We start from the raw sequence: 57,671 nt of genomic DNA on the forward strand, positions 1-57,671 counted from the left end.
CGGCACCTCGCTCGCATGCGAATAGCCGACATGCACGATCAGCTTTTCTTCCGGAGCCATTGTAGCGAGGATTTGCGCCAAATTGGCTGCCTGCGCGGTTTCGCGCGCGCGGATCGACTCGGTCATGTCCGCATCCCGCCCGGCGGATTGGCTTTCGGTTTCCTCATAGGCAACCAATCGGCAACCCAGCGACCGCGCCAAGCCGATCGTTCTGCCGAAAGCGGGTTCGCGCGAATAATAGCCGTCCTTCGCAGCAGCCCATCGGAGTTCGGGATGCGCATCGATCGGATCGACCTCATCCTCGGAATTGCTGAAAGTCTCTGCGGCGTAAACGGTAAAACCGAGCGGTCGAAGCGCCGAAAGTAAGCGGGCGACCGTGTCGCGATGGCGCGTTACCGTGTGGCTTTCATTGACGATAACAACCCGCGTATCGGCGGCCTGCCGCACGATTTCGGCGATCGCATCGTCCATACCCGAAACCGCCGGTCGCGCAGGGATACAGGCCTTGGCGCGATATTCCCAGAAACCAGTCAGCGCAGCGCGATCCTCGCGCCCCAGCATGGACCATTCCTGGGTGACCATGCTCTCGTGATCGGTGGCCGAGGGCACCCGATAGAGAAACGCCTGATTCGTCCGATCGGCGGGTATCGAAGCGCCCGCCAGCGTGAGAGTGACCGGCGATCCGGTCGGCTGGACCGTGGCACATGCAGCCAGCGCGAACGCTCCCAGAAGCGATGCGGCGCGGGCCGCGATCACCCCAGCCGGTCCTTCAGGATCTGGTTCACCACTGCCGGATTCGCCTTGCCTTGCATCGCCTTCATCGTCTGGCCGACGAAGAAGCCGAACAGCTTGTCCTTGCCGCCGCGATATTGTTCGACCTTGTCCTGATTGGCGGCGATGATGGCATCGACCGCTTCCTCGATCGCGCCGGTGTCGCTGACCTGCTTCAGGCCCTCCGCATCGGCGATTTCCTCGGGATCGCGGCCGGTCTTGAGGACGATCTCGTAGATCTCCTTCGCCTGCCCGCCCGAAATCTCGCCCTTGTCCTGCATGGCGAGGATGCTCGCCTGCGCTTCCGCCGTCGCGTTGGCGGGATCGGCTTCGTCGCCCAGCGACTTCATCACGCCCGGCGCCACGGACAGCGCCCAGTTCGCGGTCTGCGTGGCGACCTCGGCTTCGGGCTTGCCGATCTTTGCCGCCACCGCGCCCAGCAGCGTTTCGAAGCGGGCATAGGTTTCGACCTCGGCGGTCAGCTCACGCGCATTATAGGGCGTGAGGCCCAGCTCGCTTTCGTAGCGCCGCCGCTTGGCGTCGGGCAGTTCGGGCAGCGAGGCGCGGCATTCGTCGAGGAAGCTTTCCTCCAACTCCAGCGGCAACAGATCGGGATCGGGGAAATAGCGGTAATCGTGCGCGTCTTCCTTCGATCGCATGGTCCGTGTGGTGCCGGTGCCGGGATCGAACAGGCGCGTTTCCTGATCGACCGTGCCGCCATTTTCCAGCACATCGACCTGACGATTGGCCTCGTATTCGATGACCTGCATGACGAAGCGCACGCTGTTGACGTTCTTCGTCTCCGTCCGCGTGCCGAATTCCTCGCCCGGCTTGCGCACGCTGACATTGACGTCCGCGCGCATCGAGCCTTCTTCCATGTTGCCGTCGCACGATCCGACATAGCGCAGGATCGCGCGCAGCTTACGCACATAGGCTCCGGCTTCGGCGGGGCTGCGCATATCCGGACGGCTGACGATTTCCATCAGGGCGACGCCGCTGCGGTTCAGATCGACATAGGACATGGTCGGATGCTGATCGTGCATCAGCTTGCCCGCATCCTGTTCGACATGGATACGCTCGATCCCGATGATCTTGTCCTGCGCGATGCCGGCTTTCTCGTCCGCTTCGATCAGCAGCTGCCCTTCACCCACGATGGGGTGGTAGAGCTGGCTGATCTGGTAGCCCTGCGGCAGGTCGGCGTAGAAGTAGTTCTTGCGGTCGAACCGGCTGTAGCGGTTGATCTGCGCCTCGATCGCCATGCCAGTGCGCACTGCCTGGCGGATGCATTCGCGGTTCGGCACCGGGAGCATGCCCGGCATTGCGGCATCGACGAGGCTGACCTGCGAATTCGGCTCCGCCCCGAAGGCGGTGCTGGCGCCCGAAAACAGCTTGGCGGCGCTCGTCACCTGCGCGTGGACTTCGAGGCCGATCACGACCTCCCATTCGCCCGTCGCGCCCTGGATGCGGTACTCACTCATCGTCCATCACCTTACCGTCGGAATCGAAGCGCGCCTCGCCGGTCTCGCCCCGGCTTGCGACCCAGATCGGGACCACGCACAAAGTCACAAGAACCGCGATCGACGCGATCCATTCGACAGGGCCCCAGCCTAGCACCACCAGGCCTCCGGCTTCGCCGCGAACCCGGCCCGCTGTTCGATCGCGAGGCCTGCGTTCAGCACGCCCTGTTCGTCGAAAGGCTTGCCCACGATCTGGAGGCCCAGCGGCAGGCCGTCCGCGTTGAGACCTGCGGGCACGCTCATAGCCGGAAGCCCTGCGAGGCTGGCGGGCACGGCGAACACGTCGTTCAGATACATGGTCAGCGGATCGTCGTTGAGCGATCCCAGCGGGAAGCTCGCCGTCGGCGTCGTGGGCGCGAGGATCGCGTCGCATCCGGCCCATGCGTTCTCGAAATCCTTGGCGACAAGCGCGCGGACCTTCTGCGCCTGCGTGTAATAGGCGTCGTAGAAGCCTGCGCTGAGCACATAGGTGCCGATGAGGATGCGGCGCTTGACCTCGTCTCCGAACCCGTCCGCGCGCGTGGCGGCGTACATGTCCTGCAGGCCCGCCCCGTCCGGCAGATCGCGCAAGCCATAACGCACGCCGTCATAGCGGGCGAGATTGCTGGAGGCTTCGGCGGGCGCGATGATGTAATAGGCGGGCAGCGCGTATTTGGTATGCGGCAGGGAGATATCGACGATCTCGGCCCCTGCATCGCGCAGCCATTCCTTGCCCTGTTCCCAGCTGTCGAGGATTTCCGCGTCGGTCCCGTCCATGCGATATTCGCGCGGGATGCCGATGCGCTTGCCCTTGAGATCGGCGTCGAGCGCGTCTTCCCAGTTCGGCACGTCCATCTGGAGGCTGGTCGCATCCTTGGGATCGAAGCCCGCCATCGCTTCGAGCATGATGGCGCAATCTTCCACGCTGCGCGCCATGGGCCCCGCCTGGTCGAGGCTACTGGCGAAGGCGACGACGCCCCAGCGGCTGCAGCGGCCATAGGTCGGCTTGATCCCGGTGATGCCGGTAAAGGCGGCGGGCTGGCGGATCGAGCCGCCGGTGTCCGTGCCGGTAGCCGCAGGCGCGATGCGCGCGGCGACCGCGGCGCTGGACCCCCCGGACGATCCGCCCGGACTCATCGCGGCATTGCTGCCCTCTTTACGCCAGGGCGAGGAGACATTGCCGAAATAGCTGGTCTCGTTAGACGATCCCATCGCGAACTGGTCGAGATTGAGCTTGCCGAGCATGCCCGCGCCCGCTTCCCACAATTTTTGGCTGACCGTGCTTTCGTAGCGCGGCACGAAGCCTTCGAGGATGTGGCTGGCAGCGGTCGTCTGCACGCCGTCGGTGCAGAACAGATCCTTCATGCCGATGGGCACGCCGCCCATTTTGCCCAGATCCTCGCCCTTCGCGCGCTTCGCATCGATGGCATCGGCAGCGGCCAGCGCATGATCGGGCGTGGTGACGATGAAGGCGTTCAGCGCGCTCGCCTGTTCGACGGCAGCGTTAAAGGCTTCGGCGGCTTCGCGCGCGCTGAAATCGCCTGTGGCGATCCCGTCGCGCAGGGCCTTTACGCCCAATTCGGTCAGGTCGGTCATATTATTCGATCACCTTGGGCACGCCGAAAAAGCCGTGTTCGGCGGCGGGCGCATTGGCGAGCACATCCTCGCGCCGCCCGCCCGCGGTCTGGGGAATGGCGTCCACCTCGTCTTCGCGCAGGCGCAGCGTGTTGGGGATGACGGCGGTCATCGGCTCGACGCCGGTCACGTCGACCTCTCCCAATTGCTCCACCCAATCGAGGATGTTGTTGAGTTCGGGCACCATGCTGTCGAGCGCATCGTCGCCCATGCGGATGCGCGCCAGGGAGGCGATCTTCGCCACTTCGTCTCGTGTAATCGACATGGTCAGCGCGTTAGCCGCGCCGCCCGCCACCTTCAAGCGCGAGCTTGCGATCCCGGTCCGATCGTTTCGATTCGCAGGTGTACCGCGATCACTCGCTCGGGGGAGGCGGAGGGGCTGCGCCCTCAGCGCCCGGCGCGCCGGGTGCACCCTGCATCTGCAGCGCCTGTTGCAGCGTCTGGAGGCGGCGTTCGAAATCCTCCGCGCTCATCGCTTCGATCAGTTCGACTTCGAAGATCAGCGGCGAATTCGGCGGGATCGGCGATCCGGGGGGCGGCTCCGCTCCGTAACCCTCGTCGCCCGGAATGGTCAGCCGATAGGTGCCGCCCGGCTGCATCTGCTGGACGCCTTCGGAAAAGGCCGGGAGCATCCGGTCGAGCGGAAGCGGCGTGCCTTCGGGGAAGATGCCCTGGACCGGCAGCGGGATATCCTGCGATTCGTCGAACACCGTCCCATCGGGCAGCGTGCCCTTGTAGCGCACGAACACGACGTCATTGGCACCCGGCGTCGGGCCGGAACCGGCGGTCAGTTCTTCCAGATCCGCCCCTTGCGGCATCGCGGCCCAGGCCAGTCCGGCGCCGAATACGATGGCGGCGAGAATGCCGAGCCACAGCTTGGCAAGCGAGCCCTTGGCGATGGGATGGAGGGGAACGCGGGTGATCTCGGTCATGGAAACACTGTCCTGCAACGGCCCCGAAATTCGATGGGGCCCGATACGCAAAAGGGCGCGGATGGCTCCGCGCCCTCATGGCTTTTCTGCGTCAGGCGCGCAACGGCTTACTTGATGCCGTCGCGTTCCATACGCTTGCGCTCCAGCTTGCGGGCGCGGCGCACGGCGGCGGCCTTTTCACGGGCGCGCTTTTCGCTGGGCTTTTCGTAGTGGCGACGCAGCTTCATTTCGCGATACACGCCTTCACGCTGCAGCTTCTTCTTGAGCGCGCGCAGGGCTTGATCGACATTGTTATCGCGAACCATGATCTGCATAAAACTTCGATACCTCGACTAACGGGCCAGAGCCCGCAGCGCGGGGTTCGCCTCCTTGAAACGATTTCGCCAGACTAACGAAAAACGTGCCGAATCCGTTCCGGATCGGCCCTATCGGCGCGCTGTTACGGATTCGGAGCGCGAAATGCAAGCCGCTAGATCGCCCGAAACCCGCATCAGCCGGGATGACGGCTGGCTCGCATGGCGCTAGGGAGAGGCCCTATGTCCTCAACTTCCTCCTTCTCCCCCACCGTCGCCACGCTGCATGTCGCCATCGGCGGCGCGGTGGGCGCGGTGCTGCGCTACCAGCTAGGGCGCGCCATGACCGTCTGGCTCGGCGGGCCCGCCATGTCGATATTCCCCTGGGCGACGCTGGCCGTCAACGCGCTCGGCAGCCTGCTCATGGGTATGCTGGCGGGCTGGCTGGTACGCCACGGCGCCGTCGGATCGGGGCAAGGCAGCGAGCAATTGCGCCTCCTGCTCGGCGTCGGCCTGCTGGGAGGGTTCACCACTTTCAGCGCCTTCAGCCTCGAAATGGTGCTGTTGATAGAGCGCGGCCAGTTCGCGCTCGCCGGACTTTATGCGATCCTGTCCTTCGCGCTGGGCATCAGCGCGCTTCTGTTCGGCCTGACTGTGATGAGGAGCTTCGCGTGAGCATTTCCGACGAAGTACGCCAGTTCACCGTTGCGGCGGACGATGAGGGCATCCGGCTCGATCGCTGGTTCAAGCGGCATCTGCCGCAGATCGGCTTTGCCACGGTGGGCAAATGGGCGCGCACCGGCCAGATACGCGTGGACGGCAAGCGCGCCAAGCCCGACGATCGGCTGGAGACCGGCCAGATCATCCGCGTCCCGCCCGGCGGCGAGGCGACCGGCCGCCCACAGCGCCAGCGCCGCGCCTTGAGCGACGACGATGTCTCGCTGGCGAAGGACATGGTAGTGCTCGAAACGAAGGCCGCCCTCATCCTCAATAAGCCACCCGGCCTCGCCACGCAGGGCGGCACCAAGACCACGCGCCATGTCGACGGTCTGCTCGATGCCTATGCGGGCGAGGACGATCCGCGCCCGCGCCTCGTCCATCGGCTCGACAAGGATACCAGCGGCATCCTCCTGATCGCGCGTACGCCGGGCAGCGCGGCCTTTTTCTCCAAGCGTTTTTCCGGGCGCAGCGCCAAGAAGGTTTACTGGGCGCTTGTGGTCGGCGTTCCCGACATCCGCGAAGGCACGATCGACGCCCCGCTCGCCAAGCAGCCCGGCTCGGGCGGCGAGAAGATGCATGTCGATCACGAAGGCGGCCAGCCCGCCAAGACCCGATACCGCGTGGTCGAAGCGGCGGGCAAGAAAGCCGCCTGGCTCGAACTGGAACCGATGACCGGGCGCACCCACCAATTGCGCGTCCACTGCGCGGCGATGGGCCATCCGATCGTGGGCGATGGGAAATATGGCGGGCAGGACGCTTTCCTGACCGGATCGGTCAGCCGCAAGATGCATCTGCATGCGCGCCGCCTGATCATCGACGAGCCGGGTGGCGGCACGGTCGATGCGACCGCCGACCTTCCCGAGCATTTCGCATCGTCGATGGATCAGCTGGGCTTCAATCTCTCGCTCAGCGACGCGGCGCCTCTGCGCGAGGATACGGTGCCCAAATCGCGCGAGGAAAAGAAACAGGCCGCACGTCAGCACGCCAAGCAGTACCGCAAGGCCCGCCGCGGCGAACGCAAGACGCGCGTGACGTCGAAACCGGGAAAGGCCGCGAAGAAAGCCGGTGGGAAAACCGGCGGCAAGCCGGGCGGCAAACCTGCGACCCGACCCTCGGCCAAGGCCGGAGCCAAACCGAGACCCAAGCGCTGATGAACCCTTCGAGCAAGACCCACTGCGTCATCTTCGATTGCGACGGCACGCTGGTGGACGGCCAGGCCTCCATTTGCGAGGCGATGGAGACGGCCTTTGCCGGAGCCGACCTCGCCCCGCCCAGCCGCAACGCGATCCGCCGCATCGTCGGCCTCAGCCTGCCGCAGGCGCTGCGCGAGCTCGTGCCCGATGCCAGCGACCGGCAGCGGGCCGTAGTGGTGGACGGATACAAGAGCGCCTTCTTCGCCGCGCGCACCGAAGGGCGGCTGCACGAACCTCTGTTCGACGGAATGGAGGACCTCCTCCGCCGCCTGCATTCAGGTGGCCGCACGCTCGGCGTGGCGACGGGAAAGAGCGACCGGGGCCTTGTCTCCTGCCTTCGCTCGCACGGGATCGCGGATCTGTTCGTCACTCTCCAGACCGCCGACCGGCACCCTTCCAAACCGGATCCCGCGATGCTCCAGGCTGCTCTGGCCGAAGCGTCCAGCACACCGGAAAGCGCCGTGATGATCGGCGATACGAGCTTCGATATGGAGATGGCGCGCGCTGCCGGCATGCGCGCGATCGGCGTGTCATGGGGCTATCATGCGCCGGAGGAATTGCTGGAATTCGGCGCCTGCGGCGTGGCGAACACGATGGCCGAGCTGGAAGCGCTGATCGATGGCTGAGCGGGAGAACGGCCACGATCCCGCAATCGGTCGGTATTACCTGCTCCAGCTCGTGCGCGTGGCCTGCGCGGCGGTGGTCCTAATCGGCGGCATGGTGATGACGGGCACGATCGACGCACCGGCATGGCTCGGCGCCCTGGCGCTGGTGGCAGGCGCGGCGGGGTTCTTCACCCTGCCCAACCGGCTGGCGCGCCGCTGGCGGACGCCCGACGCATGAAACGCTTCTACACAGACGTGGCGGTCGCCTCGCGCGGCGATGGTTTCGCCGTGCTGCTCGACGGGCGACCGATCCGCACGCAAGGCGGCGGCGTCGATCAGATCGTGCCGAGCGAGGCTTTGGCGCAGCGACTGGCGAAGGAATGGGCCGAACAGGGCGAAACGATCGAACCGGCCCGCTTCGTGGCGCGCGATCTGGCCGATCACGCTATCGACACGGTCTCGCCCGATCCGGCGAAGACCGTCGAAATGCTCCTCGCTTACGCCGACACCGATACGCTCTGCTATCGCGCCGAGCCCGACGAGCCGTTCTGGCACCGACAGCAGGCCGTATGGGAGCCGCTGGTGGCCGAGATGGAACGGCGCGAGGGTGTGCGGATGGAGCGCGTCAGCGGGATCATCCACCGTCCCCTGAAGCCCGACACACTGGATCGTCTGCGCGCACGCCTTACCGTGCTCGATCCGTTTCAGCTTGCCGCACTGGAAACCGTGACCGGCCTCGCCGCATCGCTCTGCATCGGCCTAGCCGCGCTGGAATCCGAGGCGGATGGCGACGCGCTGTGGGATGCCTCAAATCTCGAAGAAGACTGGCAGGCCGAACGCTGGGGCGAGGATGCCGAAGCCGCAGAGCGCCGGGCGCATAGGCGCGATGCCTTTCTGGCGGCAATGGATTTCGCGAACGCCGCCCGATCAGCGTGAACGCCGAGCCAATCGGATCGACGGACCCAAAACGTTAAAGGTTTTGCGTTAGCCGGCCCCCGCACGCCGACGCTGTAAGCAGGAACCGACCATCGATGCCGCAAGCTTTGCTGCCCTTCATCATGAATACGATGATTGCGGTCATGCTGGCCGCGAGTTTTCTGTTGATCGCCTATCTTAATCCAAAGGCCCGCGCGGCGCGCTGGATCGGCCTCAGCTTTCTGTTCGGTGCGATGGAGCCGGTCTCCAACATGGCAGTCGTCTTCGGTGCCGACGCTCAAACCATGCGGATCGTCGCCACAGCGTGTTTCCTGACTGGGCTGGCAATCCTGTCGCCCGCCCTTTCGCTGTTTCACGGAAGCAGGCCCATGTGGGCAGCTGCCTTCTGTCTTATCGCTGCCGGCATGGCCTATCGGATCGCAACGCTCGACACGCCGCGCGATTACCTGTGGTATCAGGTCGGCTTTCAACTGTGCTTCGCGCTCCCTGCCGCGCTGTGCGCCTTTACGGTTTGGCGTCACGCCCGCGCGACAGCGCTCAATCGCGTGCTGTTGTGGCTGTTGGCGATTACCAGCCTGCATTTCCTGCTCAAGCCGCTGGTCGCCATGCGCTGGAACACCGGCGCGAACGAGGCGGAGTTCGCGAGTACGACGTATGCGATCGTGTCGCAGGTCAGCTCCGGCCTCCTGCTGTTGGGCATCGGCCTCTTCATCCTGATTTCGGTCCTGCAGACGGTCGTCCAGACCAATCACGCCGAGGCGAGGCACGACCACCTTACCGGCCTGCCCAATCGGCGCGCGTTGCAGGAAGTTTTCGATGCGCTTGTTCAGGCCACGCCACAGCGGCCCGGACGGGACTTCCTCGCTATATTCGATCTCGATCATTTCAAGCGCATCAATGACAATTGTGGCCATGATAAGGGCGATCAGGTTCTGCGGGAAATCGCTGCCTGCCTGGACCGCAACCGTCCTGCTTCAGCCCATCTCGCGCGCATTGGTGGCGAAGAATTCATCTTGCTGCTTGCCGACCAAAGCATGGAAGGCGCAGCGTCCGTCTGCGAGACCCTTCGCCTTGCGGTTCGACAGCTCGCCTTGCCGGATGTCGACCGCCTTACGGTCAGCATCGGCCTGGCCACGATCCGCGCCGATGACAGCCTCGCGGAGAATATGCGCCGGGCCGATCAGGCTCTGTACGCGGCCAAGAACAACGGCCGCGACCGGTGCGAATTCGCATCGCCTGAAACCAGGCCCCGGTTATCCCTGGTCGGCAGGTCAAGCTGACGCGCACGATAAACGCCTGCGCCGGATCGGAATTACAATCTTGTAATTGGCTAAGCGTCGCGACCTCGGCTTACTGCGCCCCCCTTTGTTCCGGACAATGGTCCGAGAAAGGGGTTGCAGATGGAAGTCGATGTCAGGGAAATTCCGGGGCCTTGGGACTTGGGTTATGCGCTCGACCGGCATGTGGTGCGTAGCGAATATACGGGCGACAACGAAGAAGGTCGCCCCACATTCGACACCACTTACACGGAAGCAGGCAATGCGCTGCACCAATTGAAATACAAGCAAGGCTGGAAACTGAAGCACGACATCGCCGGCGTGCTCGACACGCACATCATGCCGAAACTTCCCGATATCGACCTGATTGTGCCGATCCCCGCCTCGACCAAGCGCCCCCGTCAGCCAGTGGACGAAATTGCCAGGGCACTTGGCGAGCGTGCCGGGATCCGCGTCGGCAGTCATTTGATCGAGATGAAAGACCCTTCGTCGGTGGCACCGAAGCTGAAAAGCCTGACGACGAGAGAAGAAAAAGACGCGGTTCTCAAAAATCGGTTCAAGATCAATGTCGCCGCGCCCGTACCCAAAGGCGCGAACATACTCCTGCTCGACGATCTGTTCGATACCGGCGCGACGATGAGCGCGGTCTGCACTCTCTTGCAATCGCATCCGAAGGTCGCGAGAATTTACGCCGTCGCCGTCACCAAGACAGGAAAAACATGACCACAGTCTTCATCGCGGGATCGATTGCGATCAAGCGCCTGCATCAAAAGGTGCGCGAGCGGATCGAGAACGCGGTGGCAAGCGGTCTGTCCGTCGTCGTCGGCGATGCCGACGGGGCGGATGCGGCGATACAGGACGTGCTGGCATCGCTGAATGCGGACAAGGTCACGGTCTATTGCAGCGGCGAAACCCCGCGCAACAATCGCGGGCAGTGGCCGGTTCATCAGGTCTTCCCCCTCGCCGCGCCCGGCACACGCGCCTTCTTCACAGCCAAGGACATCGAGATGGCGCAGGATGCCGATTATGGGCTGATGATCTGGGACAGCAAGAGCACCGGCACCTTGAGCAATGTGCTGGAATTGCTCTCGCGCGAGAAGAAATCGGTGGTCTTCGTCAACAAGGCGCAGACCTTCGTAAAGGTGGCGAGCGTCGCGGATTTACGCGATCTCGTTACTTACATGTCGGACCATGCGCGAATGAAGGCGGAACAGAAGATCGGCCTGACGAAACGCATCGCCGCGCTCGGTCAGGTGCAGATTTCCTTGCCGATGTAGAGCCGGGCGGCCGAAAAGGCGCCCCTCAACCAACCCAGGCCGCGACCTGACCGGCGACCTCGTTCGCCGCCTGGTTCAACGCCGGGCCAACGCTGGCAACATCGGCGGTCACGCCCGGCACGCGCGCTTCGAAGCGGCGTGTCTGGACCTGCGCGCCTTCGCCCGGGCGGACCGCGTCGAACACCACGACCACACTCTGCGAACGGACATCGTATCCGAACTGGCGCAGCGTGCCTGTCAGCCGGTTATCGGCCAGGACGCCGGGATCGTCCCCGTCGATCACCACACGGTTGCTGCGGGTGCGGATGGTTTCGGCAATCAGGCGACGGAACAGGCGGGCAGGCTGTTCGACCCACACCGCGTCCTGAAGATAGGCGAGGCTCGTGTCGTCGATCTGCACCGGCACGCGCGTATTGCTGAGCGAAGACGGCGCTTCGAATTCCTGAAGTACCAGCGCCGAGGCATCGGAGCCGCGCGCGCCCGTATCGGCGGGTGCGGTGGCCGTGGGCGTGAGCGTCAGGAGCTGGTCCGGCACGTCCGGTCCGAAGCTGAGGCACCCGCCCAGCAACAGCGCGGGGGCCAATCCGGCAATAAGGCGAACGGAATTCATCGCGGGATATCCTCTCACGGCTCGTAATCGGGCAGAGGTTGGCTCGACAGCAAAGCGCCCGCGCCCTGTTCGTCGATCTTTTCGGTCACATCGCGCAGCGCCTTGCTGGTCGCGCGCAGATCGCGCAGCGTCGCTTCGGCGGCGGGCAGCGTGCTTTCGGTCAGCTGGCGCGTGGCCGGACGCGCTTCTTCGAGCGTCTGTTCAAGCGCTTCGGCAGCACCGCTGGCGGATGTGAGCGTGGCGCGCAATTGCGCCGCGATCGCTTCGCCTTCCTGGTTGATGATCCGGTCGGTGGAGCGCGTGACGGTCTCGAACTCGTTCAGCGCTTCGCCCGCTTCGCGCAGCGTGACCTGCAATTCGGTCATGGTGCGTTCGATCTGCGGCGTCGCGCTGGCGAGGTCCGCGCTCATGCGGTCGGTGTTGCGCAGGATGCCCGCGATCGAGGCCTGATTGTCGTCCGACAAGAGCATGGTCAGCCGCTCGGTCAGAGTCGCCAGGCGTTCCAGCAGCAGCGGCGCGTTGGCGAGGATCTCCCCGAATCCGCCAGCCTTGGGAGGGATCACCGGCACGCCTTCGGTGCAGGCGGTGGTTTCGCAAGTGATCGGCGGCTGGCCGCTGCGCGCACCATCCAGCAGGATAGTGGACACGCCGGTAAAGCTCGACTGGATGGTCGCGGTCGTACCGACCAGAATCGGCGTATTGGGCTTTACCTCGATGCGCACGCGCACGAATTCGGGATCTTTTTCCCACAGGACGATATCGCTCACCTGCCCCACCGGGACGCCGGTGAAGGAGACCTGCGATCCGGTTGCGAGGCCCGAAACCGAGGTCTTGAAGAAGATATCGTATTCGTCCCGGTCGCCCTGGCCCAGACGTGCGAGCCAGATGACGAAGGCCGCCAGCGCGGCCAGAAGGACGAGGGTGACGACACCCACCCAGACGTGATTGGCACGCGTTTCCATTGGTTAGGCCTTATCCTTTCCGGCAGGCGGATTGTCCAACGCTTTGATCGTCTGCGCGGCTATCGGCTCGTCCATATGCCTGCGCAATTCGTCGAGCGCCTGCGCAGTCAGCGCTGCGCGACCGCGCGGGCCGTTGAAATATTCCTGGATCCATTCGTGATCCAGTTCCATCAGATTGGGAACGGTATCGACCGCGATGACCTTCTTGTCGGCCAGTACGGCAACCCGGTCGCAGATCTCATGCAGGCTGTCGAGATCGTGCGTGATCAGGAATACGGTGAGACCGAGCGCTTTCTTCAGTTGAAGCGTCAACTGGTCGAACGCGGCCGCGCCGATCGGGTCGAGGCCTGCGGTCGGCTCGTCGAGGAACAGGAGTTCGGGATCGAGCGACAGTGCGCGCGCGAGGCCGGCGCGCTTCTTCATCCCGCCCGACAGTTCCGACGGGTATTTGTTGACCGCCTCTTCCGGCAGGCCCGACAGCAGCACCTTGTAACGCGCGATATCGTGCATGAGCTCGGGCGAGAGGTCGGGGTAGAATTGCTTCAAGGGGACTTCGACATTCTCGCCCACGGTCAGCGTCGAAAACAGCGCCCCGCCCTGGAACAGCACGCCCCAACGATCGCGAATGCCCAGCGCCTCGTCCGGATCGGCATCGGTGATCGAGCGTCCGAAAACCTTGATCGATCCTTCGGTTGGCGGTTGCAACCCGATGATCGAGCGCATCAACACCGATTTGCCGGTGCCGGAGCCGCCGACCACGCCCAGGATTTCGCCGCGCTTGACGTTGAGGTCGAGCCCGTCGTGAATGGTCTGATCGCCGAAGCGGTTGACCAGCCCCTCGACCTGGATCGGGTATTCGCCGCGAAACCGTTCGTGCCGACCCACGCGCTCGTTCTGGCTTTCGCCATTGTCGGTGCTCGCTTCGGCCATCACGCCCATCCAACCCGAGTAAAGAAGACTGCAAAGAAAGCATCGAGCACGATCACTGCGAAGATCCCGGTCACCACCGCCATGGTGGTGCGCGTTCCGACCTGCTCGGAATCCCCTTCCACCTGCATGCCGTTATAGCAGCCCGCCAGTGCCACGATCAGCCCGAACACCGGCGCTTTGATCATGCCGACATAGAGATCGTAGGGAGGAACGACTTCCTGAATGCGCTGGAGGAAATTCCAGAACGGAATGCCCAGCATCAGGTCCGACACCACCGCCCCGCCGATGATCGCCATGACCGAGGCGTAGAAGCCCAGCAGCGGCATCATCAGGATGGCGGCGAGGATGCGTGGGATCACCAGCGCTTCCATCGGCGCGATGCCGATCGTGCGCATCGCGTCCACTTCCTCGGTCAGCTTCATCGTGCCCAATTGCGCCGCAAAAGCGGAGCCGGAACGGCCCGCGACCATGATCGCGGTCATCAACACGCCCAGTTCGCGCAAGGTGATCCGGCCGACAAGATTGACCGTCAGCGTCTCTGCGCCGAATTGCTGTAATTGCACCGCGCCCTGCTGCGCGATGACGATACCGATCAGGAAGCTCATCAGCCCGACGATCGGTAGCGCCTTGACGCCGACCAGTTCGAGCTGGCGCACCAGCGCCTTGCCACGGAACCGGCTCGGATGGCGGATGACACTGCCCGCGGCGAGAATCAGCGCACCGAGAAAGCCGATTACGCCGCGCGCACCGTGGCGGGCGTTGTAAACCTTTTGCGAGAAGCTGTGATAGACCCGCTGCCCCAGCGGTTCGCGCGGCGAGCTCACCTCGGTATCGGTTTCGTGGCCGCAGACGGCGTCCATCAGGCGCTGCGCACGCTCGCTCGCGCCGACGATTTCGGCTTCGTGTTCCTTGGCGAGGTCGCAGGCGATCCAGGCACCGACAGTATCGATTTCCGACACATCCGAAAGGTCGATTTTCGAGACCGGGCCTTCGACGGCGTAGATCCCGTGCTCGATATCGGAGACGGAGGATACGAGATAGGGTCCGGAGAGGGCCAGGACACCATCGTTGATCGCGAATTCGGCCGTGCGCTCCATATTCCCGCGCCTATGCGGGCTTTCGCGCGGTTTGCCAAGGGTTTCGGCGTGTGTGCGCCAAGTCGGTACGCCAGCGGACGCCGCCGCGTACCGGACTGTCCGGGCCTCTGGTGGCCTTGTTTCGCCAGTCGCGCAGGGCGCTGGCGTCCTTGTGTTGCCAGTCGCGCGGGGCGCTGGCAAAGGCTCCGCCCATGAGCACCGATCTTTCGAAAACCTTCGACCCCGCCGAAATCGAGGCGCGCTGGTACGCGCACTGGGAGGAAAACGGGCTTTTCCGCCCCGAACGCCCCGACGCCGAAGCCTACACTATCGTCAATCCGCCGCCCAATGTGACGGGATCGCTCCATATCGGCCATGCGCTCGACAACACCTTGCAGGACATCGCGATCCGTTACGAGCGGCTGCGCGGCAAGGATGCTTTGTGGGTGGTGGGTACAGACCATGCCGGGATCGCGACCCAGATGGTGGTCGAGCGTCAGCTGGAAGCAGCGGGCGACAAGCGCACGAATTATGCGCGCGAGGATTTCGTCGCCAAGGTGTGGGAGTGGAAAGAGGAATCGGGCGGCACCATCACGCGCCAGCTGCGCCGCCTCGGCTGTTCGATGGATTGGAGCCGCGAACAGTTCACCATGGACGATCATTTCAGCCGCGCCGTGATGCGCACTTTCGTGCAGCTGTACAAGGATGGGCTGATCTATCGCGACAAGCGGCTGGTAAACTGGGATCCGAAGCTCAAGACCGCGATCTCCGACCTCGAAGTGGAAACGCGCGAGGTCAAGGGCAGCTTCTGGCGCCTGCGCTATCCGCTGGAGGACGGCGTCACGCTGGCCGATGGGCGCGATTATATCGAGGTTGCGACCACACGGCCCGAAACGCTGCTCGCCGACATGGCAGTGGCGGTGCATCCGTCGGACGATCGCTATGCGAGCGTGGTCGGCAAGCATGTCGTCCTGCCGATTACGGGACGCCGTGTCCCCATCGTGGCGGACGAACATGCCGATCCCGAATTGGGATCGGGCGCGGTCAAGATCACGCCGGGCCACGATTTCAACGATTTCGAAGTGGGCAGGCGCGCAGGGATCGCGGCGGGCGACATGCTGAACATGTTCGATGCGGACGCGCATGTCTGCCAGACTTCGGACGGGCTGGTGCCCGGCGACCTCGTCGGCCTCGAACGCTTCGCCGCGCGCGACGAGGTGGTGGCGCGGATGAAGAAACTCGGCCTGCTCATCCCGCACTTCACCGAAAAAGATGGCGAGCGCACCGAACACGATGCCGAGCCGCGCACCATTCAGCAGCCCTTCGGCGATCGCGGCGGCGTGCCGATCGAACCCTGGCTGACCGACCAGTGGTATGTCGATGCCGAGACCCTGGCGAAGGATCCGATCGAAGCGGTGAAGTCCGGCGCGGTCGAGATCGTGCCGAAAAGCTGGGAGAAGACCTTCTTCAACTGGATGGAGAACATCCAGCCGTGGTGCGTCAGCCGCCAGCTGTGGTGGGGACACCGCATTCCCGCCTGGTACGATGGCGACGGAAACGTCTTCGTCGCCGAGACGGAGGAAGAAGCCCAGGCGCAGGCGGGCAGAGGTGTGGCGCTGACCCGCGACGAGGACGTGCTCGACACCTGGTTCAGCTCCGCCCTGTGGCCCTTCGCTACGCTCGGCTGGCCGGAAGAGACCGAGCTCGCGACCAAGCATTACCCCAATTCGCTGCTCGTTTCGGGCTTCGACATCCTGTTCTTCTGGGATGCGCGGATGATGATGATGGGGCGCTATCTGACCGGCGAAAATCCGTGGCCGCGGCTCTATCTCCATGGGCTGGTGCGCGCGGCGGACGGTGCCAAGATGTCGAAATCGAAGGGCAACGTGGTCGACCCGCTCGGCCTGATCGAGCGCTACGGCGCCGATGCGCTGCGCTTCTTCATGGCGGCGATGGAAAGCCAGGGCCGCGACATCAAGATGGATGACAAGCGGGTCGAAGGATACCGCAACTTCGCCACCAAATTGTGGAACGCCACGCGCTTCTGCCAGGCGAATGGCATCGGCGCGAGCGATACGATCGCCGCACCGACCGCCACGTTGGCGGTCAACAAATGGATCGTCGGAGAAGTCGTCGAAACCCGCGACACGCTCGACAAGGCGCTGGCGGAGCTGCGCTTCGATGCGGCGGCGAACACGATCTACCACTTCGTGTGGGACCGGTTCTGCGACTGGTATCTGGAGCTAATCAAGGGCCAGATCGACGACGAGACCCGCGCGGTCGCCGGGTGGGCGCTCGACCAGATTCTGGTCATGCTGCACCCCTTCATGCCCTTCATCACGGAAGAATTGTGGTCGAAGCAGGTGGACCGCGCGGACTATCCCCTCATCACTGCCAAATGGCCCGAGCCCGAGGCTGAGGTGGACGGCGAAGCCAAGGCGGAGGTCGATTGGCTGATCGCGCTCACCAGCGCGGTACGCACGGCCAAGAATGAACTCGGCATCGCGCCGGGTGCCAAGCTCGAAGCCTATTGCCCCGCTCCGTCCGCGCTGGCGCGCAAGGTCGTGGAAGAAAACGCCGCCTCGATCGAGCGGCTCGCGCGTCTGACGCCGATCCGCTTCGCCGATGCACCCGCAGGCGCGGCGATGCAGGTCGGCGCGGGCGAAGACGCTTTCGTCATCCCGCTCGAAGGCGTGATCGATATCGACGCGGAGAAAGCCCGCCTCGCCAAAGCGCTCGAAGCTTCGCGCAAGGAAGCGAAATCGCTGGAAGGCCGGCTCGGCAATGCCAATTTCGTCGAACGGGCCAAGCCCGAGGCGGTCGAGAAGGCGCGCGCCGATCTCGCCCACCACACCGGCGAGATCGAGCGAGTGGAGGCGGCGCTGGCCCGCTTGGGTTGAACGAGCTGTTGCCGATGCCCGCCCTCCCCTTCTGCCACAGAGCCGCATCATGGCGCTGACGCTCGCCACCGACGATACCGGCGGGCCGGAAATCTTCGCCTCGGTCCAAGGCGAAGGGCCCAGCGCGGGCATGCCGGTGGCGTTCCTGCGGCTCTCGCGCTGCAACCTTGCCTGCGTATGGTGCGACACCGCCTATACCTGGCATTTCGAGGGCGATGATCGCCCGCATCGCAATGGCCGGACATTCGATCGCAAGGCCAATCAGGTGACGCTGGACAAACGGGACGTTGCGGAGCGGATCGCCGCTTTGGGCCAGAAACGGCTCGTGATCACCGGGGGCGAACCGCTGCTGCAGGCTCCGGCGCTCGCCAAGCTGCTCGATCTGCTTCCCGATATCGGCGTGGAGATCGAAACCAACGGCACGACCAAAGCCCCGCCCCACCTCGATGTCCGTATCGACCAGTTCAACGTCAGCCCCAAACTGTCGCATAGCGGCAATCCTGCGGAGCTGGCGCTGATTCAGGAACGGCTCGACGCATATGCCACCGATCCGCGCGCTTTCTTCAAATTCGTGGTCGCGAGCGAAGACGACGTGAACGAAGCCGCCGCGATCGTGCGCCGCCACACGATTCCGCCCGGGCGCGTATTCCTGATGCCCGAAGGCACCGACAGCGCCACCCTGCGGGCGCGCGAGGAATGGCTGGTGCCGCTATGCCTCGACCACGGCTTCCGCCTCAGCGACCGGCTTCATATCCACCTCTTCGGAGATACCAGGGGGACGTAGTTTGTTTTCCGCACGCCTCCGGCGCGCGATATCCTCGCTCCCTGCGGTCGCTGCGGGCGGGCAGTCGCCCTTGCGGTCGGCTGGTCGCCGACCGAGCTCCGCCACCAAGCCCTCAGACCGGGAATAGCCCGGTCCGCGACCAGCGGACCGCCAGCGCGACTGCGCGCCCCGCAGGTGCCCGACCGAAGGGAGAATTAGCACCGAGGATGAACCCGCGGAGGCGGGTTCGGCACTTAACTACTCGCCCGCCAGCGCGCCACGATCCGTTCCACCTGGTCTTCTTCCCCGCCTGCCTGATTCCACAGCTCGACGAAACTGGGATCGTCAGAGGCAGGACGCTTCGATTCTTCGAGTGTGTCGAAGCTGACCCTGATCGGAATCGCCACACCCTCGCCGCAGACGATGCATTCGCGATTGCGCAGCGCCGGTATCGAATCGAGGAAACCGCGCGCGCCTTCGGGCATGGCAGCCTTGACGAAGGCCTGATCGCGTTCGTTGTTGAGGCGCATCGAAATGATCGTGCCGCACTGCGACAGCACGCCTTCGGCCAGATCGCTCGGCCGCTGGGTGACGAGGCCCAGCGAAATTCCGTATTTGCGCCCTTCCTTGGCGATACGGCTCAGGATCTTGCCGACCGACGAACCATCAGCGTTCTTCTCGTTCGGCACGTAACGGTGCGCTTCTTCGCATACGAGCAGGATCGGGCGCGTCTTCTCCTCGCGCCCCCAGATCGCGAAATCGAACACCAGGCGGCTCAGGACCGCGACGACCGTGGCGGTCACGTCGGACGGAACGCTCGAAACGTCGATGATCGAGATCGGCTTGCCGCCGCCAGGCATGCGGAAGAGCTTGCAGATGAAGTCCTTCATCGTATCCGCCACCAGCATGCCGGAGAACATGAACTGGTAGCGTGGATCGTTCTTGATCTCGTCCAGCTTGTTCCTGATCCGCATATAGGGTGCCGAATTGGTCGCCTTGTCGAGCTTGCCCATCGCGTCCTGCAACGCGGCGCCCAGATCTGAGAGCAGATAGGGGATCGGCGAATCGACCGTGATCTTGCTCAGCTGACTTGCAAGGCGGCTCTTCTGTCGGGCGGCCAGAAGGCATTTGGCCAGGATGTCGGCATCGATCTGCCGCTCGTGGCCCTCGCTGTTGAGGAACACTTCGCAATGTTCCTCGAAGTTCATGATCCAGTACGGCATCTGGAGATTGGAGACGTCGAAGATATTGCCCGCCTCGCGAAACGCCGCAGAATATTCGCCGTGCGGGTCGATCATCACGATATGGCCGTCGGGCGCGGCTTGGCAGATGCGATGGAGGATCAGCGCGGCACTGGTCGATTTGCCCGTCCCCGTGGAGCCGAGAAGCGCGAAATGCTTGCCCAGCAGGGCATCGATATAGAGGCCCGCGCGGATATCCTTCGTGGGATAGACTGTTCCGATCTGGACCGAACTGCGCCCGTCGCTGGCATAGACCTGCCTTAGATCCTGCGTCGTGGCAGGATAGATCATGGCACCGGGAACCGGATAGCGCGTGACGCCCCGCCGGAACCCGTGAAGCTTGCCCGTGAGCTTCTCCTCCTTGCCTTCGCCAAGGAAGTCGATGTTGGCAACGATGGAACCTTCGGCACGCCGATCCTGGCGCTGATCGCGCACGCTTGCCAAAAGCCAGCTATCGCCGACGCGGATCTTGATCTGGCTACCGACCTGTCCGGTCATAGCGATGGAGGGGTCGGAATCGTCCGCGCAATCGGTGAGCCGCTGAATATCGATCGCGATCTGCGATCCGGCGCCGGCTACTTCGAGCACCACGCCGATGGGAAGCGCGGCGTTTTCGCCGGGAGCGGGCGCGACCGGCTTTTCGGACGTTTCCGAGGGAGGTTCGGGCTTTGAATGCGGCGTTTCCACCACCTTCGCGCGCGGCGGCTGCTTTTCCGCATCGACCTGGCGCAGTCGGTCGCGCAGGGCCGCTGGACGGGCGGGCTGGGCCTGGTCTTCGAAATCGCGCTCCGTGGCCGGGTCGAACACCCGAAAATTCCCGCCTCCCACATCCGTCATACGAAAACCCTTTGCGCGCCCTCTTGGTCTAGGGTCCGCTATGGATCGGGAGCGGTTAAGAACGGGTCAATATCCACAACCGCGCTGTGTCAAGCGTCAGATAAGCGCGAAAAAACGCCCCGCTGCCCAGCCCATCCCGATCGACAGGATAACCGCGACGAGCCCATATACGAGGCCGTGGCGATTGGCCGAGTTTTCGACGAAGCGTTCGAAACCGACCTTGCGTACGGCGACCTCCGCCGTCGCCGAAGCGAGCACGCGCCCGCGCGAAATCGCGAAGGTTTCCGCCGTGTAGATGCCGGTAGTCACATTGGACGGCAGCTCGATCCGCGCCTGATACAGCACCTCCTCGCTGATCGTAACGCCGCCGACCTGTTCCTTGTAAAGGCCCTGTCGCGTTTTGAGATCGACCAGCCCGGCGGCGAAGCGCGCCTGTTCCTCGGTGTCGATGACCCCGCTGGGCGAAAGCTGGATATAGGACGTCCCGAATTCGTAGATCGCGGCGGTCTTCTCGTCCACGATCTGCTCGATCGGGCGCGAGGACGCGACGGCGAAGAAGCTGGGGGCGGAACGGAAATCGGTGTCTTCGGCATTCAGCCAGACACCGGCAATCCGCTCCTTCTCGCGGACCCGGATAGGCTCGGACGGGCCCTTCAGGACCACGACGATATCGTACAGCCCGCCGGTGCGCTGGGCGATCGGATCGATGATCGCGCCGAAAAGAAGCAATTCGGTGCCGGTAAAGCCCTGGCGAACCTGCACCTCGTGCTGCGACACTTCCGGCACGAGTACCGGATCGCGCTGGCCCATCGTCAGGACCGCGAAAAACAGGAGCAGCCAGGCTCTCACAGGCTGTCGACCGTGTAGATTTCGTCCGGCTGGACGAACAGGCCGAAGAACATCCGCACGGCGATCACGAGCACGATCACCGCCAGCACGATGCGCAGTTTTTCAGGCGCAAAGCGCGCCGCCACCTGCGTGCCCATCTGCGCGCCCGTCACCGATCCGATCAGAAGCAGGCCGACCAGCACGATATCGACCGCCTTGGTCGTCAGCGAATGCATCATCGTCGTCACCACGGTCACGAACAGGATGTTGTAGAGGCTGGTGCCGACCACGACATTGGCGCTCATTCCCAGGATGTAGAGCATCGCCGGGACCAGGATGAAGCCGCCGCCCACGCCCATCAGCATGGTCAGCGTGCCGACAATAACGCCCAGCAAAAGCGGGGCGAGCGGCGAGATGTAGAGGCCCGAGCGATAGAAGCGCCAGCGTCCGGGCAGCGAGGCGACCAGCGGATGGTGGCGGCGACGGCGCGGTGCGGCGGCATTCGGATCGCCGCGCAACGCCTGCCACGCCTCGCGCGCCATCAGCGTCCCGATTGAACCTAATAGAACGACGTAGAGCGCGTTGATGACCACGTCGATCTGACCGATCGAACGGAAGAAACGGAACAGGAGCGATCCGATCCCCGCCCCAATCCCTCCGCCTGCGACCATGACCGCGCCCATGCGGTAATCGACGCCGTTGCGCTTGGAATGCGCCAGCACGCCCGACACGCTGGCCCCGGTGACCTGAGTCGAAGCGGACGCGGCTGCCACGGTGGGCGGCACCCCGTAGAATATCAGCAGCGGTGTCGTCAGAAACCCGCCGCCCACGCCGAACAGGCCCGAAAGTATGCCCGTGATCCCGCCCAGCAGCACGATCCAGAGCCCGTTGACGGACAGGTTCGCGATGGGGAGGTAGACGTCCATCCTCCGGCTCTATCGCAGGGGAGGCGGGCTTTGAAGTACGCCGTTTCAAAATCCGGTCGAAAGCGTCACCGCCGCGCCCGATCCCGGCTGCGCATCGCCCGCGATCCGAAACCGGTAGTCTGCGGACAGCCAGACAGGCGATCGGCCAAGGCGTAACGCTACGCTGGCGCTCGGGCCGATATCGAGCCGCCCCGCGCCGCGCTGGACGCCGCCCCAGGCCCCCGCCCCGATGGAGATCTCTCCCAGATCGAACCGCGCGACCGCGCGTTCGCCGACGATCTGGGCATCGGCGAAGGCCGTGGCCGATTGCCCGCCGACATATCCCGCCTGCGCATAGCCGCGCGCCGTCAGCCCGGTTTCGCGGTCGTCGCTGTAAAATCCGGTGGTCGCGAAGACGGCGGGGCGCACCAGCGTCTCTCGCTGCGAGGCCTCGCCCTGACGGGTCACGCGCGCTTCGGCGTGGAAACGCAGAGGCAGACTCGCCACAGGCTGCGCGCTGACGCCGAGCGCGACATCCTGTTGCGTGGGCACCTGAAGAGCGGCGACGAGCCGCCCGTACAGTTCGGGCCGGGCCGCCTCTTCAGGCGCGAGCGCGTAACGCAGCACAGCTCCTGCCTGGCTGGCTCCGTAAGTCGCAAGCGCGGGAGCGACTAGCGCAGAGGGGGAATTGCCCGCTCGGTTGAAGATCCATACATCACCGCTAATTCTATTCCGAGAGGCCGGACGATAGGCCGCTTCATCGTAAAAGATGGGAAGAGTTCGGAAATCCGTTCCCGCGACGAGAAGCGACTCTCGCATCGCCCGCGATGGTTCGGCGATCGGGATCGGCCAGAAACCTCGCGGTCCAGGATCACCGGACGGGGCTTGGTCCACCAACCTGGTGCGGGCAATTTCGCCGAAAGTGAAGGATGGCTCGATGCGCTCGGCTCGTATGAACCGCGCACGCGAAGGTCTGGCTGGTATCGCGATTTCGGGCGCCTCGCTGCCGTGCGCGAAGACCTGAAGCGGGGTAATCGGTCCGGCGAGAGGCTCGACCGATGGGCTAGGGAGTGGCGGAACGGCTTCGAACAGCGGTGTCCAGAACGCCGTGCGTAGGACGGTATAACCCGCGAGCAGCGAGACGATCGCCACCAGCGGTTGGCCCCGCTGCTTCGCCGTCGTCATATCAGCTGCCTTCGCGCCTGTCGGGACCAGGCCCTGCGGAAACATCAAACGCGGGTTCATGGAAGGCAGGATGATCGCGATGCTCGGTCTTTTCCCACACCACGGGAGCCCCGCGCAGAGTGCGGAGATAGGCGAAGAGGGCCCGCCGCCCGGCAAGAATGGCAATGAAGTTCGAGACCGGAATGCGGATGACGGCCAGCATGGCCTCGCGCCAGCCGAATTCCCGCCCCGTGAAAGCGGCGCGGACAACGGCTCGCCAGACAAGAGCGGCGAAGTTCGCGATCAGAAGCATTCGGAGCACCGGACCGGGCGCGACCGGTCCGATCCTGCCCAGCGACCGCACTGCCCAGCTTACCGCGATCGACAAGAGCAGGGCATATGCCAGGAACAGGAGCAGGGCGGCCAGGGGCCCGCGCCGGTCGCGAAGATCGAACCAGCGCCGGGCGAAACCTCTGCCCCAACCCATCCGGTCCCAGCCCAGCAAGGCGATCCCGTTTATCCACCGCGTCTTCTGCCGCACCGATTCTCCGATCCTCCCGGGAAAATAGGCTCGCGTTGCGATCAGGCGCCCTTCTATAGTCCGCATGCGCAGAAATCGCGTCCGCAGGCCCATCGCCGCGATATCGAGCCCGAATTCGTAATCCTCGGTCAGCGAATCGGCCGCGAAAGGCCCCGTTTCCCCCCGCATTCGCGCGACCGCACGAATTGCGTCGCGTCGCACGGCGCATCCGACGCCTGCGCCCGGTACGCCCGCCCCAAGACCATCGCGCACGGCCATGGTCTTGCCATGGGCCTCGCAGAATTCATCCGCATAATGACCGGCCACGAAAGGCGATCCGGGCTTGGGCAAGGCCAGCACCGGCAATTGGACGAAAGCCGCATGGTCGAGCGCGAGGTCGAACAGCTTGAGCGCCAGGGGATCGACCATATCCTCGGCATCGTGGAGTACGACCATGCGGACCGTTCGCCCCGTAGCCGTCTCCTCGTCTTCAAGCGCTTTGTAGAGACAGTTCAGACAATCCGCCTTGGATGTCGGCCCCGGCGCGGGATTGACGACAACGCGCACGCGGCAATCCTGCGCGGCGAGCGAGCGCGCGGCAGCCAGGGTTTCGGCATCGTTGACGTAACAGCCGATATGGATCGTAAGCTCGGGATCGGACCAGACCGTGAGCGCATGGGCAACGGTGGCACCGATAACCCGCGATTCTTGCCAGCAGGGAATGAAGACTGCCACCCGCCCGCCGAGCGGATTGGTGGAAAGCTCTGCCGCATCGATGCGTCCGGTACCTATTCTGCGCGTAATGCGCAGCCACAGATAGGCAATATCGACGGCAAATTCGTCAAGCGTTCCGATCAGAAAGAAGATACCGGCGAACAGCAGCATCTCGTGCTGGAGCAGCATGAACCATTCGCCGCCTTGAAAGGCGTCTGTCAAAGTAATTGCATGCCCCCAACACGCCCCCCCGTTCTTGCCGCCCAATTCTAATACGCAATCTGCGTAGCGGCAATACTAGAAAGTCGCAGGGGAAAATGCGAGCGGTTGTCGGCGGCGATCGCTATCGATCGATCTGCCGCCGACTAAATCAGGGCCTCGCCCCCCCGATGGCACGAACGCCCCTACCAGGTGCCGGTGTTTTCCATGCTCGCCCAGGGCTCCCGCGGCGGTAGATGGCCTTCCTGCAACAATTCCACCGAGATCCCGTCGGGCGTGCGCACGAAGGCCATATGGCCGTCACGCGGCGGACGGGCGATCGTGTGCCCGGCATCCATCAGGCGCTGGCAGGTCGCGTAGATATCGTCGACGCGATAGGCGAGATGCCCGAAATTGCGGCCACCGGTGTAGTCTTCCGGCGCGCTGCCGTCTTCGGCGGGCCAGTTATATGTCAGTTCGACCTCGGCCACGCCCTCCTGCCCTTCGGCGGCGAGGAAGATCAGCGTGAAACGGCCCTGTTCGTTGTCGAACCGGCGCATTTCCTTCACGCCGATTAGGTCGAAAAAGGCAATGGTCGCATCCGGATCGCTGACCCGGATCATGGTGTGGAGATATTTCGTCATACTCGGTCCCTTCGTCTAGGCCTGCCAGATGGGACCCATGACGGGACGGCGAAAGGGGCGGCCCGTAAGGACCGCCCGACTTTCTTCGATACGCGAACTATCTCAGAAGCTTGCGCTGAGCGTGACTACGAAAGCGTCGTCGACGAAATCGTAAGCGCCCGGCGCAATGTCGCCTTCCGCACCGACATAGGCCGCGCTGAGCGTGAGCGGACCGTAGATATTGGCCTCCGCCCCGATCGACCAGTCGAACGCATCGCCATCATCCGTGAAGGTGAGGAAGCCGTCGGTGTAGCCGAGATGCCCCGTCAGAGTGACCGGCGTATTCGGAATGCCGACGCCGACATCGCTGTAGACGTAGAGATTGTCCGTTCCGCCGAGCGAATCCTGTTCCGGCGCATAGGCGACGCCGACCGTGGTTTCGGCGGGTCCGAGGGTGAAACCCAACGACGAATAGAATTCGACGTAATCGAAGTCTCCCGGCCCCGCGTCGGGATAGAGATAGCCGATAACCCCGACATCGAGTGCCACACCTTCGCCGACATCACCGCTCCAGCCGCCATAGACGTCGAGCTCGATATCGCCGAAGCCGACCGTATCGTTATCCAGCGTGGAGGCCCAGGTGCCGACGTAGAAGCCCGATTCGTGGCCCAGGTCGAGGCCGCCCTGAACGGCCACGTCGCCGCCCGACAGATCGACACCGCGGAAGCGGTATTCGCTGGTCAGCGCGACATTGGCGGAAAAGGTAATAGGACCTTCGGTTTCCGCTTCGACTTCGTCGGCGGGATTGACGGTCTGAGCAGCCACCGGGGCTGCGAAGGCGAGGCTCGCCAAACCAAAAAGCGCGGTCGGGCCGCGAAAGGACGTGCGCATGACAGACTCCTGTATGTGTCGCTTCGTCCCACCTGCAATCCGCCGGGCCCCTTGTTTTCGAGCGGGGTCCTCGTCCGGATCGGAAAGCTTGTTTCATCAAATTGGGGTCAGGCGCAAGTTTCGATCCACAGCTTTTCGCACTTGCAACAAATTGCGTGGCAAATCTGCAACTAACCGATGGGGCAGAGGGGCGCGATGGCGGTTGCCGTGCCACGCGCCCTCCCCTATGTGCCTTGCGCCGGGCTCCAGGGTCGCCACATGCCAGCCATGATAAAAGCTCTCAGCAAGATTTTCCGCTCAGACAAGGCTGTCAAGCCGCTCCCCTCCGTGCCCGAGGGCGAGCGTTATTACGTGATCGGCGATATCCACGGTCGCTGCGACCTGTTCGAAGCGCTGGTGCAGGCGATCGAGCACGATGAAAAGGACTGCGAGGGCACCAGCACCATCATCCTCCTCGGCGACCTCGTCGATCGCGGGCCCGACAGCGCGGGCGTGATCGCCATCGCGCGCGCGCTCGAAAACCAGCGCCCGATGCGGTTCCTCGCGGGCAATCACGAGGAAATGTTTCTCGAAAGCTTCGAGGATCGCAAGGTTTTGCGCCATTTCGTCAAGCATGGCGGGCGCGAGACGATCATGAGCTACGGCCTCACGCGCAAACAGTACGACGCGCTGGAACTCGCCGAATTGCAGGACGAGATGCGGCGTCTGGTCCCGCAGGAGCACCGCGATTTCCTCGCAGGCTTCGAGGACATGGTCGTGATTGGCGATTTCGTCTTCGTCCATGCGGGCATCGATCCCGCGCGCCCGATCGAGGACCAGTCCGGCAAGGATCTGCGCTGGATACGCGAGCGCTTCCTCAACAATGTCGGCCCGCTCAGCCATGTGGTGGTGCACGGCCACACAATTTTCGAAGACGTGCAGGACAAGGGGCACCGCATCGGGATCGATACGGGCGCCTTCCGCACCGGCATCTTGACCGCGCTCGTCCTTGAGGGCACCCAGCGTCGCTATATCCAGGCCGTCGAGCGTGACGGTACGATAACCATCCAGGACGGGTAGACGACATGAAAATAGCAATGGTCGGTTCGGGTTATGTCGGGCTGGTATCGGGGGCCTGCTTTGCCGATTTCGGCCACGAGGTCGTCTGCATCGACAAGGACCAGTCGAAGATCGACCGCCTCCATGACGGGATCATGCCGATCTACGAGCCCGGGCTCGATCAATTGGTGGCGAAAAATGTCGAGGCCGGACGGCTCACCTTCACCACCGATCTGGCCGAGGGGATCGGGGGCGCTTCCGCGATCTTCATCGCGGTCGGCACGCCGAGCCGCCGGGGCGATGGACATGCCGACCTCTCCTTCGTCTATGCCGTCGCCGAAGAGATCGGGGCGAACCTGTCTAACGATGCGGTGATCGTCACCAAGTCGACCGTTCCGGTCGGCACGGGCGACGAAGTCGAACGCATTCTCAGGGATAGCGGCGTACAGCACCGCTTCGCCGTCGTCTCAAATCCGGAATTCCTGCGCGAAGGCGCCGCGATCGGCGATTTCAAGCGGCCCGACCGGATCGTGATCGGGGCCGAGGACGATTTCGGGCGCGACGTGATGCGCGAGGTCTATCGCCCCCTCTTCCTCAACGAATCGCCCATTCTGTTCACCGGCCGCCGGACCAGCGAGCTGATCAAATACGCCGCCAACGCCTATCTCGCGACCAAGATCACCTTCATCAACGAGATGGCGGATCTGTGTGAGAAGGTGGGCGCGAACGTTCAGGACGTGTCTCGCGGTATCGGGATGGACAACCGGATCGGGTCCAAATTCCTCCACGCCGGACCGGGCTATGGCGGATCGTGCTTCCCCAAGGATACGCTGGCCCTGCTCAAGACGGCGGAAGATTACGACAGCCCGACGCGGATCGTGGAGGCGGTGGTCAAGGTCAACGACACTCGCAAGCGCGCCATGGGCCGCAAGGTTCTGGACGCCATCGGCGGGCATGACGGCGCGCGGGGCAAGAAGGTCGCGCTGCTGGGTCTGACCTTCAAACCCAACACCGACGACATGCGCGATTCGCCTGCCATCGCGGTGGCGCAAACGCTGACCGATGCGGGCGTGGACGTGGCGGCCTACGATCCGGAAGGCATGGAGCTGGCAAAGCCCCTGATGCCCGACGTCACCATGTGCGCCGATCCCTACGAAGCGATCGAGAATGCGGACGCGGTCGCCATCGTCACCGAGTGGGATGCCTTCCGCGCGCTGGACCTCGACCGGGTCAAATCGCTCGCCAAGGCGGCGGTCATGGTGGATCTGCGCAATATCTACCGCCCCGACGACATGCGCGAGCGCGGCTTCGCCTACACCAGCATCGGGCGGGAATAACCCAGTCCGAGAGGGCGAAGGCGGCGGGCCGCGATCAGTCGATCACGCGCCCGCGCACCATCACCCAGTCGACGTCTTCCAGCACGGTCACATCGGCGAGCGGATCGCCGTCCACCGCGATGATGTCCGCCGAATAGCCGGGCGCGAGCCGCCCGATCTCGTTTTCCATTTCCAGCACGCGCGCCGCCATGGTCGTCGCGCTCGCCAGCGCTTCGCGGTCCGTCATGCCCTGCGCGCGCATCAGGGCGAACTCGCCTGCATTGCGGCCATGTTCGAACACGCCCGCGTCGGTTCCGAAGGCGATCGGCACGCCCCAATTGCGCGCCTTGCCCATGAAGGTCTGCGCCACATCGGCGACTTCGCGGATCTTGTTTTCGACCACCGGGGTGTAGATTCCCTGGCCCAATCGTTCGGTCACGCCCTTGAACGCCATCAGCGTCGGGATCAGCACCGTGCCGTTCTTCACCATCTCGCGCGCCGCCGCCTCGTCGAGATAGGTGCCGTGCTCGATCGTATCGATACCCGCCCGGCTCGCCGCCTCGATCCCGCGCGCGCCGTGCGCGTGGGCCATCACCTTGAGGCCGAGGGAATGCGCGGTGTCGGCGATGCTCTTCATCTCGCTATCGGTGAAATGCGCTTCCAGCCCGCGTCCCTGCTGGCTGAGGACGCCGCCGGTCGCGGTGATCTTGATCGTATCCGCTCCATTCTGGCTGGCGCGGCGCACCTTCGCCGCGCATTCGACCGCGCCGGTGCAGCTGTAACCGCTCGACAGGATCTCGTTGATCTCCGGCAGGAAGCCGGTGACGTCGCCATGTCCGCCGATAATGGCGAGCGGCGGCCCGGCAGCCACGATGCGCGGGCCCGCGATCAGTCCTTCTTCCGTCCCGCGCCGCAGAGCAAAGGCCGTCTGCTGCGCGCTGCCCGCTTCGCGCACGGTGGTGAAACCGGCCAGCGCGGTCAGGCGCGCATTCTTGGCGCCGACCACCACGCCCCATTCGGCGGGCTCGACCGCTTCCTTCCAGAAATCGCCGCCCGGATCGCCCGTCAGGTGGACATGCAGATCGATAAGGCCGGGCAACACCGTCTTGCCCGGCAATTGCACCAGCGTCGCGCCATCGGGGGCCGCCTGCCACCCGTCTGCGATCGAGACGATGCGCCCGTCCGTAACGGTGATCGTCGATTGACCGAGCGGCGGCGCATCGGGCGCGACGATCACGCGTTCGGCCTGGATCACGGTTGTATCGGCCAAGGCCGGGGCCGCGATCATGGCGAGCGCGGTGGCGGACATGAAACGGGCGATGGATCTGGTCATGCGGTCTCTCCCTCTTGAGCGAGGCTTGTGCCGCGATGGACGGTGCCGGGCAAGCGCCGGTTTGCCATCGGGAGCGGCATCGGTATGAAGGGCGGCAATGATTTCAACGGAAACCGGAACAAAGAGGATCGCCACACCGATGAACCGCAAGCTCGTTTTCGCCAGCCTGTTCGCCAGCGCATCGCTGATTGCCGGGGCAGCAAACGCCCGCCCGATGACACCCGAAGACGTCGCCAAGCTGGAAAGCGTGGGCACCATCGCGGTTTCGCCCGATGGGCGCCGGATCGCCTACACCACCGCCAGCCTGCCCGATGTGACGTCGGGCGAAGCGAATGGGACGACGCAGCAGCAATTGAAGCTTGCCACCGGGCCCGAGATGGCGCGCACCTTTCTGCCCGACGATGTCAGCGTGGGCGGCGTGGAATTTTCGCCCGATGGCCGCATGATCAGCTTCCTTTGGACCAAGGATGGCGAGAAACGCGCGGTCTGGGGCATTCCGGTCGATGGCGGGGCGCAGCGCAAGCTCGCAGAGGTGGATGGCGTCGGCGTGTCGAGCTACGCCTGGTCGCCCGATGGCTCGATGATCCACATGCTGACCGCCGCCGCCGAGGATACCGAGCGGGCGTCGCAGAACAAGGCCGGTTTCAACGCCATCGTCTATGAGGAAGAGGCGCGGCTCAACCGCCTGTTCTCTGCCCGCGTGGGCGAAGAGATCGACGAGAACCCGCGCGCCGTCACCATCCCCGGCTATGTCAGCGCGTTCCATGTCGCGCCCGATGGCCGCATGGCCGTGGTCGAAAGCGCACCGACCCCGCAAATCGACGATGCCTATACCTCGAAGCGCGCGCATATCATCGACCTTGTGACCGGCGAGATCACGCGCGTGGTCGAAACGCCGGGCAAGCTCGGCGATATCGAGATTTCTCCCGACGGCCGCCAGCTTTCGATGATCGCGGGCGTGGACGTGAACGATCCTGCGGACACGACTCTGCATCTGGTCGACGTTTCGACCGGCCAGTACCGCGCACTCAATGCCGGCATGCCCGAAGCGGCGGTGGATGCCGAATGGCTGGCGGACGGACGCCTTGCCGCCGTGATCCACAAGGGCGCGCAATCCGCGCTGCGTCTCTACAACAACGATGGCAGCGTTGCGGGCGAATATCCCGGCGGCGAGCTGATCCTGACCGCTGTCGAGGCAAATGGCGGCACCATCGCGGTGGAAGCCAACGCCCCGCGCCACCCGACCGAATTGTTCACCTGGAACGATGGCGGCTTCACCCGCTGGACCACGCACAATCCCTGGCTGTCCGAAATCGATTTCGGCAATCAGCGCACGGTGACCTACACCGCGCGCGACGGTCAGGCGGTCGAAGGCGTGCTGATCGAACCCGTCGGCGGGGCGCCGCGCGGTGGCGCGCCGCTGATCCTCAACGTCCATGGCGGGCCGGAAGCGCATGAGAGCAATGGCTGGCAGACCGCCTACAGCAAGCCGGGCCAGGTCGCCGCGGGCGAAGGCTATGCCGTGTTCCTGCCGAATTATCGCGGATCGACCGGCTACGGCACGGCGTTCTCGAAGCAGCATCAGGGCCGGTACACCGATCCCGAATTCACCGATCTGGTCGATGCCAAGCGCGCGCTGGTCGCCGAAGGGATCGCCGATCCGGACCGCGTCGGTGTGACCGGCGGCTCCTATGGCGGCTATGCCACCGGCTGGTCCGCCACCGCGCTCAGCGACGAGTTCGTGGCGGGCGTCATGTTCGTCGGCATCTCGAACCAGATCAGCAAGTTCGGCACGACCGACATTCCGTACGAAATGTACAATGCCCACAGCCTCGCCTGGCCGTGGGACGATTGGCAGAAGATGCTGGAAGTCAGCCCGATCTACCACGTGGACAAGGCGAACACGCCGCTTCTGATCATGCATGGTGCGGAAGACCCGCGCGTGGCGCCGAGCCAGAGCTACGAGCTCTATCGTTCGATCAAGGTCAGAAAGCCCGACGTGCCGGTGCGTCTGGTGCTGTATCCGGGCGAAGGCCACGGCAATTCGCGCGCTGCGGCCCGCTACGATTACAATCTGCGGATGATGGACTGGTTCGACACCTATCTGAAGACCGGCGACCGCGACGCGGAAATGCCCGGCCCCCGGCCCGCCCTGGCCGAAGGGACGGTCGGCACCGGATCGGGCGAAGACTGATACGAAAAGGGCGGCCCCGGGGCCGCCCTTTTTTATTGCCGTAGGATCGGCGCCTAGAAGGTGTAACCGATCCCGATCGCCGCGAACCATTGATCGGCATCGCCGCGGATCGACGTGAAGGGGGTGTCCTCTGCATCGCCCAGCAAGTGCGAATAGCCGCCGATCCCGATCAGCGACACGCCCCCATCGGCGAGATTGCCGCCGAGATCGTAAGCCACCAGAAGATTGGTGCCGACCTTTTCGAACCCGCCTTCGGCCTGGAAACCGGGCAGTTGCGCGCCCACCGGGAGGTTCGGGTTGCCGGGCGCGACCGAATAGTAATAATCGGCGTAATCGTCGTCGATATAGGTCGCGCTGGCGGACAGCGAGACCGCGATAGCCTGGCTGAGCGGGGTGAAATACGCAACGCTCGGCGAAATCTTCATCCCGTCATGCGCGCCCGCGACATCCCACAGCGCATCGACGTTGAAGCTCAGGCTGTCATAGGGATTGAGCACGGCGGGAAAGGACAGCCCCACGGTCGGCCCCACTTCGATCGCAGTGTCGAGCTCGCCATAGGCGGCAACGACGTCGTCCTCGATATCGTCGATATCGCTGCGATCGGTGTTGATGCTTCCGGCGATGCCGAGCGAAAAGTTCGGCCCGCCGTCCATCTCCGCGTTTAGGAAGTTCAGCGCGACGCCGCTGGGGCGCGGATCGATGTCGATCCCGCGATAGGATCCCTGCACGACGGGAAACACGAAGGTGACGTAATCGTCCGACCCCGAATAGCTGGCGGCATAGCCCACGCCGACGCCGACGCTGAGATAGTCGCCGTCGAAGACCGTTTCTTCCGGTCCTTCTGCAGTGACGCCGGGCTCGCCCTGGTCCTGTGCGCTGGCCGGAGCAGCCAGAGTGGAGGCGATGGCGAAGGCCGCCACGCCGGTGAAGAATTTCGTAACTGTCATGATCGATCCCTCGGTCTGTCTTGTGCGCGTAACGGATTGCCGCGCGTCTCGTTCCTGTCGGCTGGATGAATATCTTGCCTGCGCGATTGCTGCCCCGGCGCGTTGCGCCTACCGGATAGGGCGATGAGCGCATCTGCGATCGACCTCGCCATCGTGGGCGGCGGGCTGGCCGGTGGCCTCACCGCGCTGGCCGTCCATCGAAAATATCCCGAACTGGATGTCGCCCTGATCGAAGCGGGCGACAGCTATGGCGGCAATCACCGCTGGAGCTGGTTCGAAAGCGATTGCGGCCCAAAAGGCGATGCGCTGCTCGGATCGTTCGAGGCCAAGCGGTGGACCGGCGGAAACGAGGTCAGGTTCCCGCGCCATAAGCGCCGTCTCTCGGCCGATTACCGTTCGCTCGACAGCCGGGATTTCGACGCAGGGCTTCGCCGGTGCCTCCCCCAAAGCGCGCTTCATCTGAATGCGCGCGTGACGGCGCTGGCGCCGGACAAGGTCACGCTGGCAGACGGGCGCTCGATCGCGGCGCGCCGAATTCTCGATTGCCGCGATGCAGCCCCCTCTCCCCATCTCACCGGCGGATGGCAGGTCTTTCTCGGCCAGCATCGCCGGATGGACGCACCGCATGGCGTGACCCGGCCGGTCATCATGGACGCGACCGTCGATCAGATCGGCGGCTATCGCTTCCTGTATCTCCTGCCTTTGAGCGAGACCGACCTCTTCCTCGAAGACACCTATTACCAGGACCGCGCCGAATTGGACGCGCCGGCCTTGCGCGAGCGGATCGAGAGCTATTGCGCCGAACGCGGCTGGCAGGGCGATCTCGTGCACGAGGAGACCGGCCTTCTTCCCGTCATCACCGGTGGCGATTTCGACGCGCATCGCGAAGGCCTGGAACAGCCGGGGATCGCTTTGGCAGGAGCGCGCGGCGGTTTCGTTCACCCGCTCACCAGCTACACCGTGCCGATCGCGGTCCGCACCGCGCTCGCCGTGGCCGATGCGGTCGGCGGGATGGATGGGCCGGACCTCGCCGGTTTCGTCGCCGCGCGCGCGCGCGACCATTGGCGCTCGACCGGCTATTACCGCCTGCTCGGCAAGATGCTGTTCGATGCCGCCGATCCTTCGGAACGCTATCGCATCTTCGAACGCTTCTACACTCTGCCGGAACCGCTGATCGAGCGGTTCTACGCCGCCAAATCCTCCCCGCTCGACAAGCTTCGCATCCTGTCGGGCAAACCGCCGGTTCCCATCCGTAGCGCAGTGGCCGCCCTGCTTGGCAAAGGCGCCCCACTCGTCCAAGGTGACAAATCATGAACGCCCCCATAATCGAGACCGCTCGCCCCTCCTCGTCCGTCACGCCCACCGGCAAGACCGCCTGCGTCGTCGGCGCGGGATTCGGCGGGCTTGCGCTGGCGATCCGCCTGCAATCGGCGGGTATCGCCACCACGGTGATCGAGGGCCGCGACAAGCCGGGCGGCCGGGCTTACGTGTGGGAGCGTGACGGCTTCACCTTCGATGGCGGACCGACCGTCATCACCGATCCGGCCTGCCTTCAGGAACTATGGGCACTGTCCGGCCACGACATGGCCGAGGATATCGAGCTCGTGCCCGTAATGCCGTTCTATCGCCTGCAATGGCCGGACGGGACGCTGTTCGATTATTCGAACGACGAGGACAATCTGTTCGACGAGATTGCCAAGATCAATCCCGCCGACGTCGCGGGATATCAGCGCTTCCTCGAATACAGCGCAGGCGTGTACGAGGAAGGCTACGTCAAGCTGGGCCATGTCCCCTTCCTCGATTTCAAATCCATGCTGAAGGCCGCGCCCGCTCTCGCGAAAAAGCAGGCCTGGCGCAGCGTCTATTCGATGGTCTCGCATTTCATCGAGGACGAGAAGCTGCGCGAAGCGTTCAGCTTCCACACGCTGCTGGTCGGCGGCAATCCGATGAAGACCAGCGCGATCTACGCCCTGATCCACAAGCTGGAAAAGGATGGCGGCGTATGGTGGGCCAAGGGCGGCACCAATCGATTGATCGCCGCCATGGTGACGCATTTCGAAAGACTGGGCGGCACCGTCCGGCTCGACGATCCGGTAGAACGCGTCCACACGCTCGGCACCCGCGCGACCGAGGTGGAGACGAAATCGGGCTTCAAGCAGCGGTTCGACGCGGTCGCCAGCAATGCCGACATCATGCACAGCTACAAGGACCTTCTCGGCCAGTCCAAGCGCGGCAAGGATTATTCGAAGAGCCTGTCGCGCAAGAGCTTTTCGCCCAGCCTATTCGTGGTGCATTTCGGCCTGGAAGGCACCTGGCCGGGCATTCCGCACCACATGATCCTGTTCGGCCCGCGCTATAAGGGCCTGCTTGACGACATTTACGGCGGCGGCGTGTTGCCGGCCGATTTCTCGATCTATCTCCACCACCCCAGCGTGACCGATCCCGCCATGGCGCCCGAAGGGATGAGCACGTTCTATGCGCTGGTTCCGGTCGCCCATATGGGCAAGCTGGCGGTCGATTGGGAAGAAATGGGCAAGCAGCTCGAAAAGCGCGTGCTCGACGAGATCGGCAAGCGGCTGATCCCCGACATCCATGATCGGATCGTGACCAAGTTCCACTACACCCCGCGCGATTTCGCGACCGATCTGAATGCCCATATGGGCAGCGCCTTCAGCCTCGAACCCGTCCTGACGCAGAGCGCCTGGTTCCGCGGCCACAATCGCGACGACGTGATCGACAATTTCTACCTCGTCGGCGCGGGCACGCATCCGGGCGCCGGCATCCCCGGCGTGGTCGGCAGCGCGAAAGCGACCGCAGGCCTGATGGTGGAGGACTTGGTCGGGTGATCCTCCCCGGAATGGGGAGGGGGACCAGCCGCAGGCTGGTGGAGGGGCACCGGGCATGATTACAGGCCCCCGCCCGACCATAAAACGCGCCCGGAGACTCAGGAGCGAGATGAGCCTGCCCGAGGTGACGCTGTGGAGCGAGCTGCGAAAACGTCCCGGCGGATTTAAATTTCGTCGCCAGCACTCCGCTGGAGACTACGTGCTCGACTTTTATTGCGCGAAGGTGAAGCTGGCGATCGAGATCGACGGTCGTGCGCACGACTGCGCTCCCGCAGCGCTTCGCGATGCCAACCGTTCAGCATTCCTCAAAGCGCGCGGCGTCGCTACGACGCGCGTTCCGGCAAGGGCGGTACTTGAAGATGTCGAGCCGGTCGTTATGCGACTGGTAGAAATCTGCAATTCTCGATCGGAAATATCGATGGTGCCCCTCCACCATGCTGCGCATGGTCCCCCTCCCCGTACCGGGGAGGATTTGTGACTCTTCAACGCCTCGCCATCTATTGCGGCTCCGCCACGCCATCCGATCCGCGTTATATCGAACTCGCCCGCGATGTCGGTGCCACGCTGGCGCAGCGCGGGATCGGGGTCGTCTATGGCGGCGGCAGACTGGGTCTGATGGGCGCGGTCGCCAAGGGCGCGCTCGATCATGGGGGCGAGGTGATCGGCGTGATCCCCGAAGCGCTCGCCAATTCGGAAGTCGCCAATACCGACTGCAGCGAACTCCACACGGTCGGCGGCATGCACGAACGCAAGCAGAAATTCACCGACCTCAGCGACGGGTTCGTCACCATTCCCGGCGGCGTCGGCACGATGGACGAATTGTGGGAAGCGGTCAGCTGGGCGCAATTGGGCTATCACACCAAGCCGGTGGGCCTACTGAACGCCTTCGGGTTCTACGACCATCTGATCGCCTTCAACCGCCATATGGCCGATGTCGGCTTCGTGCGGTCCGCGCATCAGGGGATCATCCTTGCTGCCGACACGTTAGGCAATTTGCTCGACCAAATGGAAAGCTACGAGCCCCATACGCCGATCTTCAACATGAAGGCCTCCGACCTCTGAGCACCGAGCGTCCCCTCGTATCCTCGCGTTTCATGCGGGACACGCCCGTCCAGGCGGGCGGCGGTCGCGATCGTGCGTCCATGGTGGCGCAGGCCAGGCAGGCGATCGAGGAAGGCTCGCAGAGCTTCGCCGCCGCGTCCAAACTGTTCGACCAGAGAACGCGCGAGCGGGCTTGGCTGCTCTATGCCTGGTGCCGCCGGTGCGACGATATCGCGGACAATCAGGACAAGGGCGGCCCGCTGGGCGATCAGGGCGATCTGAAAAGCGCGGAAGATCGCGTGCAGGCGATCCGAGTCCTCACCCGCCGCGCTTTCGCCGAACAGCCGACTGCCGATCCGGCCTTCGACGGCTTCGGCATGGTGGCGGACGAATGCGGACTGACCCCGGATATGGCGAACGATGTCATTTCCGGCTTCGCCCTCGACGCGACCGGATGGGCGCCGTCGAACGAGCGCGACATGCTGCGCTATTGCTATCACGTCGCGGGCGCCGTCGGGGTGATGATGGCCAAGGTGATGGACGTCCCGGAAGACGATGGCGACACGCTCGACCGGGCATGCGACCTCGGCCTTGCTTTTCAGATGGCGAATATCGCGCGCGACATCGTCGAAGATGCCGATGCCGGGCGCTGCTATCTCCCCGCCGAATGGCTGGCGGAAAAGGGCTGGGAACAGGGCGAACACGCGCTGCCGGAAAACCGCTTCGAACTCGCCAGCCTGATGCCGCGCCTGATTGCTCTGATGGAAAAGCACGAGGCGGCGGCGCGTTTGGGCGCGGCACGCCTGCGCTTCCGCCAGCGCTGGGCGGTGTTGGCCGCGGCGAACATTTACGGCGCGATCGGGCGCAAGGTTCTCGATCGCGGGCAACTGGCCTGGGACCGCCGCGTCGTGGTGCCCGGTTACGAGAAAGCGTGGCACGTCCTCACCGCCTTCGGCCAGGCGATCGCCAACCGCTCCGAAGGGCCGGACGAGCCGATTATCTGGACCCGCCACGATTATCGCCCCGTCGCGGGCTGGTAGCTCGCCAGAAGAGTTGGCTTTTGTCCGCATGCGGGCTAGCCGAACGGCATGATCCAAAAGCTTCTGATCGCCAATCGCGGCGAGATCGCCTGCCGTATCATCCGCACCGCGCGGGACATGGGTATCGCCACCGTTGCGGTCTATTCCGATGCCGATGCAAGGGCGTTGCATGTCCGTAGCGCGGACGAAGCCGTGCATATCGGCCCCTCCCCTGCGGCGGAAAGCTATCTCGTCGGCGAAAAGATCATCGCGGCGGCGAAGGATACCGGGGCGCAAGCGATCCATCCGGGTTACGGCTTTCTGAGCGAGAATGCGGGCTTCGCTCAGGCCGTGATCGATGCAGGGCTGATCTGGGTCGGCCCGAAACCGTCGAGCATCGAGGCGATGGGCCTGAAGGACGCGGCCAAGAAGCTGATGCGCGAAGCGGGCGTGCCGGTAACGCCGGGCTATGACGGCGAAGACCAGAGCCCCGAGCGATTGAAGAAAGAGGCCGACGCGATCGGCTATCCCGTGCTGATCAAGGCGGTCGCGGGCGGCGGCGGCAAGGGGATGCGCAAAGTCGACGAGGCGGCGCAGTTCGAGGAGATGCTGCAAAGCTGCAAGCGAGAGGCCAAGGCCAGCTTCTCGAACGACGAGGTGCTGCTCGAAAAGTGGATCACCTCGCCGCGCCATATCGAAGTGCAGATTTTCGGCGATTCCCACGGCAATGTCGTCCACCTGTTCGAACGCGACTGCTCGCTCCAGCGCCGCCACCAGAAGGTGATCGAGGAAGCCCCCGCCCCGGGCATGGATCCGGAAACCCGCGAAGAACTGTGCGCCGCCGCCGTGCGCGCCGCCCAGGCGGTGGATTACGAAGGCGCCGGGACGGTGGAATTCATCGCCGATGCCAGCGAAGGCCTGCGCGCTGACCGCATTTTCTTCATGGAAATGAATACAAGGCTTCAGGTCGAACATCCGGTGACCGAAGAAATCACCGGCGTCGATCTGGTCGAATGGCAGCTGCGCGTCGCGAGCGGCGAAGAAATCCCCCGGACGCAGGACGAGCTGACGATCGAAGGCCACGCCATCGAAGCCCGCCTCTATGCCGAAGATCCTTCGAGCGGCTTCCTTCCCAGCACCGGCCCGCTCGACTGGCTCGATCTGGGCGTGGAAGGCCGGATCGAAACGGGCGTGGAGGAAGGTGACGAGATTTCGCCGCATTACGACCCGATGATCGCCAAGCTGGTCGCCTGGGGCGAGGATCGGGACGACGCGATCGACGCGCTGGTCGAAATGGCCGAAACGGCGGAAGTCTGGCCGGTGCGCACCAATGCCGCCTTCATCGCCAACGCCCTGTCCGATAACGATTTCGTCGCTGAACGCCTCGACACCGGCTTCATCGCCGACAAGGGCGACGCGCTGATCCCCTCGGGCGAGCCCGACGAGGCCGTTTTGCGCGGCGCGGCACGCATCGTTATGGTTTCGAACGACGATCAGCCCGAAGCCCTTGCCGGGTTCCGCCTTAACCGCGCACCGCGCCATGCCGTGGCGCTGTCGCATCGCGGCAAGACTCATCTGGTGGAGCTGGACGACACGCCTTTCGAGCCTTCCTTGACCGGCTTTTCCGACGGCACGCGCATCGTCGTGTTCGACAACGGTCAGGCGTTCGGCTTCGAGACCGAAATTCGCGGGTCCGGCGCGGCCTCCGCCGCCGATGGCGCTATACTGGCCCCGATGCCGGGCAAGGTGATCGCTGTCGATGTGAAGGAAGGCGACAACGTCAAGGCCGGTCAGCGCCTTATGGTCCTCGAAGCGATGAAGATGGAACACGCCCTCACCGCGCCGTTCGACGGAACGGTGAGCGAACTTTCCGCCAGCGAAGGCGGGCAGGTGCAGGTGGAAGCGGTGCTGGCCGTGGTGGAGCCGCTATCCGAATAGAGGGGTCAGTCGGCCTCTGGGCGCGGCGCGCCGAACAATTCGCCTTTTTCGCTGAACAGCACGAAGATCAGGCTGAGCACGGCAGTGATCAAAAGCGCCGTCGCCAGCGGGCGTGCAGTGCCATCGTACATAAATCCGATCAGCGCACCCAGCCCGGCCCCGGTCGTCAACCGCAGGAAGCTCTGCGCCGAGCTGGCTGCCCCGGCGATGTGCTTGAACGGCTCCATCGCGATCGAACCGAAATTCGCGCCGATAAATCCGAGCAGGGCCATATTGGCTGCCATCAGCGGCACGAAGGTCCACAGGCTCTCGTCCGGCTGATTCGCGAACCACAATTGCGCGCCTGCGACGGCGATGAAGACGAACAGCGCCGCATGGCTGACCCGGCGAGCGCCGAAGCGTTCGACGATGCGGCTGTTGGACCAGTTCGCGATCGACATCGCGCCCGCGCACATCGCGAAAATCAGCGGGAAGAGATCGCCCGCATTGAAAGCCTCGCCGATCAATTGCTGCGAGGAATTGATGAAACCGAACAGGCCGCCGAAGACCAGCGCGCTGCCCAGCGTATAGCCGATCGTGGCGCGCAGGGTGAGCGAGTGGCGCATATTGCGCACGATCACGGGCAGGCGGATCGGCACGCGGTCATCCTCGTGCAGCGTTTCCGGCAGCTTGGTATAGACCCATACGGCCATCACCGTGCCCGCCGCCGCCATGGCTGCGAAAATCCAGCGCCAGCTGCCCGCGATCTCCAGAATACCCTGCCCGATCGTCGGCGCGATGGCGGGGACGATCAGGAAGATCACGAAGATCAGGCTCATCATCCGGGCCATCTTGTCCCCGCCGACGCGATCGCGGATGATGGCGGGAGGAAGCGCGATGATGGAGGCTGCGCCGAAACCCTGGATTGCGCGCAAAATGACGAGGGTGGTGAAATCGGTCGCCAGCGAACAGGCTATCGACAGCGCGATATAGATGCCGAGGCCCACGAACAGGACCGGGCGACGCCCATATCGGTCGGCAAAGCTGCCCGGCACCAGTGCGCCGATACCCGCACAGATCAAATAGGCACCGACGACGAATTGCCGGCTATTGCCTTCCGCCCCCAGAGTGCTCGCCAGATTGTCCAGCGCGGGGAGGATGGAATCGATACCGAACGCATTCAGCGCCATCAGCAGCGCCATCATCCATATCAGCGAGCGTTCGCTGATATGGGGACGCCGAGCCGCTTCGGCCCTCGGGCGCTCGCCCGTCGCTAGCTGTTCCGTTCGCATCTGCACAAAGCGTCAGGTGGCGGCTAAGGTTCCGATTTGCAACTCGGCTCGCTATCTATTCCTGCATGGGCGATTGCGGTTCCGACAACGATGATGACGAGGGTGCGCCCGGCAGCGGCCTGCGCAAGATCATCCATGTGGACATGGATGCCTTCTTCGCCAGCGTCGAACAGCGCGACAATCCGGAACTGCGCGGTCGCCCGGTCGCAGTCGGCGGATCGAGCGGGCGCGGCGTGGTCGCCGCCGCCAGTTACGAAGCGCGCAAGTTCGGCGTAAAGAGCGCCATGCCCAGCGTCACGGCGAAACGCCTGTGCCCCGATCTGGTGTTCTGCAAGAGCCGGTTCGACGTCTATCGCGAAGTATCGCAGCAGATCCGGGCCATTTTCCATCACCACACCGATCTGGTCGAACCGCTGAGCCTCGACGAAGCCTATCTCGACGTGACCGAAGATCGGCTGGGGATCGGTACCGCCACGCGCATCGCGCAGATGATCCGGCAGGAAATCCGCGCCAAGACCCAGCTGACCGCGAGCGCGGGGGTCAGCTACAACAAATTCCTCGCAAAACTGGCCAGCGATCAGAACAAGCCCGACGGGATCTGCGTCATCAAACCGGGAATGGGCGCGGATTTCGTACAAAGCCTGCCGATCCGCCGTTTTCATGGTGTCGGTCCTCGGGCGGAAGAAAAGATGCAGCGGCTCGGTATCGCCACCGGCGCGGACCTCGCGGCCAAGGACCAGGCCTGGCTGACGGCGAATTTCGGCAGTTTCGGAGAATATCTCTACCGCGCCGCGCGGGGGATCGACCTGCGCCCCGTCCGCTCAAGCCGGACGCGCAAATCGGTGGGGGGCGAGCGCACCTTCCACGAGGACCAGCACGCGCCCGAGGATTTGCGCGCCACGCTGGAGCGGATCGTCGATATCGTATGGGAGCGGATCGAGCGATCGCAGGCGCGCGGGCGGACCGTGACGCTCAAGCTCAAATACAACGACTTCACGCTCAACACACGGGCGAAATCGGTGCCGCATCTGGTCGGCGACAAGGCGGAATTCGCCGCGATCGGGCGCGAATTGCTGGAAAGCGAATTGCCGCTCCCGCGCCCGATCCGCCTGATGGGCCTCACCCTGTCGTCACTGGAAGGAGTGGAAAAGGGCTCGCGGCGCGAAAAGGCGGCGCGGTCGGCGCAGCTTTCGCTGCTCTAAAGCGTCAGGCGCCGCGGACCATGTTCTTGGGATCCTGAAAAAAGCGCAGCCGCGCGGAGGTGTGCGGGCTCAGCGGTTCAGGCAGCGAATGGGTGGGGAAAAAGCGCGCTTCCACCACTTCGCGCCGGTCTGGCTTGGGCACATCATGCGTGACGCATGTGACGACATTTGCCGTGTGGGGCGATCCGGAGATTTCCTCTTCGAACTGCCCGACCAGGAAGATCCCGTCGCATTCGCAGCCGGTTTCTTCCTTCAATTCGCGCGCCGCAGCCTGTTCGACCGTCTCGCCCTTGCGAATGCCGCCACCGGGAAAATACCACGCGCGCGGACCATAGCTGTGACGGACCAAGAGGACGCGACCGTCGAGATCGCGCGCGATCATCGACACGCCTTCCAGCGGCGTCTTGCGCCAGCGCCGCCACCGGTCCCGCAGCTTGTGCGCAATCCGCAGAAACCGCCGCTGCAGCGCGCCGGACATCAGGTGAAGACCGTGACGGGCTGATGTGCCGCACCGAAAAGGCGGGCGATCGGCAGGTCGTTCTCGCCAGCCAGAGCGGCGTCGAGAACCGGGCGCTTGTCCTCGCCGCGCGCGACCAGCACGATCTCGTCGCTGGCGAGCAGAGCGGGCAGGGTCAGGCTGATCCGGTCGAAGGGCGCTTCGGGCGGCAGCGGATCGGGTGTCAGCCGCACGATCGAGCGATCTTCGTCGATCTGGGGATCGGTATTGGGAAACAGCGAGGCGGTGTGACCGTCCGCGCCCATGCCGATCCAGGCGAGCGCGAAATGCGGGACCTGTTCCATGATGGTCAGCGTCGCGACCTCGGCTCCCACCCGCTCGAACAGGGCACGCAGCTTGCCGGTATTGCTGGCCGCGTGATCTTCGGGAACGACGCGGTCGTCGTTCGGCCAGACCACCAGACGTTCCCATGGCAAGTCGCGCGCGATCAGGGTCTCGATAATCGGAAACGGCGTCGAGCCACCGGGTACGGTGATCGCCACCGGCCCGCCGCGCTCGAACGCCGTTTCAAGTCTGTCCGCAAGCCAGTCGGCTATGGCGTCATCGGTTTTTCCGTTACGGATTGTACGGTCGCTCATAGGACGGCGATACTCGCGATCTCCCCAAGCGCCAACCCGTCTCCGGCCTTATTTCGACGTCTGGTTGAGGAACCAGATCCGCTCTTCGCACTGGTCGGCCCAGTCGTCCACGATGCCGCTGGTCGCATTGTCACCGGCTTCCTCGGCCGCCTCCTTCACCTCTTTCAGGCGCTTGTGGAGCAGCTTGTTGCCATCGCGCAGTTCGATCACCATCGCGTCGGGCGTGATCGTGACATCGTCCTGATCCTCGATCCGCGTCTGCTTCGCGACCGATCCGATCGAGGTCAGCGTGTATTCGTCGTTCTTGCGCACACGCTCGCCGATGTCGTCCACCGTGCCGAGCAATTGGGCGGCCTGCTCGTCGAACAGAAGATGGAGATCGCGGAAACGCGGACCGGCGATATGCCAGTGGAAATTCTTGGTCTTGAGATACAGCGCCAGCGTATCGGCCAGCGCGCCGTTGAGAGCGGTTACGAGAGCGGTCTTCGAGTTGTTGCCAATATCGGCCATCATACATCCTTCATTCAGTCGGTAAGATTGTCGTTTATCCCAACGAGAATGCCGCCAGTATGTTTCAGGCGGTTTGCACATCGCAGTGATCGGCTGGATCGATCACCCGACAATTCCGCGCGCAGTCAGTCCGATCACGATCGCGGCGACTACTATGATCGTCCCTAAAGCCAGGCGCACGGGGCGCAGCGGCAAGCGTTCGAGCGCCGCGCCTAAAGACCAGCCCAGCGCGATCGCGGCCGCCCCGCCCACCGCTCCGCCGACGCCGGTCAAGAGCGGCGCTCCGCTGCTTGCCGCCAAAGCGAAGATGACGAAGCGCGGACCGTCCGAAACCTGGCGAGCGAGCAGAACCAGCGCGATAGCGCCGAGCGAACGGGTCGGTTCGAGCAGGCGTTTCTCGCGATTGGGCCAGAGCAGTTCAAGCCCTGCCAGGCCGAGCGCGAAGGCGACCAGCATCGTTTCCGCCGCATCCGAGATCATCGCGTCCACGACCCCTCCGGCCCACGCCGCCAGCGCCCCGGTCAGGACGGCGCAAGCGATCCCGATCACGAGCAGGGGAAGGCCGCCCCGCTGCGCGCCCGCGGCTCGTATCCGCGCGACGAGCAATTGGTCCCGCCCGCCCAGCGCGGCAATCACGGTCAGAACCAGAGCGATAAAGAAGCTGCCGCTCATGAACTATTTCCATCGCTCCAGCTTGCACGGCTTTCGAAATTGGCTATCGTTGAACTGTAGGAGAACCACGTCGTTACTCCGATCACCAAGGCGATGATCGGCAAGGCAATCAGCAGACCTCTTGTCGATAAAGACACGACCGATACCTTCGCAACTACGTTTCAAGCCAGGCGCAGCATCGTTCCGACACCGTTTTGACGCCGACGATACGGATAGTTTCGCCAAGGCGACAGGCCGATGCCAAGCCGGATAAGACGCTTAAGCGACGGCTGCGCACGCGACCCTATCGAAATAGAATTTTTCGAAATCCTTAGCGCTCATCGGTTTGCCGAATAGAAAACCCTGCACGATCTGGCAGCCCATCGCCTGAAGTTGCTCTGCCTGTTCGAGAGTCTCGACCCCTTCCGCAATCAAACCCACGTCAAGGGTGTCGCTGATGGCTACCATCCCGGCGACGACGGCACGATTATGCGGATCGTCCGCGATATTCTCGACGAACCGGCGGTCGATCTTGAGCTGCGTGATCGGAGCGCGCGTCAAGGTTGCCAGCGAGGCGAAGCCGGTCCCGAAATCGTCGAGGGCGACCCCTACCCCGCAGGCTACGAGATCGTATAAAGGGCCGATGCTCGCCCGGTCGAAATTCAGCGTGATCTTCTCGGTAATTTCGAGCTCGATATCCTGTGGCTCCAGACCATGATGGGCAAGTGTGCGCATCACGTTACCTTTCAGCGAGGGAGCATGGAACTGCGCCGCGAATAGATTGACGCTGATGCGCGGTAATTTCAGTTCGGTCTTGCGCCAGGCAGCCAATTGACGACAGCTTTCGTCCAATACCCATTGCCCGACTTCGAACGCCACCAAGTGGGTTTCCAGCACGGGCATGAATACCGCAGGTTCGATCAGGCCCAATTCCGGATGTCGCCACCGCAAAAGAACTTCCGCTCCCGTCAATTGCCGGGTCGAAAGATCGAATTGCGGTTGAAAGAACAACTCCCATTCGTCGCGCTTGCTTGCCAGGATGAGCGCATCGTTGATCTGACGCCTGGCTGCGATGTCAGCACGCATGGCCTGATCGAAGAGCTTGACCTTGCGGCCTCCGCTTCGTTTTGCCTGAAACATCGCGCGGTCTGCCAGCGCAATCAATTCTTCGGCGTTATCGCTGTCCGTCGGGCCGAACGCGACGCCTATGCTGGCGAATATCTGAAGGCGATGCCCGTCCACGCTGAAGGTCTTGCTGATCCGACGCATCAGGCCATCCACCGTATTTTGGATGTCGGGCAGCGGCGCATCAATCGGCACCGCAATGGCGAACTCGTCTCCGCCCAGACGCCCGATGATCCAAGAGGGGGCCGCGATCGCCTTAAGCCTCAGCGCGAACGATTGCAGCAATGTATCACCGACCGGATGGCCGAGAGAATCATTGATACTTTTGAAATTGTCCAAATCGATCATGAACACGGCGACGCAAGCGCTATCTTCAAGGCTGCGGGCCAGCTCGTGTTCGAAAGCTTTCTGGCCCAACAGCCGCGTGAGCTGATCGTGCGTGGCCCGGTGTTCCAGTTTCGCCTCGGCAGCGCGCCGTTCGGTGATGTCGGTCATGAAGGCGCCGAAATGCATCTCTCCGCCCGAGTCCCAGCATGCAAGCGAAAGTATTATGGGAAATTCCGTTCCGTCGGCTCTGATAGCCATGACTTCGACGGTTTGCCCGATGAGAGAGGAGGAGCCACCACCAGCCACGCGCCGAAGCCCGGCACGATGCGCATCCCGAAACCGCTTCGGAATGATGATCTCCATCGATTTGCCGATTGCTGCGGACGATTGGATCCCGAACATTCGTTCCGCGGCGTAATTCCAGCTCGTTATCTTGCCTTCCGCATCGGACGTAACGATGCCAATGCCGCTGGCCTCTGTGAGTTTCTCATGATCAGCTTGTGAAATCGACCCGCCCTCATTCTTTTTATGGCGGTGTGCTTTACTGTCTCTTCCTTGATAGACCCTGCCGATATACATGAGAAAATTTTCCACTCCGCTCCGAGTCTAAGACGGAGCACACTCTCACATGTTCCTTAAGTTTCTGAAAACAGGCTATAATGCGTATTTAACGAAAGTTGGCGCGTTCCCGCGTATCCGGTGGTGGATGGCAAGCGCTTGGCGGGGCGAGCGGGGATCGACGATGCCTCTAAAAGCGCGTGCTCTTTGCTCGTTTATGCATCGGCTGAAGCGCTCTGCCGGACGCGTCTCTTCCGTCGCTCGAAACGGCGTGATGCGCCTTCCGAGTTCGCGATCTTAAGAAGCGATTACCAAGGATGGAGCGAGAGCGAGAAAATGGACGCACTTGTTCGTCCGAGACTTCTGTATCGATCAGCCTATTTTCGGTTCTCTAGAAGGCGTTACGGTGAACCATGACAGTCGCGGTCCGCAGCATTATGATGAGGTCACGGCTAAGCGACCACCCATCGAGATATTCCAAATCTGCCGATAGCCGATCGGTCAGGTCTTCGTGCTTCGGTGTAGCGCCGCGATAGCCACGAACCTGAGCAAGTCCCGTAATACCCGGTTTCACCGAATGGCGGAGCCAGTATCGCATATCGATTTCCCAGAAAAGCGACGTACCCGCCCGTGATCCGAGCGCGTGCGGACGCGGGCCTACCAGAGACATATCGCCTTGCAGAACATTGAGAAGCTGGGGAAGCTCATCGATACTGGTGGCGCGTATGAAGCGGCCCACGCGGGTAATGCGATCATCATCGCGAGAGGCGGATCGCGTCCCGTCACGATCCGTGGACTCCACATACATGCTACGGAACTTGAAGACATCGAAGAGGCGATTGTGGCGCCCCATCCTTTGCTGTCTGAACAAAATCGGACCGGGACTATCCAACTTGATTGCCAAGGCGACCAGAAAAAACACCGGGCTCAGCAGAACAATGAGCGGGGCGGTGATGGAAAGGTCCAAGACGCGTTTCCCAACGCGCGCAGGCAAGTTCATCGGCCCGATCGAGACCTGCAGGGTCGGCCATGGTTCGAATGGACGTACGCGCCAGCCGACGATATCGAAAAGCTCTGGCATGACGAGCTTACCGTCACAGGCTGCCGATCGGAGATAGAGCGCCCACGCCGAGCGGCGCTCGGTAGGACAGGAAATAACCACCCGATCGTAGGGCGCGACCAGGCCTGAAAAATTGTGCAGACTGACCGGATTTTCCGGATCCGGACGAAAGCCGAAGCGGTCTGCACGAGCGAGGTCCCATCCTTCCGGGACCTGTACGGGCAATCCATCTTCGATAACCAAGCGGCGCTCTAGTCTGATCTTCAGCAGATCATTGGCGATATAGAGAAGCGCAGCTCGACCCGACCAGAGAAAAAACGGAGTTGCGATAGCGATCGTCAAGAAAAGGCTGCGAGACAGAGATGACGAAGTCTTGATCGAGAAGAAAACCAGCAAAACGAGAGCTATCGAGGCGAGCCACGCTTGGGTGATGCGTCCAAGCGACTTGGGAATCGAAACCAAAGAAGAGGACAGATATCCTCCCGCATAAAAAAAGCTAAGCAGAAAGATGCCACCCAATGCGAGCAGCATTGTTGTATCTTCGGACCGGAACATGCCGCCATTCAGAAATAGGTTTGCCGTCAGGAAAGCTGTGCCGAGCATGGCAACATCGACGCCAAGTGCCGCAGTCCAAGCTAAGGCACGCCATGCTCCATTGTTTCGCTGGGGCCCGGAATGCGCGACTACAGCAGGATCAGCGCCACCCCCCATCACTTCCCTGATTTCCATCGGCCACCCTTCTAGTCTTCGAAGTGTCTTCGAATTTACAAATTCTTGAAGGCGACCATCGGATGTTATGTATTTCGACCGCTCGTGACCCGCTTCATAGCGTCCCCGAGCCAACGGGCCGAATCCATTTGTTCTGATTTTAGATGGCTGTCTTAAATCGGGAAGACTTTTGATGCAAATGTTACCTGTCGCCTCCTCTCCAGAAGACGATGGCAAAAAATCGCGTCAGCAACACGCATCCCGCGTGCGAAAGCTCTGGCATAGCCTGAGTTATGCGCAAAATATCAGATCATTTTAATATCTTAGGCGAAAATCAGGAATAGGCCCACTACCACCCCGACAAGGGCTACATACCCCGCAAATCTGGAAACCAGATATTCGGCCCTTTGCCATCTGGGAGCTTCCCAGAGCGGACGCGGCGGCGCCCTCCCCTCGCGGTGGTGAGTTTTTCCATTGATGTACGACACGATTATTCCTCTCTCCGTGCCCCACATATTCAATCTCGACCTGAGAAAGTCAAAGGCGAAAGCGTGAACATCCGGTGCAAAACCCATTACGCTTTCGAGTAAGAAAAGTTTCAGGCTGCGCGATTCGCTGGGATCATCCTACGGGCTAGATCGCAGTTGCGTTTGCCGCTGATTACCCTCCCGTCCGCTTTTGATGCTATTCCGCTTCGGCTTCAGTGGGCCGCGATTACAGGCGATAGCGAGATCATTCTGAAATATAAGACAAAAGGACGGCCCCGCTCTTCGAGATCTAGTTTGTCGGATTCTTATACCTTGACCCCAAAGGCAGTTAACGATAGTTTGCCTAGTCAATTTACAGAAGGAACGAAGACGTTGCCTTACTCCGCTACGAAAATCGGGATCGGCGTGAGCATGGTGCTTGCCACCGTAGGGATTTCGTCCTCCGTCTCGTCTCAGGATGTCGATCCCGCAGTTACCGAATTGACACCGGCGGCGTCTGCGCCTCAGGAAGCACCTGACGGCACCCCTTCAAGCGTCGATGGCGAGTCTGCTGCCGAGGGCGACTTGCCCGATCCGGCCGGACCGGAAGTGGAACGCAGGCGCAGCTTCTTCGGGCCTGCTTTGGCTCTGCTTGGCTTGGCGGGCGCCGGCGGCACTGCGGCGGCGTTGGCAGCTGGCGGTAGCGACGCAAGTCCGCAGTAATCGCAACACTGATACGCGGGCGAAATTCGTCCTGTGAGAGTCAGGCCGATTCAAGCCTAGACTTGCGGCGCGGAATTGCCGTCATGTAATGCAACCTGATTCACATACACTGCACTTGGATTCCAGGTAGTTACGGCGGTCAGCAGGCCGTTTATTACCTCAGGGTTCAACAATGCGCTTTGCAAATCCGTGTCCTTCAGGCTCGATATGGCGAATTCGGGCGGCACAGGATTGGACAATGTTTTAGAACGCTGGCTCGCCGCCAGAATGCCGACCGTCGTGCCGAGCTTGAAGTCCGCGATCCGGATCTCCCCGCCGACCCTGTCGACATACGGTTTGCTCCAAATCACGCCTTCATCGGGTTGAGATAAGACGCTCGGCAAGCCGGAGGCTGACGCGCCGGGTCCCGAGGAACCAATCTCAGCGCTGGCTAAAGCCATCTCATACGGTTGCGCGGACTGCCGACGCTCCTCAACATATTTTGCGGCTGCGAGTGTCACGTTTTTGATGCGCCGCCCTATCCCGGGATGGCCGATCGGTATGTCGTACCAACGGATCCGGCCCGCCTTCTTTAAAAAGATTGTCGCTCCGTCGATATCGTAGCCCGCACGCAAAAGCATGGAAACGGCATGTTCGTCCGCAGCGATTTCGAGGTTCTTTGAATTGCTCGCCGAACTGGTAACGCCCGCCCCGCCCTTACGCGACGCAGTGAAAATCGTTCTCGTCGGTTCCGACGGACCGGTATGGTCGAGAATATTGTGCGACATCTCGTGAGCCACCACGAAGGCGAGCTGATCGTCCGTCGTCGCCAATTCCATCATGCGAGTTGTCACAGCCACGAAGCGCCCGTCCGTCCACGCATTCAAGGCCCGATCCGGCATTACGGTCACTTGTCCGCCGCAGCCGGGTTCGCCGACGAGATGCAGGGAAATCGTTTCTCCCGCCCGCTTCACATCCACATCTACCAAACCATCGGCGAGGGCTTCGGAAAGGAAGAAATTGAAATGTTCAACGCGATCGTAGGAAGCGGATCGACCGATTTGCTCCAACGCGAAAGCATTCATCGGAAAACCATCGACTGTGATGATTTCGTCTCCGCGTTGAAATCCCGACAGGGAGGCGGCGCTTTCAGGCACTAGATCGCGAACACCGAACCCCATCTCCAATTTGTAATGGGCGGTGATTTTGGCGCGATCGCGTTCAGCGTAGCTTGCAATGTCATGTATGAGCAGCCCGGACATCATTTGCGGATTTGTGCACAAATCGGCGTTTGCGCGCGCCAACCGGTACCCAACAGTCGCAAGGCGTAGATCGTTGCTGGGACGCGTATCGCTTGTTTCAGCGGCTTCGCTCGACCGTGCTTGGGCGGCATCGACGCCAGCAAGGAGACAAATTGCCGCCGCGCTTGCGCCGAGGAGCGACCAAATCGGACTGGAGCGAAGCATGTGGAAATGTCCTGTTTTGCAACAGGAGCCAGACTAGAAAACAACCCGATAAGGTCTGTTGAAGTGTTATGGTAAACTGGCGTAAACCTTGCCGAGCCAGGTTTCGAAAAACACAGAAGCTTGGCGACTTCATCCGATGAATTGATACCAAGAGTTTCCGTACAAAACTGGCAGTTAAGCTCGGTTTCCTTGGGGAGGATGAATTGCGGCTGTCGGTAGGGGGAATTGAAGCGGCTATGCCTTCGGACCAGCGATTTTCACGGATCAACGCGGGGTATTTCGCCATCTGCCTCCTATTGGGCGGCGCCGGGGCTTATTACCCTTTGATCCAGTCGGTTCTGGAGCTTGGCGCGCTCGCACTTCTGTTCATCACGCTTCCTCGCCTGCGCGGGATTACGACCGTGCCGATCGCAAAAGGCTTGCTTTTGCTGATGACGGCCTGGTTCGCGCTGATACTTTTGCAACTCGTCCCGCTTCCCCCGGCAATCGGTTTGGATCTGCCCGGTCGGTCCTGGGCAATTGCGGTGCAGCGCGAAATATCGCTCGCGGATTCCTGGCGTCCGCTCAGTCTCGCGCCGGATCGAACGGCCCGCACTCTTCTCGCCTCGCTGATACCGGCCGCAATACTGTGCGGAACCCTGACCCTGAGTAAAGATGGGCGACTGCTGCTGTGGCGCGTGGTGATAGCTGCCGCACTGGCGGGAGCCATTGTCAGCGTCGTGGAATTTGCGACTGGCTTCTCCTTCAGCCTGTGGGCCAACTCGACGCGGAATGCTGCCTCGGGACTATTTACGAACCGCACCCACCATGCGGACATGATGCTCGTCGGCATCATCGCCTGCGGTGTGGAGGGGGCCGTGCGATCAGGGGCGCGCTGGGAAAAAAAATGGATGCTGCTCGCCCTGACAGCTCTTTTCGCCTTCGCCCTGCTCATAACGAAGTCCCGGTCCGGTCTCGTTCTCCTGCCCCTGGCAGTCTTCGCCGCATTGTTTCTGGCAAGGCCAGCTGAGAAGCGAGGCCCATGGCGTTACCTTTCCCTGGGTGCTGCGATCGGCCTGATCGCGATGCTTCTCACCCCCACTGCTGACCGCGTCCTCGCGCGGTTCGCTTCGTTAGGAGATAATCCGCGTTACGGGTTCTGGGCCATGACTGCCGAAGCGATCGGCGATACGTTTCCTATTGGCACGGGGCTCGGCACCTTTCGCAGCCTCATCCCCGTCTGGGAGCCTTTAAGGCTCGTCAATCCATACTATCCGAACCACGCGCATAACGATTATCTCGAACTGGTGATGGAAGGGGGAGCGCTCGCCGCCCTCCTGCTCGCGGGATTGATTGCGATCGTCGTTCGCGCTCTGCAACACCATCGACGGGTGGGGAATACGGCGGGGCGTAACCCCATATTTCTACTGGGTGGATTTGCAGTCGTGCTCATCCTCGCGTTGCATTCGTTTAACGATTATCCGCTGCGCATGACGGCACTGGCAGCGGCGGGGGCGTTTGCGCTGAGCCTGCTCGCCCTGCCCCATAAGGCTCGGACACGGTCCTTCAAAAGTTCCGCAGCGGCCATTGCCAGCGCAATCGTGGTCCTAAGCCTATCGGCTTTGTCCGTATCCTTCGCTCTCTCAATGCGCGCCGAAATTCGCGATCCGCAAAAGGCTGTCGCGCTACAGCCCTTCTCGTCGACCGGTTGGATATCGCTCGCCTATGCCCGCCTGACAGAAGATCGCTGTAACGAAGCAAAGGAAGCCGCTGTACAGGCGCTGCGAATTGCGCCGGCCAGCAGCACCGCGCTGGCCGTGCTGGGAAGCTGTGCGTGGCGATCCGGCGACGAGGCGTCGGCTGCAAGATGGATGGCTCTCGCAGAACCTCTCGGCTGGCGTGACATCATCGTTCAAAGCTGGTTGGCCGATCAATCCCTGCAAGGCGAAGACCGGGCGAAAGCGACGCCTCATCTCGATGCGCTGCTTCGCATGGACCCTGAGAACCCGATTGCGGGCACGACGATGATGTCGCTCCTTGCCGATCGCAACGGCCCGGACGCCGTCGCCGAAGCGCTGGGCGTCGCCCCTTCCTGGCGTCACGATTTCTTCGAAAATTATCGTCGAACGGGCGTAATCTCCGCTGCGGGGACGGTGACGCTCGTCGAGGGTCTGTCGCAGTCGCCGACGCCCGTAACCGAAGCCGAGCGGAGCACGATCATATCGGGATTGCAGGCGCGTGGTGAAACCGCTGCCGTCCGCCGTCTTTCGAGCGGCCTTATAGACAATGGGACCTTTTCGAGCGGGTCCGGCCCCTTGCCGAACCGAGCTCGCTCATCGCGTGACTGGCGATCGGGCACGGCATTCGGAGTAAACGCCGTCATCGGTGAGATCGAAAACCCGTGGGATGGAAATGCTCTAATTGTGTCCGACCGTGGCATCGGGACCGGGACCATTGCCGAACAAACCATGACGCTGGCTCCCGGGCTCTACCGCCTGCGACTGGCGATCAGGCCGCAGGCCTCGGTCTCCGCCCTCCCCGAGTGGCAAATCGTCTGCCAGACCTCGCCGGACCGTAGAGCACCTTCGTCGCCCTTGAACGCTCGGTACGACACCGCTCGAGACTCATGGCAGTCTCTGACAGCTGAATTCGTAGTGCCGGAACGCGGATGCACGACGCAGACATTGCAGTTCGTGGTCGCTGACCAAGCCCGCGATCCTGCGATCCTATATCTCGACTCAATCGAAATCATCAGCCTGCCGGATTAAGGCAAGCCGTTCAGGGCACCATTGCAGGGAACGTTGCAATGCACAATCGAAAGAGTTAATACTGGTGTCCGGACCAAGCGGGGGTCGGGATGATCAGGTATAGTTTGATCGCTGTTGCTATTTTTAGCGCGGCAATTGGCGGCTGCGCCAACAACAACGTCGGCGTTGATGTTCCGCGCGGTGATGCCGCCTATGCGCTCGTCCCTGCGGCAAGCGCTTCGCGTCAGCTCAAGGAATACCGGATAGGACCGCTCGACAAGATCGACGTTACCGTGTTCCAGGAGCCCGATCTGACGATGAAGGGGCTCACGGTCGATGCATCCGGCCTGATATCGATTCCGTTTGTCGACAATGCGCAGGCAGCCGGCCTCACGGCTCGCGAACTAGCGCGCTCGCTGGAAGATGAGCTGCGTTCCCGCTATCTGCATCCGCAGGTTACGGTGACCATAACCGAATCCGTATCGCAGCGTGTCACGGTCCAGGGCGAAGTGGACGAGCCTGGAATTTATCCGATAGCCGGTGCCACCACCCTGCTTGGAGCGATCGCTCTGGCCAGCGGAGAAACCGACGTTGCTGCGACGCGAGACGTCGTCGTCCTCCGCACGATCGATGGCGAGCCCAAGGCTGCGGTGTTCGACATTCAGCGTATCCGCCAGGCGCAGGACCCCGATCCCCTGATCGAAGGAAATGATGTCGTGATCGTCGGCTATTCCCGCAGCCGCGGGCTTAAGGAAAACATCCTGCTCGCCGTGCCGGTCCTGAACCTTTTCGCCCTGTCGGCGGCCCGTTTCTGATGGGCTCCACCGTGCAGACGGCGCCTTCGGCCATCCATCTCGATCAGCCCGACGATATCTTCCTCATCGAAGACGATGCCGAGCGAGAGCCGCGCCAGTGGATCGATCTACGCTCGATCTGGGCCGCGATCTTTCGCAATCGCTTCGTCATTCTCGCCATTTTCGCGATAGCCCTGCTGATCGGCGTGATCGGCGTGCTGCTGACGACCCCGATCTATCAGGCGCGCGCCAGCATTCAGATCGACCAGCAGGCGGCGCGCGTTCTCGGCACGGAAGAGCAGGAGCCGATGCCGATCGGGACGGAGGTCGACCGTTTCCTGCAAACGCAGATCGACATTCTGAAAAGCCAGTCGCTGGCGCAGCGTGTGTCGCAAAGCCTCGGCCTGGCGACGAGCGACGCCTTTCTGGAGGCGATGGGCGCCGATATCGACGAGCGCCTGTACAGCACGTCGCGCGAAGAGCAGGTGATCGAGGTCCTGCAAGAGAATATGGGCGTCAACCTGCCGCCCAATACGCGTGTGATCGAGATCACGTTTTCCAGCCGCGATCCCGAACTCGCCGCCAGGGTCGCCAACAGCTATGTCGAGAACTTCATCTCCGGCAATATCGAGCGGCGCTTTTCGACCACATCGTATGCGCGCAATTTCCTGGAAAACCAGCTTGAGAAGGCCCGCCAGCGGCTCCAAAACTCGGAACAGCAGCTCAACGAATATGCGCGCGGTGCGCGGTTGATCGATACGTCCGGAACCTCTTCGGAAGGAGGATCCACCCGCTCGCCGACCGTGGCAAATCTGATGCAATTGAATCAGGCCTACGCCTCCGCGCAGGCGGCCCGCACCATGGCCGAACAACGATGGCGCCAGGCCCAGGCCACCAATCTGATGGATCTGCCCCAGGTCCTGTCCAACGGGACCGTCATGGCTCTGGCGGAACAGAAGGCCGAACTGACCGGCACGCTCGCTTCGCTGAGTGAACGCCTGACCGCCGACCATCCGCAAGTGGTCCAGGTGAATGCGCAACTGGCCGAAATCGACCGGCAGATGAGAGCCATCGCCAGCAGCGTGCGCGCCTCAATCCGCAACGAATACGAAACCGCCGCGCGCCAGGAAAACGCCCTGCAATCGCAGGTTCAGGGCCTCGAGGCCGATACCTATTCCGAACAGGATCGCGGCGTCCGCTACAATATTCTGCGGCGCGAAGTGGACACCAACCGGGCGCTCTACGACAGCCTGCTCAATCGCTTCCGCGAAGTATCGGCCGCCGCCGGGGTCGTTCCCAACAACGTGACCCCTGTCGACGAGGCGCAGGTGCCGCGCCGCCCGATCCACCCCAATATCAAGCTGTTCGCGCTGGCCGCGCTGCTGGCGGCGATCGCCCTGTCGGTGATTGCGGTGTTCGCGCGCGAATGGTTCGACGATACGATCCGCTCACCCGACCAGTTCGAGGACAAACTGCGCCTGCCATTGCTCGGCGCGGTACCCTTGGTGCGCGACGGCGATCCACGGACCGCTCTTCGCGAACCGCATTCACCCTTGAGCGAGGCGTATCACGCGATCCGCGCGTCGATCGAACTGTCTTCCACCAGCGGGATCCCGCATACGCTGCTGATCACCAGCAGCCGCAAGGGAGAGGGCAAGTCGACCACCGCGCTCGCGCTCGCCCAGGATATGGCGGCGACGGGCGGCAAGGTGGTACTGGTGGACGCGGATCTGCGTGCACCGACGCTCCATCGTTTCGTTTCCACTGCGGGCGAGGATAGGCCTGCCGGCCTGTCCGACCTGCTGGTCGGTCGGCGCACGCTGGACGATGTCCTGCATGACGGCCTGGAAGGCGGCGAAGCGGAGGGCGGGACAGGGCGGCTCAAGCTCCTGTTCTCGGGACCGATCCCGCCCGATGCCGCCACTCTCCTGTCGGGCGAGGCGCTCGGCACCGTAATCGATCAATTGCGGGAGCGGTTCGAGATCGTCATCCTGGACGCGCCTCCGGTCATGGCGCTGGCCGACGCGATCCACCTGTCCGCGCACTCCGATGGCGTGCTGTTCGTGACCGAAGCGGGTGGCGCGCATTTCGGCCAGGCCAAGGGCGCCCTGCGCCGCCTCCAGCGCGCCTCAGCCCGACTGATCGGCGGCGTGCTGACGAAATACGACGCGCGCAAAGCGGGGTATGGGGAAGACTATTACGGGTATGACTATTCCAACAAATAGACTGAAGTTAGCTCCAAAGCTTCGCCGTTACGCTAGGAGGCTTCAGTCACCTATCGATCCTTTCCTGCTAATCGGTTTAATACTACTGACTGCAAGATTACTCGTGGATGTCGCGAGGTGGACCGGCACAGAACGAAGTCGAGAAATTGAGCTTACTTTAAGTCTCTCTAACGGAACCCTTTATTTTTTACTCTTGTTTTGTCTAGTGGCGAGCATCGCGGCGATAAGCTCTGGCTTCCGCTTTAAACCGGGAGATGCATTTAAAGCGTTCTCTCTGCTAATTGCATGGATCGCAACAACGTCCATTCTGGGGTCAACAGCGCTTAAGGGTTTCCTGCAATCGACCAGCCTTCTGGTTGGTGTATTGACATTGTCTGTCGCCTTCCAAAAGCTTGGAAGGGTGAGATCACTTCGTATTATACGAAGAATTATCTTGGTCATTAACGCTTTCAGTCTGGTAAGCTACTGGGCGTTACCCCAGTTATCTCGTTTTCGTAATTGGGACTTGAGTATAGGCGCTCGCCTCAATGGATTGACAATGCATCCAAATGTTTTGGCTATCTCAGCAGTTCTTCTCGCCATAATTAGCTTTGAGCTGAACGCAAACAAAAGGTTGAGCGGCCAAAACTTAGCGATTACTCTTATCTTAGTCCTAGCGGTTCTAGCTTTAACCCAAAGCCGAACATCCATTTTGGCGCTTATTATCACAATGATATTTTTATATCTGAGCCGCGGTAAAGAGCGAATAATTCTCACTGTTCCTGTAGTTTCCTTTTTCGGGTTCTTAGCTTCTCTTGTTATGATTTTTCCTGAAA

General features: G+C 62.8%; 53 protein-coding genes (2 of these 53 cut by a window edge). 25 read left to right on the top strand and 28 right to left on the bottom strand.

Annotated features, from left to right (window positions below):
* From J7347_RS07330 to rpsU, 7 genes are all read right to left on the bottom strand, one after another.
* On the bottom strand, positions 1-756 hold the 5' portion of the coding sequence (locus J7347_RS07330; protein WP_209161509.1) for a hypothetical protein. 426 nt of this gene lie to the left of the window's left edge; the window shows 756 of its 1,182 coding nt (coding positions 1-756); it begins with the start codon at positions 754-756; its stop codon lies off the left edge, out of view.
* On the bottom strand, positions 753-2,249 hold the full coding sequence (gatB, locus tag J7347_RS07335; protein WP_067682640.1) for an Asp-tRNA(Asn)/Glu-tRNA(Gln) amidotransferase subunit GatB: 1,497 nt from the start codon (positions 2,247-2,249) through the stop codon (positions 753-755). Before gatB ends, J7347_RS07330 begins: the two co-directional genes overlap by 4 nt.
* Positions 2,242-2,388 (bottom strand): hypothetical protein, encoded by a 147-nt coding sequence (locus J7347_RS07340; protein WP_209161510.1) that lies wholly within the window; start codon positions 2,386-2,388, stop codon positions 2,242-2,244. The genes gatB and J7347_RS07340 overlap by 8 nt, the downstream gene beginning before the upstream one ends.
* Complete coding sequence (gene gatA, locus J7347_RS07345) at positions 2,379-3,863, bottom strand: Asp-tRNA(Asn)/Glu-tRNA(Gln) amidotransferase subunit GatA (RefSeq protein WP_209161511.1); 1,485 nt, start codon at positions 3,861-3,863, stop codon at positions 2,379-2,381. The genes J7347_RS07340 and gatA overlap by 10 nt, the downstream gene beginning before the upstream one ends.
* A 1-nt stretch (position 3,864) precedes the next feature.
* On the bottom strand, positions 3,865-4,167 hold the full coding sequence (gene gatC, locus J7347_RS07350; RefSeq protein WP_067682672.1) for an Asp-tRNA(Asn)/Glu-tRNA(Gln) amidotransferase subunit GatC: 303 nt from the start codon (positions 4,165-4,167) through the stop codon (positions 3,865-3,867).
* 88 nt (positions 4,168-4,255) lie between these two features.
* The gene (locus tag J7347_RS07355; RefSeq protein ID WP_067682645.1) at positions 4,256-4,834 is read right to left on the bottom strand and encodes an FKBP-type peptidyl-prolyl cis-trans isomerase; all 579 of its coding nucleotides are present in this window, start codon (positions 4,832-4,834) and stop codon (positions 4,256-4,258) included.
* A 107-nt stretch (positions 4,835-4,941) separates the two neighbouring features.
* A complete protein-coding gene (gene rpsU / locus J7347_RS07360; RefSeq protein ID WP_006834591.1) occupies positions 4,942-5,148 on the bottom strand; it encodes a 30S ribosomal protein S21 in 207 nt (68 codons plus the stop codon).
* A gap of 222 nt (positions 5,149-5,370) precedes the next feature.
* Between rpsU and J7347_RS07365 the strand changes: the two genes are divergently transcribed.
* The 8 genes from J7347_RS07365 to J7347_RS07400 all read left to right on the top strand — a co-directional run bounded on the left by J7347_RS07365 (position 5,371) and on the right by J7347_RS07400 (position 11,135).
* Entirely contained in the window at positions 5,371-5,802 is a 432-nt protein-coding gene (locus tag J7347_RS07365) for a CrcB family protein (protein WP_067682646.1), read from the top strand.
* Positions 5,799-6,998: an RluA family pseudouridine synthase gene (locus J7347_RS07370; protein ID WP_209161512.1), complete on the top strand. Its 1,200-nt coding sequence runs from the start codon at positions 5,799-5,801 to the stop codon at positions 6,996-6,998. Before J7347_RS07365 ends, J7347_RS07370 begins: the two co-directional genes overlap by 4 nt.
* Complete coding sequence (locus J7347_RS07375) at positions 6,998-7,666, top strand: HAD-IA family hydrolase (protein ID WP_209161513.1); 669 nt, start codon at positions 6,998-7,000, stop codon at positions 7,664-7,666. Before J7347_RS07370 ends, J7347_RS07375 begins: the two co-directional genes overlap by 1 nt.
* Positions 7,659-7,883 carry a hypothetical protein gene (locus tag J7347_RS07380; protein WP_209161514.1) on the top strand — a complete coding sequence of 75 codons (225 nt, stop codon included), beginning with the start codon at positions 7,659-7,661 and terminating at the stop codon, positions 7,881-7,883. The genes J7347_RS07375 and J7347_RS07380 overlap by 8 nt, the downstream gene beginning before the upstream one ends.
* Positions 7,880-8,581, top strand: a complete 702-nt coding sequence (locus tag J7347_RS07385; RefSeq protein WP_209161515.1) for an ATP12 family protein — start codon at positions 7,880-7,882, stop codon at positions 8,579-8,581. Before J7347_RS07380 ends, J7347_RS07385 begins: the two co-directional genes overlap by 4 nt.
* A gap of 95 nt (positions 8,582-8,676) precedes the next feature.
* Complete coding sequence (locus J7347_RS07390; protein ID WP_209161516.1) at positions 8,677-9,861, top strand: GGDEF domain-containing protein; 1,185 nt, start codon at positions 8,677-8,679, stop codon at positions 9,859-9,861.
* A gap of 120 nt (positions 9,862-9,981) precedes the next feature.
* Positions 9,982-10,581, top strand: coding sequence for a ComF family protein (locus J7347_RS07395; RefSeq protein ID WP_209161517.1), 600 nt, complete (start codon positions 9,982-9,984; stop codon positions 10,579-10,581).
* Positions 10,578-11,135: a hypothetical protein gene (locus J7347_RS07400; protein WP_209161518.1), complete on the top strand. Its 558-nt coding sequence runs from the start codon at positions 10,578-10,580 to the stop codon at positions 11,133-11,135. The genes J7347_RS07395 and J7347_RS07400 overlap by 4 nt, the downstream gene beginning before the upstream one ends.
* Positions 11,136-11,160: 25 nt before the next feature.
* On the opposite strand, the gene J7347_RS07405 is transcribed toward J7347_RS07400, so the two are convergent.
* From J7347_RS07405 to J7347_RS07420, 4 genes are read right to left on the bottom strand one after another with little or no spacing between them, the layout of a single operon-like run.
* Positions 11,161-11,745, bottom strand: coding sequence for an ABC-type transport auxiliary lipoprotein family protein (locus J7347_RS07405; RefSeq protein WP_209161519.1), 585 nt, complete (start codon positions 11,743-11,745; stop codon positions 11,161-11,163).
* A 14-nt stretch (positions 11,746-11,759) separates the two neighbouring features.
* Positions 11,760-12,707 carry an MlaD family protein gene (locus tag J7347_RS07410; RefSeq protein ID WP_067678249.1) on the bottom strand — a complete coding sequence of 316 codons (948 nt, stop codon included), beginning with the start codon at positions 12,705-12,707 and terminating at the stop codon, positions 11,760-11,762.
* 3 nt (positions 12,708-12,710) lie between these two features.
* Positions 12,711-13,637, bottom strand: coding sequence for an ABC transporter ATP-binding protein (locus J7347_RS07415; RefSeq protein ID WP_067678278.1), 927 nt, complete (start codon positions 13,635-13,637; stop codon positions 12,711-12,713).
* The gene (locus J7347_RS07420) at positions 13,637-14,734 is read right to left on the bottom strand and encodes an ABC transporter permease (protein ID WP_209161520.1); all 1,098 of its coding nucleotides are present in this window, start codon (positions 14,732-14,734) and stop codon (positions 13,637-13,639) included. Before J7347_RS07420 ends, J7347_RS07415 begins: the two co-directional genes overlap by 1 nt.
* A 191-nt stretch (positions 14,735-14,925) precedes the next feature.
* On the opposite strand from J7347_RS07420, the gene J7347_RS07425 reads away from it, so the two are divergent.
* Both J7347_RS07425 and J7347_RS07430 read left to right on the top strand, forming a co-directional pair.
* Positions 14,926-17,613: a valine--tRNA ligase gene (locus J7347_RS07425; RefSeq protein ID WP_209161521.1), complete on the top strand. Its 2,688-nt coding sequence runs from the start codon at positions 14,926-14,928 to the stop codon at positions 17,611-17,613.
* 49 nt (positions 17,614-17,662) lie between these two features.
* The gene (locus J7347_RS07430; protein ID WP_209161522.1) at positions 17,663-18,397 is read left to right on the top strand and encodes a 7-carboxy-7-deazaguanine synthase QueE; all 735 of its coding nucleotides are present in this window, start codon (positions 17,663-17,665) and stop codon (positions 18,395-18,397) included.
* 233 nt (positions 18,398-18,630) lie between these two features.
* Here the strand turns inward: J7347_RS07430 and J7347_RS07435 are convergent, their stop codons facing one another.
* The 7 genes from J7347_RS07435 to J7347_RS07465 form a co-directional block, all read right to left on the bottom strand.
* On the bottom strand, positions 18,631-20,454 hold the full coding sequence (locus J7347_RS07435; protein ID WP_245173895.1) for a DUF87 domain-containing protein: 1,824 nt from the start codon (positions 20,452-20,454) through the stop codon (positions 18,631-18,633).
* A 96-nt stretch (positions 20,455-20,550) separates the two neighbouring features.
* Positions 20,551-21,264: a TIGR02186 family protein gene (locus tag J7347_RS07440; RefSeq protein ID WP_067678272.1), complete on the bottom strand. Its 714-nt coding sequence runs from the start codon at positions 21,262-21,264 to the stop codon at positions 20,551-20,553.
* 35 nt (positions 21,265-21,299) lie between these two features.
* Entirely contained in the window at positions 21,300-22,208 is a 909-nt protein-coding gene (locus tag J7347_RS07445) for a sulfite exporter TauE/SafE family protein (protein WP_067678237.1), read from the bottom strand.
* A 45-nt stretch (positions 22,209-22,253) separates the two neighbouring features.
* Positions 22,254-22,814 carry a hypothetical protein gene (locus J7347_RS07450; RefSeq protein WP_209161523.1) on the bottom strand — a complete coding sequence of 187 codons (561 nt, stop codon included), beginning with the start codon at positions 22,812-22,814 and terminating at the stop codon, positions 22,254-22,256.
* 559 nt (positions 22,815-23,373) lie between these two features.
* Entirely contained in the window at positions 23,374-24,807 is a 1,434-nt protein-coding gene (locus tag J7347_RS07455; RefSeq protein ID WP_245173896.1) for a glycosyl transferase family protein, read from the bottom strand.
* 182 nt (positions 24,808-24,989) lie between these two features.
* Positions 24,990-25,427, bottom strand: coding sequence for a VOC family protein (locus J7347_RS07460; RefSeq protein ID WP_067678218.1), 438 nt, complete (start codon positions 25,425-25,427; stop codon positions 24,990-24,992).
* Between the two features lie 102 nt (positions 25,428-25,529).
* Entirely contained in the window at positions 25,530-26,297 is a 768-nt protein-coding gene (locus J7347_RS07465) for a TorF family putative porin (RefSeq protein ID WP_209161524.1), read from the bottom strand.
* A 267-nt stretch (positions 26,298-26,564) separates the two neighbouring features.
* Between J7347_RS07465 and J7347_RS07470 the strand changes: the two genes are divergently transcribed.
* Both J7347_RS07470 and J7347_RS07475 read left to right on the top strand, forming a co-directional pair.
* The gene (locus J7347_RS07470) at positions 26,565-27,356 is read left to right on the top strand and encodes a metallophosphoesterase (protein WP_067678266.1); all 792 of its coding nucleotides are present in this window, start codon (positions 26,565-26,567) and stop codon (positions 27,354-27,356) included.
* Positions 27,357-27,361: 5 nt separating this feature from the next.
* On the top strand, positions 27,362-28,672 hold the full coding sequence (locus J7347_RS07475; RefSeq protein ID WP_209161525.1) for a UDP-glucose/GDP-mannose dehydrogenase family protein: 1,311 nt from the start codon (positions 27,362-27,364) through the stop codon (positions 28,670-28,672).
* A gap of 34 nt (positions 28,673-28,706) precedes the next feature.
* On the opposite strand, the gene J7347_RS07480 is transcribed toward J7347_RS07475, so the two are convergent.
* On the bottom strand, positions 28,707-29,984 hold the full coding sequence (locus J7347_RS07480; RefSeq protein WP_245173897.1) for an amidohydrolase family protein: 1,278 nt from the start codon (positions 29,982-29,984) through the stop codon (positions 28,707-28,709).
* Between the two features lie 139 nt (positions 29,985-30,123).
* On the opposite strand from J7347_RS07480, the gene J7347_RS07485 reads away from it, so the two are divergent.
* Positions 30,124-32,178 (top strand): S9 family peptidase, encoded by a 2,055-nt coding sequence (locus tag J7347_RS07485; protein WP_209161526.1) that lies wholly within the window; start codon positions 30,124-30,126, stop codon positions 32,176-32,178.
* Positions 32,179-32,231: 53 nt separating this feature from the next.
* On the opposite strand, the gene J7347_RS07490 is transcribed toward J7347_RS07485, so the two are convergent.
* Positions 32,232-33,125, bottom strand: a complete 894-nt coding sequence (locus J7347_RS07490; protein WP_067678206.1) for a MipA/OmpV family protein — start codon at positions 33,123-33,125, stop codon at positions 32,232-32,234.
* 123 nt (positions 33,126-33,248) lie between these two features.
* Here J7347_RS07490 and crtY point away from each other — a divergent pair, with 123 nt between their 5' ends.
* The 6 genes from crtY to J7347_RS07520 are packed head-to-tail and all read left to right on the top strand — an operon-like array spanning position 33,249 to position 39,969.
* Entirely contained in the window at positions 33,249-34,439 is a 1,191-nt protein-coding gene (gene crtY / locus J7347_RS07495; RefSeq protein WP_209161527.1) for a lycopene beta-cyclase CrtY, read from the top strand.
* Positions 34,436-35,971: a phytoene desaturase gene (locus tag J7347_RS07500; RefSeq protein WP_209161528.1), complete on the top strand. Its 1,536-nt coding sequence runs from the start codon at positions 34,436-34,438 to the stop codon at positions 35,969-35,971. Before crtY ends, J7347_RS07500 begins: the two co-directional genes overlap by 4 nt.
* Before the next feature lie 55 nt (positions 35,972-36,026).
* Positions 36,027-36,449: a DUF559 domain-containing protein gene (locus J7347_RS07505; protein WP_209161529.1), complete on the top strand. Its 423-nt coding sequence runs from the start codon at positions 36,027-36,029 to the stop codon at positions 36,447-36,449.
* Positions 36,446-37,033 (top strand): TIGR00730 family Rossman fold protein, encoded by a 588-nt coding sequence (locus J7347_RS07510; protein ID WP_209161530.1) that lies wholly within the window; start codon positions 36,446-36,448, stop codon positions 37,031-37,033. Before J7347_RS07505 ends, J7347_RS07510 begins: the two co-directional genes overlap by 4 nt.
* A gap of 32 nt (positions 37,034-37,065) precedes the next feature.
* On the top strand, positions 37,066-38,052 hold the full coding sequence (locus J7347_RS07515) for a phytoene/squalene synthase family protein (protein WP_209161531.1): 987 nt from the start codon (positions 37,066-37,068) through the stop codon (positions 38,050-38,052).
* A gap of 48 nt (positions 38,053-38,100) precedes the next feature.
* Positions 38,101-39,969 (top strand): acetyl/propionyl/methylcrotonyl-CoA carboxylase subunit alpha, encoded by a 1,869-nt coding sequence (locus J7347_RS07520; protein WP_067678191.1) that lies wholly within the window; start codon positions 38,101-38,103, stop codon positions 39,967-39,969.
* 5 nt (positions 39,970-39,974) lie between these two features.
* Here J7347_RS07520 and J7347_RS07525 read toward each other — a convergent pair whose 3' ends face one another.
* Positions 39,975-41,240, bottom strand: a complete 1,266-nt coding sequence (locus J7347_RS07525; RefSeq protein ID WP_067678188.1) for a multidrug effflux MFS transporter — start codon at positions 41,238-41,240, stop codon at positions 39,975-39,977.
* Between the two features lie 65 nt (positions 41,241-41,305).
* Between J7347_RS07525 and dinB the strand changes: the two genes are divergently transcribed.
* Positions 41,306-42,442 carry a DNA polymerase IV gene (dinB, locus tag J7347_RS07530; protein ID WP_209161532.1) on the top strand — a complete coding sequence of 379 codons (1,137 nt, stop codon included), beginning with the start codon at positions 41,306-41,308 and terminating at the stop codon, positions 42,440-42,442.
* 4 nt (positions 42,443-42,446) lie between these two features.
* Here the strand turns inward: dinB and J7347_RS07535 are convergent, their stop codons facing one another.
* From J7347_RS07535 to J7347_RS07560, 6 genes are all read right to left on the bottom strand, one after another.
* Positions 42,447-42,920 (bottom strand): NUDIX domain-containing protein, encoded by a 474-nt coding sequence (locus tag J7347_RS07535; RefSeq protein WP_209161533.1) that lies wholly within the window; start codon positions 42,918-42,920, stop codon positions 42,447-42,449.
* A complete protein-coding gene (locus J7347_RS07540) occupies positions 42,920-43,537 on the bottom strand; it encodes a 6-phosphogluconolactonase (RefSeq protein WP_209161534.1) in 618 nt (205 codons plus the stop codon). The genes J7347_RS07535 and J7347_RS07540 overlap by 1 nt, the downstream gene beginning before the upstream one ends.
* Positions 43,538-43,585: 48 nt before the next feature.
* The gene (locus J7347_RS07545) at positions 43,586-44,047 is read right to left on the bottom strand and encodes a DNA starvation/stationary phase protection protein (protein WP_067678258.1); all 462 of its coding nucleotides are present in this window, start codon (positions 44,045-44,047) and stop codon (positions 43,586-43,588) included.
* A 102-nt stretch (positions 44,048-44,149) separates the two neighbouring features.
* Positions 44,150-44,719, bottom strand: coding sequence for a hypothetical protein (locus J7347_RS07550; protein WP_067678176.1), 570 nt, complete (start codon positions 44,717-44,719; stop codon positions 44,150-44,152).
* A 258-nt stretch (positions 44,720-44,977) separates the two neighbouring features.
* Entirely contained in the window at positions 44,978-46,744 is a 1,767-nt protein-coding gene (locus tag J7347_RS07555; protein WP_209161535.1) for a GGDEF domain-containing phosphodiesterase, read from the bottom strand.
* Between the two features lie 355 nt (positions 46,745-47,099).
* A complete protein-coding gene (locus J7347_RS07560) occupies positions 47,100-48,497 on the bottom strand; it encodes a sugar transferase (protein WP_209161536.1) in 1,398 nt (465 codons plus the stop codon).
* A 629-nt stretch (positions 48,498-49,126) separates the two neighbouring features.
* On the opposite strand from J7347_RS07560, the gene J7347_RS07565 reads away from it, so the two are divergent.
* Positions 49,127-49,666 (top strand): hypothetical protein, encoded by a 540-nt coding sequence (locus J7347_RS07565; RefSeq protein ID WP_209161537.1) that lies wholly within the window; start codon positions 49,127-49,129, stop codon positions 49,664-49,666.
* 56 nt (positions 49,667-49,722) lie between these two features.
* On the opposite strand, the gene J7347_RS07570 is transcribed toward J7347_RS07565, so the two are convergent.
* On the bottom strand, positions 49,723-51,111 hold the full coding sequence (locus J7347_RS07570) for a M48 family metalloprotease (RefSeq protein WP_082851237.1): 1,389 nt from the start codon (positions 51,109-51,111) through the stop codon (positions 49,723-49,725).
* A gap of 236 nt (positions 51,112-51,347) precedes the next feature.
* On the opposite strand from J7347_RS07570, the gene J7347_RS07575 reads away from it, so the two are divergent.
* The 4 genes from J7347_RS07575 to J7347_RS07590 form a co-directional block, all read left to right on the top strand.
* A complete protein-coding gene (locus tag J7347_RS07575; RefSeq protein ID WP_209161538.1) occupies positions 51,348-53,858 on the top strand; it encodes an O-antigen ligase family protein in 2,511 nt (836 codons plus the stop codon).
* An 89-nt stretch (positions 53,859-53,947) separates the two neighbouring features.
* The gene (locus J7347_RS07580) at positions 53,948-54,652 is read left to right on the top strand and encodes a polysaccharide biosynthesis/export family protein (protein ID WP_067678158.1); all 705 of its coding nucleotides are present in this window, start codon (positions 53,948-53,950) and stop codon (positions 54,650-54,652) included.
* Positions 54,652-56,856 carry a polysaccharide biosynthesis tyrosine autokinase gene (locus J7347_RS07585; protein ID WP_209161539.1) on the top strand — a complete coding sequence of 735 codons (2,205 nt, stop codon included), beginning with the start codon at positions 54,652-54,654 and terminating at the stop codon, positions 56,854-56,856. The genes J7347_RS07580 and J7347_RS07585 overlap by 1 nt, the downstream gene beginning before the upstream one ends.
* A 205-nt stretch (positions 56,857-57,061) precedes the next feature.
* Positions 57,062-57,671, top strand: partial view of an O-antigen ligase family protein gene (locus J7347_RS07590; RefSeq protein ID WP_209161540.1) — the 5' portion only. Its footprint extends 524 nt past the window's final position; only the first 610 of its 1,134 coding nucleotides appear in the window; it begins with the start codon at positions 57,062-57,064; its stop codon lies beyond the right edge, outside the window.

Origin of the sequence: Erythrobacter sp. A6_0, assembly GCF_017744235.1 — a bacterium.
Classification (GTDB): domain Bacteria; phylum Pseudomonadota; class Alphaproteobacteria; order Sphingomonadales; family Sphingomonadaceae; genus Qipengyuania.

Bases quoted from the DNA above. Each gene is read 5' to 3' on its own strand.
- J7347_RS07570 (WP_082851237.1), bottom strand. From the start codon at position 51,111: ATGCTTCGCTCCAGTCCGATTTGGTCGCTCCTCGGCGCAAGCGCGGCG.
- J7347_RS07420 (WP_209161520.1), bottom strand. From the start codon at position 14,734: ATGGAGCGCACGGCCGAATTCGCGATCAACGATGGTGTCCTGGCCCTC.
- J7347_RS07470 (WP_067678266.1), top strand. From the start codon at position 26,565: ATGATAAAAGCTCTCAGCAAGATTTTCCGCTCAGACAAGGCTGTCAAG.
- J7347_RS07550 (WP_067678176.1), bottom strand. From the start codon at position 44,719: ATGAGCGGCAGCTTCTTTATCGCTCTGGTTCTGACCGTGATTGCCGCG.
- J7347_RS07425 (WP_209161521.1), top strand. From the start codon at position 14,926: ATGAGCACCGATCTTTCGAAAACCTTCGACCCCGCCGAAATCGAGGCG.
- J7347_RS07460 (WP_067678218.1), bottom strand. From the start codon at position 25,427: ATGACGAAATATCTCCACACCATGATCCGGGTCAGCGATCCGGATGCG.
- J7347_RS07390 (WP_209161516.1), top strand. From the start codon at position 8,677: ATGCCGCAAGCTTTGCTGCCCTTCATCATGAATACGATGATTGCGGTC.
- J7347_RS07500 (WP_209161528.1), top strand. From the start codon at position 34,436: ATGAACGCCCCCATAATCGAGACCGCTCGCCCCTCCTCGTCCGTCACG.
- crtY (WP_209161527.1), top strand. From the start codon at position 33,249: ATGAGCGCATCTGCGATCGACCTCGCCATCGTGGGCGGCGGGCTGGCC.
- J7347_RS07400 (WP_209161518.1), top strand. From the start codon at position 10,578: ATGACCACAGTCTTCATCGCGGGATCGATTGCGATCAAGCGCCTGCAT.
- rpsU (WP_006834591.1), bottom strand. From the start codon at position 5,148: ATGCAGATCATGGTTCGCGATAACAATGTCGATCAAGCCCTGCGCGCG.
- J7347_RS07385 (WP_209161515.1), top strand. From the start codon at position 7,880: ATGAAACGCTTCTACACAGACGTGGCGGTCGCCTCGCGCGGCGATGGT.
- J7347_RS07375 (WP_209161513.1), top strand. From the start codon at position 6,998: ATGAACCCTTCGAGCAAGACCCACTGCGTCATCTTCGATTGCGACGGC.
- J7347_RS07380 (WP_209161514.1), top strand. From the start codon at position 7,659: ATGGCTGAGCGGGAGAACGGCCACGATCCCGCAATCGGTCGGTATTAC.
- J7347_RS07435 (WP_245173895.1), bottom strand. From the start codon at position 20,454: ATGACGGATGTGGGAGGCGGGAATTTTCGGGTGTTCGACCCGGCCACG.
- J7347_RS07580 (WP_067678158.1), top strand. From the start codon at position 53,948: ATGATCAGGTATAGTTTGATCGCTGTTGCTATTTTTAGCGCGGCAATT.
- J7347_RS07535 (WP_209161533.1), bottom strand. From the start codon at position 42,920: ATGTCCGGCGCGCTGCAGCGGCGGTTTCTGCGGATTGCGCACAAGCTG.
- J7347_RS07575 (WP_209161538.1), top strand. From the start codon at position 51,348: ATGCCTTCGGACCAGCGATTTTCACGGATCAACGCGGGGTATTTCGCC.
- J7347_RS07485 (WP_209161526.1), top strand. From the start codon at position 30,124: ATGAACCGCAAGCTCGTTTTCGCCAGCCTGTTCGCCAGCGCATCGCTG.
- J7347_RS07410 (WP_067678249.1), bottom strand. From the start codon at position 12,707: ATGGAAACGCGTGCCAATCACGTCTGGGTGGGTGTCGTCACCCTCGTC.
- J7347_RS07465 (WP_209161524.1), bottom strand. From the start codon at position 26,297: ATGCGCACGTCCTTTCGCGGCCCGACCGCGCTTTTTGGTTTGGCGAGC.
- J7347_RS07545 (WP_067678258.1), bottom strand. From the start codon at position 44,047: ATGGCCGATATTGGCAACAACTCGAAGACCGCTCTCGTAACCGCTCTC.
- J7347_RS07355 (WP_067682645.1), bottom strand. From the start codon at position 4,834: ATGACCGAGATCACCCGCGTTCCCCTCCATCCCATCGCCAAGGGCTCG.
- J7347_RS07540 (WP_209161534.1), bottom strand. From the start codon at position 43,537: ATGAGCGACCGTACAATCCGTAACGGAAAAACCGATGACGCCATAGCC.
- J7347_RS07405 (WP_209161519.1), bottom strand. From the start codon at position 11,745: ATGAATTCCGTTCGCCTTATTGCCGGATTGGCCCCCGCGCTGTTGCTG.
- J7347_RS07520 (WP_067678191.1), top strand. From the start codon at position 38,101: ATGATCCAAAAGCTTCTGATCGCCAATCGCGGCGAGATCGCCTGCCGT.
- J7347_RS07365 (WP_067682646.1), top strand. From the start codon at position 5,371: ATGTCCTCAACTTCCTCCTTCTCCCCCACCGTCGCCACGCTGCATGTC.
- gatC (WP_067682672.1), bottom strand. From the start codon at position 4,167: ATGTCGATTACACGAGACGAAGTGGCGAAGATCGCCTCCCTGGCGCGC.
- J7347_RS07480 (WP_245173897.1), bottom strand. From the start codon at position 29,984: ATGACCAGATCCATCGCCCGTTTCATGTCCGCCACCGCGCTCGCCATG.
- J7347_RS07395 (WP_209161517.1), top strand. From the start codon at position 9,982: ATGGAAGTCGATGTCAGGGAAATTCCGGGGCCTTGGGACTTGGGTTAT.
- J7347_RS07560 (WP_209161536.1), bottom strand. From the start codon at position 48,497: ATGGAAATCAGGGAAGTGATGGGGGGTGGCGCTGATCCTGCTGTAGTC.
- J7347_RS07490 (WP_067678206.1), bottom strand. From the start codon at position 33,125: ATGACAGTTACGAAATTCTTCACCGGCGTGGCGGCCTTCGCCATCGCC.
- J7347_RS07445 (WP_067678237.1), bottom strand. From the start codon at position 22,208: ATGGACGTCTACCTCCCCATCGCGAACCTGTCCGTCAACGGGCTCTGG.
- J7347_RS07415 (WP_067678278.1), bottom strand. From the start codon at position 13,637: ATGGCCGAAGCGAGCACCGACAATGGCGAAAGCCAGAACGAGCGCGTG.
- J7347_RS07505 (WP_209161529.1), top strand. From the start codon at position 36,027: ATGATTACAGGCCCCCGCCCGACCATAAAACGCGCCCGGAGACTCAGG.
- J7347_RS07430 (WP_209161522.1), top strand. From the start codon at position 17,663: ATGGCGCTGACGCTCGCCACCGACGATACCGGCGGGCCGGAAATCTTC.
- J7347_RS07440 (WP_067678272.1), bottom strand. From the start codon at position 21,264: ATGGGCCAGCGCGATCCGGTACTCGTGCCGGAAGTGTCGCAGCACGAG.
- gatB (WP_067682640.1), bottom strand. From the start codon at position 2,249: ATGAGTGAGTACCGCATCCAGGGCGCGACGGGCGAATGGGAGGTCGTG.
- J7347_RS07515 (WP_209161531.1), top strand. From the start codon at position 37,066: ATGCGGGACACGCCCGTCCAGGCGGGCGGCGGTCGCGATCGTGCGTCC.
- J7347_RS07475 (WP_209161525.1), top strand. From the start codon at position 27,362: ATGAAAATAGCAATGGTCGGTTCGGGTTATGTCGGGCTGGTATCGGGG.
- J7347_RS07525 (WP_067678188.1), bottom strand. From the start codon at position 41,240: ATGCGAACGGAACAGCTAGCGACGGGCGAGCGCCCGAGGGCCGAAGCG.
- J7347_RS07585 (WP_209161539.1), top strand. From the start codon at position 54,652: ATGGGCTCCACCGTGCAGACGGCGCCTTCGGCCATCCATCTCGATCAG.
- dinB (WP_209161532.1), top strand. From the start codon at position 41,306: ATGGGCGATTGCGGTTCCGACAACGATGATGACGAGGGTGCGCCCGGC.
- gatA (WP_209161511.1), bottom strand. From the start codon at position 3,863: ATGACCGACCTGACCGAATTGGGCGTAAAGGCCCTGCGCGACGGGATC.